The 41296-nt window shown below is 33.4% G+C and carries 42 protein-coding genes and 1 pseudogene; 36 read left to right on the top strand and 7 right to left on the bottom strand.

Annotated features, from left to right (window positions below):
- The 9 genes from ACIY19_RS07415 to ACIY19_RS07375 all read left to right on the top strand — a co-directional run.
- On the top strand, positions 1 to 900 hold a 900-nt coding region (locus tag ACIY19_RS07415; protein ID WP_409003081.1), incomplete at its 5' end, for an AAA family ATPase.
- Positions 901 to 948: 48 nt separating this feature from the next.
- Positions 949 to 1236: a hypothetical protein gene (locus ACIY19_RS07410; protein WP_409003080.1), complete on the top strand. Its 288-nt coding sequence runs from the start codon at positions 949 to 951 to the stop codon at positions 1234 to 1236.
- A gap of 183 nt (positions 1237 to 1419) precedes the next feature.
- On the top strand, positions 1420 to 2103 hold the full coding sequence (locus ACIY19_RS07405; protein WP_409003079.1) for a LexA family transcriptional regulator: 684 nt from the start codon (positions 1420 to 1422) through the stop codon (positions 2101 to 2103).
- A gap of 2 nt (positions 2104 to 2105) precedes the next feature.
- Entirely contained in the window at positions 2106 to 3521 is a 1416-nt protein-coding gene (locus ACIY19_RS07400) for a Y-family DNA polymerase (protein WP_409003078.1), read from the top strand.
- A complete protein-coding gene (locus ACIY19_RS07395) occupies positions 3518 to 3883 on the top strand; it encodes a hypothetical protein (protein WP_000981959.1) in 366 nt (121 codons plus the stop codon). The genes ACIY19_RS07400 and ACIY19_RS07395 overlap by 4 nt, the downstream gene beginning before the upstream one ends.
- Positions 3873 to 4163 carry a DUF5960 family protein gene (locus tag ACIY19_RS07390; protein ID WP_001080187.1) on the top strand — a complete coding sequence of 97 codons (291 nt, stop codon included), beginning with the start codon at positions 3873 to 3875 and terminating at the stop codon, positions 4161 to 4163. The genes ACIY19_RS07395 and ACIY19_RS07390 overlap by 11 nt, the downstream gene beginning before the upstream one ends.
- A gap of 296 nt (positions 4164 to 4459) precedes the next feature.
- On the top strand, positions 4460 to 4822 hold the full coding sequence (locus ACIY19_RS07385; RefSeq protein WP_033607245.1) for an SAG1252 family conjugative relaxosome accessory protein: 363 nt from the start codon (positions 4460 to 4462) through the stop codon (positions 4820 to 4822).
- A 2-nt stretch (positions 4823 to 4824) separates the two neighbouring features.
- A complete protein-coding gene (gene mobC / locus ACIY19_RS07380; RefSeq protein ID WP_033607247.1) occupies positions 4825 to 5190 on the top strand; it encodes a plasmid mobilization relaxosome protein MobC in 366 nt (121 codons plus the stop codon).
- The gene (locus tag ACIY19_RS07375; protein WP_033607249.1) at positions 5177 to 7051 is read left to right on the top strand and encodes an SAG1250 family conjugative relaxase; all 1875 of its coding nucleotides are present in this window, start codon (positions 5177 to 5179) and stop codon (positions 7049 to 7051) included. Before mobC (ACIY19_RS07380) ends, ACIY19_RS07375 begins: the two co-directional genes overlap by 14 nt.
- A 104-nt stretch (positions 7052 to 7155) precedes the next feature.
- Here ACIY19_RS07375 and ACIY19_RS07370 read toward each other — a convergent pair whose 3' ends face one another.
- Positions 7156 to 8019, bottom strand: coding sequence for a helix-turn-helix domain-containing protein (locus ACIY19_RS07370; RefSeq protein WP_409003077.1), 864 nt, complete (start codon positions 8017 to 8019; stop codon positions 7156 to 7158).
- A gap of 187 nt (positions 8020 to 8206) precedes the next feature.
- Between ACIY19_RS07370 and ACIY19_RS07365 the strand changes: the two genes are divergently transcribed.
- The 8 genes from ACIY19_RS07365 (at position 8207) to ACIY19_RS07330 (ending at position 17675) form a co-directional block, all read left to right on the top strand.
- The gene (locus tag ACIY19_RS07365) at positions 8207 to 8386 is read left to right on the top strand and encodes a PhrA family quorum-sensing system peptide (protein ID WP_033607253.1); all 180 of its coding nucleotides are present in this window, start codon (positions 8207 to 8209) and stop codon (positions 8384 to 8386) included.
- Positions 8387 to 8487: 101 nt separating this feature from the next.
- Positions 8488 to 8712 carry a two-peptide bacteriocin subunit PneA1 gene (gene pneA1 / locus ACIY19_RS07360; protein WP_033607255.1) on the top strand — a complete coding sequence of 75 codons (225 nt, stop codon included), beginning with the start codon at positions 8488 to 8490 and terminating at the stop codon, positions 8710 to 8712.
- Between the two features lie 6 nt (positions 8713 to 8718).
- Positions 8719 to 8907 (top strand): two-peptide bacteriocin subunit PneA2, encoded by a 189-nt coding sequence (pneA2, locus tag ACIY19_RS07355; RefSeq protein WP_000786759.1) that lies wholly within the window; start codon positions 8719 to 8721, stop codon positions 8905 to 8907.
- A gap of 117 nt (positions 8908 to 9024) precedes the next feature.
- Positions 9025 to 12015, top strand: a complete 2991-nt coding sequence (locus ACIY19_RS07350) for a type 2 lanthipeptide synthetase LanM family protein (RefSeq protein WP_409003076.1) — start codon at positions 9025 to 9027, stop codon at positions 12013 to 12015.
- Positions 12016 to 12192: 177 nt separating this feature from the next.
- Entirely contained in the window at positions 12193 to 12897 is a 705-nt protein-coding gene (locus ACIY19_RS07345) for a flavodoxin family protein (RefSeq protein ID WP_033607257.1), read from the top strand.
- Complete coding sequence (locus ACIY19_RS07340; protein WP_033607259.1) at positions 12878 to 13807, top strand: M50 family metallopeptidase; 930 nt, start codon at positions 12878 to 12880, stop codon at positions 13805 to 13807. Before ACIY19_RS07345 ends, ACIY19_RS07340 begins: the two co-directional genes overlap by 20 nt.
- On the top strand, positions 13804 to 15912 hold the full coding sequence (locus ACIY19_RS07335) for a peptidase domain-containing ABC transporter (protein WP_409003075.1): 2109 nt from the start codon (positions 13804 to 13806) through the stop codon (positions 15910 to 15912). Before ACIY19_RS07340 ends, ACIY19_RS07335 begins: the two co-directional genes overlap by 4 nt.
- Positions 15913 to 15935: 23 nt before the next feature.
- Complete coding sequence (locus tag ACIY19_RS07330) at positions 15936 to 17675, top strand: S8 family peptidase (RefSeq protein WP_409003074.1); 1740 nt, start codon at positions 15936 to 15938, stop codon at positions 17673 to 17675.
- Positions 17676 to 17788: 113 nt separating this feature from the next.
- On the opposite strand, the pseudogene ACIY19_RS07325 reads toward ACIY19_RS07330, so the two are convergent.
- Positions 17789 to 19055, bottom strand: a pseudogene (locus tag ACIY19_RS07325) (transposase).
- 482 nt (positions 19056 to 19537) lie between these two features.
- On the opposite strand from ACIY19_RS07325, the gene ACIY19_RS07320 reads away from it, so the two are divergent.
- The 3 genes from ACIY19_RS07320 to ACIY19_RS07310 are packed head-to-tail and all read left to right on the top strand — an operon-like array spanning position 19538 to position 22127.
- Positions 19538 to 19897, top strand: a complete 360-nt coding sequence (locus tag ACIY19_RS07320; protein ID WP_409003073.1) for an SAG1252 family conjugative relaxosome accessory protein — start codon at positions 19538 to 19540, stop codon at positions 19895 to 19897.
- 9 nt (positions 19898 to 19906) lie between these two features.
- On the top strand, positions 19907 to 20272 hold the full coding sequence (gene mobC, locus ACIY19_RS07315) for a plasmid mobilization relaxosome protein MobC (protein ID WP_409003072.1): 366 nt from the start codon (positions 19907 to 19909) through the stop codon (positions 20270 to 20272).
- Complete coding sequence (locus ACIY19_RS07310) at positions 20259 to 22127, top strand: SAG1250 family conjugative relaxase (RefSeq protein ID WP_409003071.1); 1869 nt, start codon at positions 20259 to 20261, stop codon at positions 22125 to 22127. The genes mobC (ACIY19_RS07315) and ACIY19_RS07310 overlap by 14 nt, the downstream gene beginning before the upstream one ends.
- Before the next feature lie 45 nt (positions 22128 to 22172).
- On the opposite strand, the gene ACIY19_RS07305 is transcribed toward ACIY19_RS07310, so the two are convergent.
- Both ACIY19_RS07305 and ACIY19_RS07300 read right to left on the bottom strand, forming a co-directional pair.
- Entirely contained in the window at positions 22173 to 23249 is a 1077-nt protein-coding gene (locus tag ACIY19_RS07305; RefSeq protein WP_409003070.1) for a sensor histidine kinase, read from the bottom strand.
- Positions 23234 to 23905: a response regulator transcription factor gene (locus ACIY19_RS07300; protein WP_049544692.1), complete on the bottom strand. Its 672-nt coding sequence runs from the start codon at positions 23903 to 23905 to the stop codon at positions 23234 to 23236. Before ACIY19_RS07300 ends, ACIY19_RS07305 begins: the two co-directional genes overlap by 16 nt.
- A gap of 489 nt (positions 23906 to 24394) precedes the next feature.
- Here ACIY19_RS07300 and ACIY19_RS07295 point away from each other — a divergent pair, with 489 nt between their 5' ends.
- The 9 genes from ACIY19_RS07295 to ACIY19_RS07255 all read left to right on the top strand — a co-directional run bounded on the left by ACIY19_RS07295 (position 24395) and on the right by ACIY19_RS07255 (position 32818).
- The gene (locus ACIY19_RS07295) at positions 24395 to 24547 is read left to right on the top strand and encodes a lasso RiPP family leader peptide-containing protein (RefSeq protein WP_142358205.1); all 153 of its coding nucleotides are present in this window, start codon (positions 24395 to 24397) and stop codon (positions 24545 to 24547) included.
- 78 nt (positions 24548 to 24625) lie between these two features.
- Complete coding sequence (locus ACIY19_RS07290) at positions 24626 to 26389, top strand: asparagine synthase C-terminal domain-containing protein (RefSeq protein ID WP_261041933.1); 1764 nt, start codon at positions 24626 to 24628, stop codon at positions 26387 to 26389.
- Positions 26379 to 26645 (top strand): PqqD family protein, encoded by a 267-nt coding sequence (locus tag ACIY19_RS07285; protein ID WP_138027081.1) that lies wholly within the window; start codon positions 26379 to 26381, stop codon positions 26643 to 26645. The genes ACIY19_RS07290 and ACIY19_RS07285 overlap by 11 nt, the downstream gene beginning before the upstream one ends.
- Positions 26642 to 27064: a lasso peptide biosynthesis B2 protein gene (locus ACIY19_RS07280; RefSeq protein ID WP_049544695.1), complete on the top strand. Its 423-nt coding sequence runs from the start codon at positions 26642 to 26644 to the stop codon at positions 27062 to 27064. The genes ACIY19_RS07285 and ACIY19_RS07280 overlap by 4 nt, the downstream gene beginning before the upstream one ends.
- Positions 27061 to 27759, top strand: coding sequence for an ABC transporter ATP-binding protein (locus tag ACIY19_RS07275; RefSeq protein ID WP_049544696.1), 699 nt, complete (start codon positions 27061 to 27063; stop codon positions 27757 to 27759). Before ACIY19_RS07280 ends, ACIY19_RS07275 begins: the two co-directional genes overlap by 4 nt.
- A gap of 16 nt (positions 27760 to 27775) precedes the next feature.
- Positions 27776 to 28576, top strand: coding sequence for a hypothetical protein (locus ACIY19_RS07270; protein ID WP_409003069.1), 801 nt, complete (start codon positions 27776 to 27778; stop codon positions 28574 to 28576).
- Positions 28569 to 29258 (top strand): hypothetical protein, encoded by a 690-nt coding sequence (locus ACIY19_RS07265; RefSeq protein WP_076984616.1) that lies wholly within the window; start codon positions 28569 to 28571, stop codon positions 29256 to 29258. The genes ACIY19_RS07270 and ACIY19_RS07265 overlap by 8 nt, the downstream gene beginning before the upstream one ends.
- Positions 29251 to 30993, top strand: a complete 1743-nt coding sequence (locus ACIY19_RS07260; protein ID WP_076984615.1) for an ABC transporter ATP-binding protein — start codon at positions 29251 to 29253, stop codon at positions 30991 to 30993. Before ACIY19_RS07265 ends, ACIY19_RS07260 begins: the two co-directional genes overlap by 8 nt.
- Before the next feature lie 1603 nt (positions 30994 to 32596).
- Positions 32597 to 32818 (top strand): helix-turn-helix domain-containing protein, encoded by a 222-nt coding sequence (locus ACIY19_RS07255; protein ID WP_076984614.1) that lies wholly within the window; start codon positions 32597 to 32599, stop codon positions 32816 to 32818.
- 84 nt (positions 32819 to 32902) lie between these two features.
- Here the strand turns inward: ACIY19_RS07255 and ACIY19_RS07250 are convergent, their stop codons facing one another.
- On the bottom strand, positions 32903 to 33082 hold the full coding sequence (locus tag ACIY19_RS07250; RefSeq protein ID WP_076984613.1) for a hypothetical protein: 180 nt from the start codon (positions 33080 to 33082) through the stop codon (positions 32903 to 32905).
- 42 nt (positions 33083 to 33124) lie between these two features.
- Here ACIY19_RS07250 and ACIY19_RS07245 point away from each other — a divergent pair, with 42 nt between their 5' ends.
- The 4 genes from ACIY19_RS07245 (at position 33125) to ACIY19_RS07230 (ending at position 36365) form a co-directional block, all read left to right on the top strand.
- On the top strand, positions 33125 to 33394 hold the full coding sequence (locus tag ACIY19_RS07245) for a DUF3173 family protein (RefSeq protein ID WP_000450956.1): 270 nt from the start codon (positions 33125 to 33127) through the stop codon (positions 33392 to 33394).
- On the top strand, positions 33366 to 34553 hold the full coding sequence (locus ACIY19_RS07240; protein WP_076984612.1) for a site-specific integrase: 1188 nt from the start codon (positions 33366 to 33368) through the stop codon (positions 34551 to 34553). Before ACIY19_RS07245 ends, ACIY19_RS07240 begins: the two co-directional genes overlap by 29 nt.
- Before the next feature lie 478 nt (positions 34554 to 35031).
- A complete protein-coding gene (locus ACIY19_RS07235; protein ID WP_049505680.1) occupies positions 35032 to 35934 on the top strand; it encodes a DUF2268 domain-containing protein in 903 nt (300 codons plus the stop codon).
- 62 nt (positions 35935 to 35996) lie between these two features.
- Positions 35997 to 36365 (top strand): EXLDI protein, encoded by a 369-nt coding sequence (locus tag ACIY19_RS07230; RefSeq protein WP_000559015.1) that lies wholly within the window; start codon positions 35997 to 35999, stop codon positions 36363 to 36365.
- A gap of 101 nt (positions 36366 to 36466) precedes the next feature.
- On the opposite strand, the gene ACIY19_RS07225 is transcribed toward ACIY19_RS07230, so the two are convergent.
- Positions 36467 to 36952 (bottom strand): GNAT family N-acetyltransferase, encoded by a 486-nt coding sequence (locus ACIY19_RS07225; RefSeq protein WP_049505679.1) that lies wholly within the window; start codon positions 36950 to 36952, stop codon positions 36467 to 36469.
- A gap of 31 nt (positions 36953 to 36983) precedes the next feature.
- Positions 36984 to 38330, bottom strand: a complete 1347-nt coding sequence (gene gdhA / locus ACIY19_RS07220) for an NADP-specific glutamate dehydrogenase (RefSeq protein WP_000199520.1) — start codon at positions 38328 to 38330, stop codon at positions 36984 to 36986.
- A gap of 205 nt (positions 38331 to 38535) precedes the next feature.
- On the opposite strand from gdhA, the gene ACIY19_RS07215 reads away from it, so the two are divergent.
- From ACIY19_RS07215 to sodA, 3 genes are all read left to right on the top strand, one after another.
- Positions 38536 to 39471, top strand: coding sequence for a dihydroorotate oxidase (locus tag ACIY19_RS07215; protein ID WP_409003068.1), 936 nt, complete (start codon positions 38536 to 38538; stop codon positions 39469 to 39471).
- 32 nt (positions 39472 to 39503) lie between these two features.
- Positions 39504 to 40541 (top strand): DNA polymerase III subunit delta, encoded by a 1038-nt coding sequence (holA, locus tag ACIY19_RS07210; protein ID WP_409003067.1) that lies wholly within the window; start codon positions 39504 to 39506, stop codon positions 40539 to 40541.
- Between the two features lie 69 nt (positions 40542 to 40610).
- Positions 40611 to 41216, top strand: a complete 606-nt coding sequence (gene sodA / locus ACIY19_RS07205; RefSeq protein WP_409003066.1) for a superoxide dismutase SodA — start codon at positions 40611 to 40613, stop codon at positions 41214 to 41216.
- Positions 41217 to 41296: the final 80 nt, after the last annotated feature.

The following is a 41296-nucleotide window of genomic DNA, read 5'->3' as shown; positions in this document are numbered from 1 at the left end:
TTGTCGTTAAAAACATTGTACCGTAAAAGGACTGTTATATGGCCTTTTTACTTTTACACAATTATACGGACTTTATCCGATTTTGCGGAGTTTTTGAATGAAGTGTTGAAAGATTTAGGGATTCAATTCTCTTTACAATTACATGGTAAAAATTATTATCTTCAGCATAATTTTCACGATGTTGTTTTGTCAATAAATGATATTAGTGAGGGTGAAAAAAATCTATTAGCTTTGTTATTTTTTTATTTTGAGTTGTATTCTGATAAAGAACAATTACAAATAAAAGAAACAATTGAGTTAATTGTTGTTGATGACCCGATATCTAGTTTAGATGAATCGAATAGATTTTATGTACTAGAAATTATAAAAAGGATTTTTGAAGAAGACCAACCACAAGTTTTTATCTTTACTCATTCTTGGAATGATTTCAGTAGCTTAGGCTACCGTTTGAATGATGAAAATGTTTATTCGTTATTTGAAGTGTACAAAAAAGAAACGAGCGAGGTTAGGAAAATTCATGAAAATTTACCTCCTTATAAACTACTATTCAAAGAAATTATAGAGGTAAGTAGAAAAAATTATTCAGAAGAGCTTACTGAAGCCGAAAGATATCATACTGCTAATAGCATGAGAAGAGTTTTTGAAGAATTTTTATATTTTAAAAAGCCAAATCTATTACCTCAACGTAGTAATCATTCAGCAATTGAAGAATTTTATATGAAAGCAACTGGTGAACCACTTAGTAATAACTATCGCAGGAAATTAGGTGAGTTACTAAGTTTTATAAATGTGCTTTCGCACACGCCTTATCGTTCAGATGCTGTGATTGCGAATGCAAAATTTTTGATGAATCTCATTCAGAAACTTGATAAAGTACATTATGATTCGATGATTTCTTAAAAAATATAATTAATAAAATGAAAGAAAAAGAAGGATAGGAAGTAAGTTATGAAATTACAAGAAGTAAGAAATATGTTAGGGAATGATTTTGAAGCCATTATTTCTGAGTTTGAAAGAGAAGGAATTGTATTTGAGTATCAATTCAGCTCTCTATATTCGATGTTTTGCAAGAAGTACACATATCAACTAGTTAAATTATTGGAGAAAGAAACTCAATTAGAAGTATCCTATGGCTATGCAGTTCCATATTTCTATTATTTCGATACTAATAGATTTGACCGTTCTGAGGCTACCAGAATTGCTAAAAAGTATCAAATAGATAAAGGAAATATGTAATAAAATAGTTTTTGGAACGGTTAATAAGATTTTCACATATATAAGAATGTTGATTTGTCAGCATTCTTTTTTATTTCAAATGTATTCTCGGAATTAGAACTTGGGGGTTATTAAACTCTTGATTTTTTCCATCAGCTATGGTATCCTTTTTGTTAGTTAATAAACTTACAAAAAGGAGAACAAATGTTTTCACCCACTAAATTAAAAGAAAAAAGAGAAAGTCAAGGGTTATCGCAATCACAACTTGCATCCAGTTTGGGAATCAGTAGAGCCTCATACTTTAATTGGGAATCAGGTAAAACAAAACCGAATCAAAATAATCTAAGTAAGTTGAGCCAGATTTTAACTGTCGACCCTCGCTATTTTGAATCAGAGTATGAAATAGTTGAAACTTATCTCAAGCTAACGGAAAAGAATCAAAAAGCGACACTTCATTATGCTACAGAATTGTTGAACAAACAGAATGAGAAGGTTGTAGACATTCCTGAGCGTTTTGCTTATAAGGTCTACGAAAAATTATCAGCTGGTACAGGAACAGCTTATTTTGATGATGGTAATTACGATACAGTTTACTTTAATCACCAATTTGATTATGACTTTGCATCATGGGTGTTTGGTAATTCGATGGAACCAACATATGAAAATGGTTCTGTAGCCCTTATTAAGCAAACAGGATTTGATTATGATGGAGCTATCTATGCCATAGATTGGGATGGTCAAACCTATATCAAGAAAGTGTATCGTGAAGAAAATGGGCTACGTTTAGTTTCACTCAATCGGAACTATTCAGATAAGTTTGCGCCTTATGATGAGAATCCTCGTATCATAGGGAAAATTGTTGGAAACTTTATGCCTTTAGAGGACTGAGTATGACTTGGTTTGATTATAGTCTCGAACCTAAAAGCGATATTGCCTTTATTGATATGAAATCTTTTTATGCAAGTGTGGAGTGTGTAGATAGAGGCCTGCATCCACTTAAGACTTCACTTTGTGTTATGAGTCGAGCAGATAATTCTGCTGGGTTAATCCTTGCTTCCTCTCCTATGTTTAAGAAGGTATTTGGGAAATCAAATGTTGGACGTTCCTATGATTTACCATTTGATGTAAAGACTAGAAAGTTCTCTTACTATAATGCTAGAAAACAAGGTTTGCCGACAACGATAGACTATGTCCGTTATATAGAGGACTGGGCAAAATCAACAGTGATTGTTCCTCCGAGAATGGATACTTATATTGCAGTCAATATGGAGATTCAAAAAATCTTTCAAGATTTTGCAGCACCAGAAGATATTTATCCCTACTCAATTGATGAAGGATTTATAGATTTAACCAGTTCATTAAATTATTTTGTGCCTGATAAAAGTATTAGTCGAAAAGATAAGTTAGACATCATCTCAGCTGCTATTCAAAAAAAGATTTGGAGAAAAACAGGAATCTATTCAACGGTAGGTATGTCTAATGCCAATCCCTTATTAGCTAAGTTAGCACTTGATAATGAGGCTAAAAAAACTCCGACAATGAGAGCCAATTGGTCCTATGAAGATATTGAAAAGAAAGTATGGTCTATCCCTAAAATGACAGATTTCTGGGGAATTGGGAATCGGATGGAGAAGAGATTACATAGTTTAGGCATCTTTTCGATTAAAGAATTGGCTAAGGCTAATCCTGACTTGATTAAAAAAGAGCTTGGGATTATGGGACTAGAGTTATGGTTTCATGCTAATGGGATTGATGAAAGTAATGTTCATAAACCTTATAAGCCAAAGTCAAAAGGGATAGGGAACTCTCAAGTTTTACCTAGAGATTATGTCAAACAAAGAGATATTGAGATCATACTTCGTGAGATGGCAGAACAAGTTGCTGTTAGATTGAGAAGAGCTGGTAAGAAAGCAACTGTGGTTTCTATACACTTAGGGTATTCTAAAGTGGAACAGAAACGATCTATTCATACTCAAATGAAGATTGAACCAACTAATCAAACAGCACTACTGACAAACTATGTTTTAAAGTTATTTCACACTAAATATACTTCAGGAGCTATCAGAAGTGTTGCAGTGAGCTATTCAGGTTTAGTAGATGAATCATTTGGATTGATTTCATTATTTGATGATGTTGAGAAAATAGAAAAAGAAGAAAGGCTCCAGTCCGCAATCGATGCTATTCGAACAGAATTTGGTTTTACTTCACTATTGAAAGGGAATGCCCTGGATCAAGCTTCTAGAACAATCGCAAGAAGTAAACTCATTGGTGGTCATTCAGCTGGAGGATTAGATGGACTAAAATGATGAATCGTTCTTATTTACCTTTTTTGTCTGCAAGAGAGTATCAAGACCGTGGGATGGCTAAGTGGATGGGATTCTTTTTGTCAGAACATTCCAGTTCTCTTTGGGAAGAAAAAAATAGAGAAGACATCTCCATTTTCCTATCAATGGAAGAGAAAGTTCTATTTGTTCGTCAACTTTATACGAATGTATTCCCAGCAACTTTTGTTTGTAAGCTCTCAAATAGAAGAAAAGTAGTATCGGGTATTGTTAAAGAGATTGGGAGAGAGTCTATATCCATTAAATCAGACTCTGGTTTTCTTCGATTAAGATGGGGAGATATACTCGATATACAGATAGAAGGGGTAGATTTATATGAATCGTAAAGAATTATATGATGATAAATTACAGCTAGATTATTTTTCTGATTCTTATTTAAGGTTTGAGTCAGATTTTTACAAGTATTCTGCTTTAGATATACCATTGACATTTATCACTGATGATATTTTACGCACCATGGCTATGTCTCAGAAACATTATTTTAAATTAAACAAAAGCAAATCTTTAGACAATCGTGATCATTACTTTGTTTTTTCTATCAAGATGAACAAAGATAGTAGTGGGATTAGGCAGTATGAATATCAGAGACATTGTTTTAATTTGTAAGAGTCCGATAGGGCTCTTTTTTCTGTGATAATTTTATCAAAAAGTATTTGTTATACTTTTTTTAATTTAGATTTATCTAGGGGGTTTGGGGGCGTGCCACCACATTTTCATATCGTTTGTTTTTTAAACCGTGAGGTTTGAAATGGCAGGCGATATGATTTTTGGGATATTGTGGACACAATATCTGAGCTCGCAAAAGCCGAAAAAGAACCTTTTGAGGCTTTTAGGAAGCACCCGTATCCCATACGATATCGGGGATGCCCCGATAGAGGCAAGTAGAGAAGGAGTATGACAAGATGACAGACCAATACCGCATTATCCGTAAGGAAATCAATCTGACACCAGAGGAGCTGGAACAGATTCAGAAGCTGATGAAACAGGAACATGTAGAGCAATTTTCTCCCTTTGTTCGTCAAAAGCTACTTGATGCAATCGAGGGAAGAAAGTCAATGACGGATTGGTTTACCCTCTGGCAATCCCAAAAGATTGAACAAATCAGCCGAGATATTTTACAGGTGACTACCTTGGCTGAACAAAGCCACCAAATCACGGCAGATCACTTACGGATTATCTTGACCTGCGTAAAGGAGCTAATAGCAGAGGTTAACCAGGCTATCCCACTCAGTCAAGACTTTCGGGACAAGTACATGGGAGGTTAGGGATGGAAAATCGTTACCGAACTAATCTTAAAAAAGTTTTTCTGACAGACCAGGAACTTGCGACCTTGCACGACCGTATCGGACAGAGTAGCTGTAAAAATTTCTCTGCTTATGCCAGAAAAGTTTTGCTTAACCCTAACATGACCTTCCTAACCATTGACACCAGCAACTATGAAGATCTGGTCTTTGAACTGAAACGTATCGGAAACAACCTTAATCAAATTGCACGGACGGTCAATCAGACTCACATCTTAAAACCATGTGACCGTGAGTTGTTGGTACAGGGCATTGGTCAATTGATTAAAGAAGTTGAAAGTGACTTTAATATTAAATGCCAGCAACTGAAGGAGTTTTATGGTAGTCACTAAGCACTTTGCGGTTCACAGCACCAAGTACCGCAAGAGCCTTATCAAGTATATTCTCAATCCTGAAAAGACGGAGCGGTTGAAGTTGGTTTCTGATTTTGGCATGAGGAACTATTTGGTTTTTCCTAGTTATGAGGAGATGGTGGATATGTATGAGGCCAACTTAACTAACAATGACAGGCTCTACGATTCCAGAAACGACCGCCAACAGGTCAAACAAACTAAAATTCATGCCCATCACTTGATTCAGTCTTTCTCACCTGATGATAAGCTGACACCAGAGGAAATCAACCGCATTGGCTACGAGACTATCAAGGAACTGACAGGTGGAAACTTTCGTTTTATCGTGACAACCCACACAGATAGAAACCATGTGCATAATCATATCCTGATAAACTCTGTGGACCTCAATTCTGACAAGAAGCTCAAATGGGATTACGCTCAAGAGAGAAACCTTCGCATGATTTCTGACCGCTTGGCAAAGGAAGCAGGGGCAACGATTATCCAGCCTAACCGTTATTCGCACGAGAAGTTTGAGGCTTACCGCAAGACCAATCATAAGTTTGAACTCAAGCAACGGCTTTATTTTCTCATGAAACACAGCAAAAACTTTGAGGACTTTTTGGCCAAGGCTCCTGCTCTAAACGTGGAGATGGATTTTTCTCACAAGCACGCCAGATTCCTCATGACTGACCGAGAGATGAAACAGATCATTCGCGGTAAGCAACTGGATAAGAGACAGCCCTACACCGAGGACTATTTCCGAGAGCATTTTACGACACGAGCCATTGAGCAGCGATTGGATTTTCTTTTGCCTAGAGCCCGTGACCTCTCTCATCTTTTTGAAATGGCAGAGCAGTTAAACCTGACAATCTCCCTGAAGAAAAAACATGTGACCTTTACCTTGACTGAGAACGGTCGAACCATTTCTATAGAGAATAAAAAGATTAGTACGAAGAACTTGTACGATGTCCAGTTCTTTGAAGATTATTTTGACCAAAGAGAATCTATAACAGATCCTGACTTGACTAATCTTGTCGCTGATTTTAAGACCTATCAAGAAGATCAGGACAAGAATAAACTCCCTAGTGAGGAACTCCTAGCAGCCTACAAGGATTTCAAGGAGAAGCGGGATAAGATTCAAGAGTTTGAAGTTGTTCTAGCTGACCATCAGATTGATAAGGTGGTTAAGGATGGTCTTTTAATCAAGATGAATTACGGCATCAAAAAAGACGGCTTGGTCTTTATACCAAATCGTAACCTAGATATTCACGAGAGTGATAAGGGCAAGTCCTATCATGTTTTTATACGAGAGACCGCCCAGTTTTTCATTTATAACAAAGAAAGTTCAGATCTCAATCGTTACATGAGAGGGCGTGAACTAATCCGTCAACTTACTCACGACAGCACGCATATCCCTAAACGTAGGCGGACAATGATTGCCAGTCTTAAAGAGAAGATAGCAGAAATCAATCTTCTCATTGAGTTAGAAAACAGCAACCAATCTTACCAGGAAATCAAAGATGAGTTAATCAGAGACATCGCCCAACTGGATTTGACTATTACAGATTTGCAGGATAAACTAGCTCATCTTAATAAGGTAGCAGAAGTACTAATTAATCTCAATAATTCTGACCCAGAAAATAGAAGATTGGCAAAATATGATTATGCTAAGATGAACATGACGACAGCCATTAAAATGGAGCAGGTGGAGAAAGAGATTGAAGAAAATCAAAAATCCATGATGAAATCGATAGATGATTACGAATACAAGATTAGGAGACTGGAGAATTTTATCAATATACTTGATAACACAAGGCGTCAAAATATCACCAATTTAGAACACGAAAATAAATCAATCTAGTTGTTTGAGATACCATGGAAAAATTATAAGGCTGATAGTATTAATCTCACTATCAGCCTTACAGGTTATTTAACGTTTCAGAAAAACTATAATGTCAAGATTAACTAAACAATATCTAATTCCTTCAAATAGTTTTCTATCTTCATCAACATTAAAGGATTGTTATAAATCTTACATAACTCTCTTGCTTCTATATAATAATTTTTGACTTGTTCTTTGTCTAGAAATTTGGCTCCAGCATTTCCTACAAGAATAAGTAAGGGAGCCAGTTGGTAGCTTGTCTGTCTTTGTTTACAGAGTTCAATCGTCTCAAGTGCTTCTTGGATGGCTTCATTATATTTTTCCTTTGATACTAGGTAGTGAGCGTAGTTGTAACGAACTCTGATGTAGCCAAATAAAAACTCTTGATACTCAAAATTTTTTGTCTTATATAACTCCATCAATTGAGAGTAGTTTGCCTCATATTCTTGTTCACGACCCACTAAGGAATAGAAATTAGATAGAGTATTCAATGCTTTTAAATAAATCAGAGTATTTGAGGAGACTTTTAATAATATATTTTCCAATGAAGAAATTGCCTCACACTTACTGTCATATTGATAGAAGTCAATTATAGCTTTAATCCATTCAAGGTAAGTTCGGTCTTCTAGTGTTAGAAAAGTGCTTCGTTCAGCCTCTATTTTATAAAGATATTCTAAATCGTCATAATTCCTATCATCTAATAAGCGAGCAGCTAATTGCTTAAAGTTAGAGAGGTTAGACTTAACTTCGATTTGTTCATTGAAAAAGTAATCCAAAGGGACTTCAAGTCGTTGAGAGAGTTTGAATAACAAGTCTGCGGAGGGAATAAAATGACCTCTTTCAATTTTACTAATCTGACTTTGTTCACAAATTCCTTCTGCAAGAGTTTGTTGGGAGAGACCTAACTCTTTTCTCTTTACTCTGAATTTCTCAGCGAGTATATTCATAAAAAATATTATTCCTTTCTACTTAACTTAATTATATTTCTTTTAGTTAAAAATAGCAATTATTAAGATCTATTTATTCTTTTTAGGAATATAAAAGAAAAAAATTCCAAATATAAATATAAATTCTTGACTTTATGAGATATATCAGTTAAAATAAAGTCAAGGAAAAAGAAAGGGCTTTCATCACATGAGAAAAAAACGTGGAATTAATCAGTTGATGGCATTCTTATTGTTAGGTTCTATCGCATTTAGCAACGTCTTTTTTTACAGACAACCGAATCCGAAAGATACTTCAGCCTTCTCTTATGAAGTGAGGATAGGAGTACAAAATAAATCCAGTGGTCTTGATGTAGGTAAGGCAGATTAAAACCCGGTATTTTGCACGAGAATGATAGAGTTATAATTTATCTAAAAAACAAAAAATATAGAGCAACTTATTTAACTTTTTATAAGGAGGAGTTATTACTTATGACTAACTTTAATTCAAACGAAAAATTTTGTGGAAAAAGTTTAAAATCATTGTCTGCTGATGAAATGAGTTTAATATATGGTGCATCTGATGGTGCAGAGCCACGTTGGACGCCTACTCCTTTAATTTTGAAATCAGCTGCAGCTAGCTCGAAAGTATGTATTAGTGCACTTGTTTCTGGTGTTGGGGGGCTAGTTAGCTACAATAATGATTGTTTGGGGTAAATTAAAATGAAAAATGATTTTGTAATCGGAAAGAGTTTGAAAGAATTATCCCTTGAAGAAATGCAATTGGTTTATGGTGGCACAGATGGTGCTGACCCTAGATCAACAATTATATGTTCTGCTACATTAAGTTTTATTGCATCATATTTGGGTTCAGCTCAGACTCGTTGTGGCAAAGATAACAAGAAAAAATAAAATATTCAATTTTAAAAATAAAAGTTGCTCTTTATTTTCCTCTCTCGTAACTAATAATTTTGAGAGAGGTTTTTTATTAAAAAACAATAATAAGTCGTATAGGTTGGAGGTAAGTAAATGAAATATAAAATTAAAAATGTGCATAAAACATTGTTTATTAAGGAAAGATATCAAATATTATCTGAACGAAATGATAATTCCTTAAATAACTTTTCATTAAATAATTGGCGTTCTACAATGTCAATTATTTCTGAAAAAACTTTTGAAGAAATGTTGAAATTAAATAATTACAATAAAAAAATATTTTCTAACACTGTGAACTATGATTATACTGAGGAACAGATAAGACTATATTCAGAATATGCTGAAAATTCGGAATGGTATAAATTTGCGGAGGGTTCATTTGAAATATTTAGAAAACATCCCCAAAGAATTAATTTTAAGAAAGATTTTTCTAGAATTTTGGAACCCTTTATTATTAATTTGCTTAAATTAATCAATAATTATCTAGATAATAAAGAATACGAGTGGGTTGACAAGAATGGAAATATTCTTTCCTCTCTAGTATTTTATTTAGAAGATTTAATCTATCCTTGGATTGTTAAACCTTTGGTTTTAGAGATAAATTCATTGCGTGAAAAAGGTTTGCTTGAAGGGGAATCGGAGCAGCAACGGTACAAATATTTTATAACATTGCTTGACAAGGAAGATCATCTATTAAATTTTTATAACAAATATCCCGTTTTATTGAGGCAAATATCGGAGTCTTGTCTTCGGTTCTATACTTATTTTATAGAAATTTTATCAAATTTAGAAAATGATTTTAGTGTACTAGAAGAAGAATTAGGGCTAAGGGGGAAATTAAATGATATAAAATTTGGAAAGGGTGATACACACAGCGAAGGAAAAACGGTTTTGATACTCTTCTTTGATGACACGAAAATTGTTTACAAGCCTAAAAATTTAATAATCAATAACTCACTAAATACTATTGCTGAGTATATCCGAAAGGTTGATGAAAAAATTAGGATAAGAATACCTCGAACTATTGCTTATTCGGATCACAGCTATGAAGAATTTATTGATTATCTACCTCTAGAGCAAAAGAAAAAATTACCTGAATATTATTATAATTTCGGTGTACTTTTAGCATTTATATATTTATTTAATGGGAGTGATATACATTTTGAAAATTTGATTTCCTATGGAGATATGCCTGTAGTAATAGACTTTGAAACAATGTTACAGCAACCTCTATTTGATGATAAAACTGCTCAGAGTTTGCTGGATATTCTGTTTCACAGGGTGACTCGAACTTTGCTTCTTCCAACAGAGGGAGTGAAAAGGGAGGATGGTCTTGATGTTGAGATGAGTGCTCTTACAGGAAGTTTTAAGAAGGATGCTTTTAATGGTCAAGTTTTAATTAATTTAAATACTGATAAGGTAAAGTTTGATATTGGGAAAATTGATTTTGAAGGTGGGAAAAACCTCCCTATTCGGGATGGTGATATAGATTTTGATAAGTATATAAAAGATTTCAAAAGAGGTTTTAGGGATTTTTATCTGATATTTGAAGAGTTAAATAAAACAGAAGAATTTAAAATGCTATTAAAAGCAAACTTGTATGGTTTAAAGACAAGGGTACTTTTTAGAGATACAAATAGCTATGCTTCAGTACTATCTTTTTTATATCATCCTGATTTTTATGAAGAAATGTTAGATAGAGAAAAAGCATTGGAAAATCTCTGGAGCAATAAGTTTTCTAATCAAGGTATTGTAGCAAGTGAATGTGAACAAATGAGGTTATTAGATATTCCGATTTTTTATACAGATACACATTTCAACGAAATCTACGATGATTTTGGAAATCATTTTATTTCCCTACATCAATTTTCTGGATATGACTATTTTATGAAATATTTACCTAACAATAATTTGGAAGATTTAGAAAAGCAACTTGATATCATTGAAATTTATTTTCCAAGCTTTGATCAGCGAAAAAAAGGATACAAATTAAACTTATCTAATAGAGAAAAACTCCAAAATGAAAGTTTACTTACAATTCTGCATAATGAAGTAGAGAATATTGCAGACTCTTTGGTTATTAATAATATTTATGACGAATATCCAATTTGGAGTATACCTGTTAATTTTAAAGATTCAAAATGGTGTCTTGAACAAACGGGTAATGATATGTATAGGGGGAGAGCTGGAATACTACTGTTTATGTACTATGTAAAATTATTGAAAGATAAATCATCATATACTCAACTGTACAATAAAATGTTATCTGCAATTCCGCCATCTGTTTCTTTATCTAAGACCACATTTGGTTTAACTGGTGATCTAGGATATTTCATTGTTCTATCCATTATAGAGGATTACGATACAAATACTCTCGCATGCTTAAATTATATAAAGAGTGTTTTAACTGAGCTTGAAAAGACTAATTTTGCAAGTGTTTCAAACAAGTCTGACTATATTAATGGTCTTCTACCTTTAATTAATACACTGATAAGATATTATAGGAGAGGAATAGAGAGGGAACGTGTTCTAAGGCTAGTATTAAGTTTAGGTGATACGCTATATAATGATGTAAGCGAGAGAGATAATAGTAATTTTGGATATAGTTTTGGTCATGGACTATCAGGTGTAATTTTTACATTGAAAAATATTTATAAAGAGACAAGACTTAAAAAATATAAAGAATTAATTTTACAACTAGTTCCTAGGGAGAAAGTCCAAATTCATTCTTTGAAGTGGTGTAGTGGAGAATTTGGGACATTAGTTAATTATCCCCAAAGTGTTCCAGAGGAAATTGTAGCTAGTTTAGATAATGATACATTTTGCCATGGAAGTATGGCCATAATAAATTTTTACATCGACTTCATGAAAGAAATGGACACTAGTATGGAATTGGAGTCTTTATTGTGTAGTGTTATAATGAATAAATCAAAAGAAGGAGAGTATCGTATCGTCCAAACAAGCAATTTTCCAGATTTTTCTTTGTATACAGGTGTCACTGGTATTGCTTATACTTTTTTAAGGTATATCGCACTGAATCAGAATGATAAAAAGATAGTTATCCCCTCATTACTTGAAATCTAGCTTAATTTATAGTTTTGTTTCTAAAATTGAGGTGTTCACTTATTAAGTAATATAAAAATACCAAGATTGACTAGTTTAATACAAAACATATGTAATAATGTGAGCCAACAAAAGTCTGTTTTTGAACCATACTATCTTGAAAAATCTACTAAATTCAAATTGAGAGGATGAATTAAAATGAATAAAATATTTATATATGCAGGAGTGCGAAATCGTAACTCTAAGACTTTAGAGTATACTAAGAGACTTTCAAGTATCATTTCTAGTAGAAATAATGTTGATATATCTTTCAGGACACCTTTCAATTCAGAGCTAGAAATATCTAATTCTGATTCAGAAGAGTTGTTTCAGAAAGGAATTGATAGGCAAAGTGATGCTGATGATGGAGGCATTATAAAAAAAGAGTTATTAGACTCTGATATTATAATTATCTCTTCTCCTGTATATTTACAAAACGTATCTGTGGACACTAAAAACTTTATTGAAAGGATTGGGGGGTGGAGTCATCTTTTTCGATTAGCTGGAAAGTTTGTTGTAACATTAGATGTTTCTGAGAGTAACGGCTCTGATAATGTGTCAGAATATCTTAGAGATATATTTTCATATATGGGAGGACAGATCTTACACCAAGTTTCAATTACCAATTCACTCAAAGATATTGCAGAGGCTCAGTTGATGGAGGCAACTTATAAAATTGAAGATGTACTTGAAGGGAAAATTAAGTACAAAACAACGGATTATCAAGAAAGAGCTTACCAGACATTAAAATTAATTTTAGAAAATTATGATTCCGAACATTTTGAGAAGATATATTGGGAGAAAAAATGCCTTTTTGAAGCTAATAGTTTAGAGGAATGGTATTATGTTAAAAATATTAAATAACTCTGTCATATATTTATGTTTGGCGCCGTTATTATTCCTATTATTGATATTTTTTCCAAATGATTCATTAATCTATTTTTTTCGATTGATTTTAATTACGTTAATATCAATTACATTACATGAACTAGGTCATTTTTTAGTGGGAAGATGTTTATCTTATAAACTAGAGATGCTTGCTACTCCCTTTTTCTTCTATTTTAGAAAAAAAATGTATTTCAAATTTCCAGTGTTATTAGCATTCGGTTATTGTCAAATGAGTAATAGAAACATTACTAATGAAAAAAATAGTGATAGGAATTTGGTATTCTACTTCTTTGGGGGAGGTGGAGCTAACCTAATTGTCGCAATATTAGCACTTTTGGGATTTGTGCCGTACACATCAGAATTTTTTATTTTGAATATAATTCTTTTTATAGTCACGGTATGTTTACCAATTGATGGAACAGATGGCAATGCTATTAGAGAGATAGTTTTGTATTCAAAAGATTCAAAAACATATCAGAGATTCTTTGCGAACAGTCTCTATAATAATCCTTATATAACAATCGACGATTTTGCAAAATTAACCTCTAAAGAAAAATCTTTTTTTTCAAAATTTGAAAAATGTTTGATAAACCTTTACTTTGAAGTGAAAGGTGAAGGGTCAGCATTTACAATTGCTAATCATGAAGTTTTTGATTCAAATATTCAGGAAAATATTATCCATGAGTACTATAAATTACTACATAAATCTTCTGATTGGATTATTCCACAGAACTTATCTTTAGAAGAAGTTGTTTTTACCTTGTCAAACTATATTTACTCGAAAAATAATAAATATTTAGAAAAGATTAAGTATCTAAAGAAATTAGTAGATTTTAGACAAGAAGAAATTATCGACTTTATTTTGAACAAGGAGGAAGTATTGTGAAAATTCCAATGATATATCAAATGGAAAATTCAGAATGTGGATTAGCATGCTGTGCCATGATATTGAACTATTTTAAATATGAGATTTCTTTAAATGAACTACGTGAAATCTACCCATCATCCAGATCTGGATATTCTCTCCTATCTATAAGTAAAGTTTTAGGAGATTTTAATATAAGTTCTCATGCTTTTAAAGCTTCGGTAAGAGATTTAAAACCGCTCAGTTTCCCACTCATTTGCTTCTGGGAGAGTTCTCATTTTATTATTCTTGAAAAAATTAGTAAAAACAAGTTTTATATTTTAGATCCTGCAAAAGGCAGGCAGAGAATGTCAATAAGTGAATTTGAAAGGCATTATTCAAATATCATTTTAACATTTAAAAAGTTAGATAGCTTTATGTCTCGTAAAGATAATAAGAAGTCGCCTGTTTTAAAGTATTTTTTTAAGTATAGGAATAAGCTAGGGATTTTATTTTTTGTAACAGCATTATTGTATGTAATACAATCATTAGTACCTATAGCTAATAGATACATAATTGACACGAATTTCAAGGACGATTCGTATTCGTCTAGAATGTTATTTACTATATTATTTATATTTACTGTTTCATTCTCACTAATGTATTTATTAAGACAGATATATGTTGCATCCTTAAAATATATAATGGATAAAGAGATTAGCTATGATTTTATGAAACATTTGATATATTTACCTTACAGTTTTTATGAAAAACGTACTTTAGGGGATATACTTTTTAGAGCTAACTCTATTGTTTATATAAGAGAAATACTATCAAATAATTTTATAGCAGCTATACTTGATTTGTTAATGATTGTGGTTTATGCTGTGGTTTTATTTAGCTTTTCTAAGTACATGGTGATCTTTTTAATATCACTAAGTCTAGCTCTATCTATTGTAATGTATCCAATCATAAAAATCTCAAAAAATTTAATTGATAAAAATATAAAAGAAAAGGTTAATGTTCAAAATATTACTTCCGAAGTAATTTCTAAAAATAGTGATATTAAGCTAACTGGAGAAGAGGAATTTTGGATTAACAAATGGGATAATTTTAATACAAAACAGCTCATCATAGGTCGAAAACTTGATATACATTTATCAATTGTTAGTAGTATAACGAATGTTTTACAAATTATTCTCCCTGTTTTGACCCTTATTGTAGGTGTAAATATAAAAGCATTCGAACAATTGACGTTAGGACAAATTGTAGCAATAAGTACAGTCTCACCATACTTTATTTCTCCTATAATTTCTTTAAGTGATAACTATATACAATTAATGTTATTAAAGGGATATTTTTTAAGAATAGAGGATGTGTTTAATACTAAATCCGAATTAATTCCAGAAAGAGTCAGTCAAGATATAAAATTTGATAAAAAAATAGAATTAAAAGATATTTGGTATAAATATGGATTATTTGATGATTATGTTTTGAAAGGAATAAATGTTACTATTAAAAAAGGAGAAACTGTTGCTATTGTTGGAGAATCAGGTTCAGGTAAGAGTACATTAGCTAAAATTTTATTAGGTTTATTAGAACCTAATATTGGTTCAATAGAAGTTGATGGAGTAGAAAAAGAAGAAATTGGTCAAACATTGTATAGAAAGATTTTTGGAGCAGTGTTACAAAATTCAACCCTAAGTTATGGTACCTTAAGAGAGAATTTGACATTTGGACACTTTGTTTCAGATGAAGAATTAATGACAAATCTAAATTCAATTGGTCTTAGCAATGTAGTTAAGTCTTTACCTCTTGGATTAGAGACAATCATCGCTGAAGAAGGTAATAACTTTTCTGGAGGGCAGCAGCAAATGATACTTTTAGCTCGTTGTCTTTTGTCGAAACCTTCGGTAGTTGTTTTGGACGAAGCAACAAGTAGTTTAGATAATTTATCTCAACAAATTACAACTTATTACTTAAGTGAAATCGGTACCACTAAGATTTTAATTGCCCATCGACTAGATACTATCAAGTCTGCAGATAAGATCTTAGTAATGCATAATGGTGAAATTGTAGAGATTGGGACCCATAGAGAACTTCTTGAACTAGGAGGCGTTTATAAGCAATTGTATTCAAATAATTAGTTTTTGATTAAAAGGGTAAATTTATGAAGATTATGAAAAAAAAATATTGGACTTTAGCGATATTATTCTTTTGTTTGTTCAATAATTCTGTTACTGCTCAAGAAATACCTAAAAATCTTGATGGCAATATAACTCACACTCAGACTAGCGAAAGTTTTTCTGAATCTGATGAAAAACAGGTTGACTATTCTAATAAAAATCAAGAAGAAGTAGACCAAAATAAATTTCGTATTCAAATCGATAAGACAGAATTATTTGTAACAACAGATAAACATTTAGAAAAAAACTGTTGTAAATTGGAACTTGAACCACAAATAAATAACGATATTGTTAACTCTGAAAGTAATAATTTACTAGGCGAAGATAATTTAGATAATAAAATTAAGGAAAATGTTTCTCATCTAGATAATAGAGGAGGAAATATAGAGCATGACAAAGATAACTTAGAATCGTCGATTGTAAGAAAATATGAATGGGATATAGATAAAGTTACTGGTGGAGGCGAAAGTTATAAATTATATTCTAAAAGTAATTCTAAAGTTTCAATTGCTATTTTAGATTCAGGAGTCGATTTACAAAATACTGGATTACTGAAAAATCTTTCAAATCACTCAAAAAACTATGTCCCCAATAAAGGATATTTAGGAAAAGAGGAGGGAGAGGAAGGAATAATATCAGATATTCAAGATAGATTAGGTCATGGTACGGCTGTTGTAGCTCAAATTGTAGGGGATGACAATATTAATGGAGTAAATCCTCACGTTAATATTAACGTCTATAGAATATTTGGTAAGTCGTCAGCTAGTCCAGATTGGATTGTAAAAGCAATTTTTGATGCTGTAGATGATGGCAATGATATTATCAATCTTAGTACTGGACAATATTTAATGATTGATGGAGAATATGAGGACGGAACGAATGATTTTGAAACATTTTTGAAGTATAAAAAAGCTATTGATTACGCGAATCAAAAAGGAGTAATTATAGTAGCTGCATTAGGGAATGACTCGCTAAATGTATCAAATCAGTCAGATTTATTGAAACTTGTTAGTTCACGCAAAAAAGTAAGAAAACCTGGATTAGTAGTGGATGTTCCAAGTTATTTCTCATCTACAATTTCGGTCGGAGGCATAGATCGCTTAGGTAATTTATCAGATTTTAGCAATAGAGGGGATTCTGATGCAATATATGCACCTGCAGGCTCAACATTGTCTCTTTCAGAATTAGGACTTAATAACTTTATTAATGCAGAAAAATATAAAGAAGATTGGATTTTTTCGGCAACACTAGGAGGATATACGTATCTTTATGGAAACTCATTTGCTGCTCCTAAAGTTTCTGGTACGATTGCAATGATTATTGATAAATACAAATTAAAAGCTCAACCATATAATTATATGTTTGTAAAAAAAATTCTGGAAGAAACATTACCAGTAAAAAATGGTATAAAAGTGTTAAATATACCAAACGTATTGAAATATGATTTGAATATGCTACAATCAGAATATAAAAATGAACAAAGTTGGGATAGTTTCATAGATAATGTTAATTTAATTGAGTTGGAAAAGAGAATTCAAACTACTATTGAAATTAAACAAATAAACACACGTAATATTATTACTATTGCCCGAGAAGAGTACTCTCAAAATTATTTACCTAACACTTCAGAAAATACATATAATTCATTACAAGTCAGTTTAGTTGGAGTATTACTACTTTTTATAAGTATGGTAAATATTTTATGGGCTCAAAAAAGTAAATGAAAATAAAATTTGGAGCTTTCTGAAAAAGTAAGTCCTACAGTTCAACTAAAATGAGTCAAAAGAGGAATCTATCTCATAAGTCTCTTTGTCAACTGTAGTGGGTTGAAGAAAAGCTAAGACCTAGAAAGGACAAATTTCGTCCTTTCTTTTTTGATGTTCAGAGCGATAAAAATTCGTTTTTTGAAGTTTTCAAAGTTTCGAAAACCAAAGTCATTTCGCTTGATAAGTTCGATAAGATTATTGGTCGTTTCCAATTTGGCGTTAGAATAGGGTAGTAGAAGGTCATTGACAATCTTCTCTTTATCTTTCAGAAATTTTTTAAAGACAGTCTGAAATAGAGGATGAACCTGCTTTAGATTGTCCTCAATGAGTTCAAAGAATTTCTCTGGTTCCTTATTTTGAAAGTGAAAAAGCAAGAGCTGATACAGCTGATAGTGGTGTTTTAAGTCTTCTGAACAGCTCAAAAGCTTGTCTAGGATTTTTTATTGGTTAAGTGCATACGAAAAGTAGAACGATAAGAACATTTATCGCTGAGTTTCCGACTATCTTGTTGAATGATCTTCCGGTAGCGCTTGATAGCCTTGTATTCATGGGATTTTCGATCCAATTGATTCATGATTTGGGTATGCACACGACTCATAGCACGGCTTAGATGTTAGAGTAAAACAGTCCAGTGGACTGTTTTAGCCTGAGCCTAGAAATTAGAAAGCGAAGCTGTTTAGCCAAGACATAATAAGGATTAAACATATCCATAGTAATGATTTTCACCTTACATCGAAATGCTCTATCGTAGCGAAGAAAGTGATTTCGGATGACAGCTTGTGTCCTGCCTTCAAGAACAGTGATGATGTTGAGATTATCAAAATCTTGTGCAATGAAACTCATCTTTCCCTTGGTAAAGGCGTACTCGTCACAGGACATAATCTTTGGTAGACGAGAAAAATCATGCTTAAAACGGAAGTCATTGAGCTTGCGAATAACAGTTGAGGTTGAGATGGAAAGTTGATGAGCAATGTCGGTCATAGAAGTCTTTCCAATCAACTTTTGAGCAATCTTTTGATTGATGATACGAGGGAGTTGGTGATTTTTCTTGACGAGGGAAGTTTCAGCGACAGCCGTTTTTGAGCACTGATAGCACTTAAAACGCCGTTTTTTAAGGAGAATTCTAGTAGGCATACCAGTTGTCTAAAGGTAAGGAATTTTCGCCGTTTTTTGAAAGTCATATTTCTTCATTAGACTTCCACAACAAGGGCAAGATGGGGCATCGTAGTCTAGTTTAGTGATGATTTCTTTGTGGGTATCCCTATTAATGACATCAATAATTTGTATATTAGGGTCTTTAATGTCTAGTAATTTTGTGATAAAATGTAATTGTTCCATATGAATCTTTCTAATGAGTTGTTTGGTCGCTTTTCATTATAGATCTTATGGGACTTTTTTTCTATACAAAAATAGGCTCCATAATATCTATAGAGGATTTACCCGCTACAAATATTATAGAGCCGATAATTCTGCTATTGAGATAAGTTCAATTTTAAGAGTCGAAAGGCTCTTTTTTCATCCTCTCATTCTCCTGTGATAAAATTTCCAACTTTCCTTTGTTATACTTTTCTCAACTTGTAAAAATCCAACTAAGATTTTTCTCTGGGGGTTTGGGGGCGGAGTCACCAAGTTATCTTATCGTTAGCTGTCAAAACTGGAAGGTTTTGGTCGGTTGGCGATATGATTTTTGGGATATTGTGGACACAATATCTGAGCTCGCAAAGACCGAACAAGAAGCGAGTGAGGTCTTTAGGAAGCGTACTGACAATGTGAGGTAGACTGACACTGTCAGACAAGTAGAATATTGAAGGGATATCAGAATGGGACAAGAAATTAAGTCAATCCGAAAGCAATTTAGAATTACGAGACAAGAAGAAAAACAGATAAAAGAAATGATGAGGGAACAAAAAGTGGATAGTTTCTCAGAATTTCTTCGTCAAAATTTATTGAAAAAGAATTATCAGGATAGAATTTTTGAAAATTGGTTCTCCCTTTGGCAGTCTCAAAAGTTTGAACAGATTAGTCGAGATGTGTATGAAGTTCTGGTTGTCGCAAGAGAAAATCATCAAGTGACTCAAGAGCACGTCTCAATCTTATTGACTTGCGTTCAAGAATTGATTGCAGAAGTGAATCAAGTGCAGCCACTCAGTCGTGAGTTCCGTGAAAAATATATGGGTTAGGAGGATGTAATGATTTATCGCTATCGTACCAATCTCAAAAAAGTATTTCTAACTGATCCAGAATTACACCAATTGAATGAACGGATTGCTAAGAGCAATTGTCAAAATTTCTCAGTCTATGCCAGAAAAGTTTTGCTTAATCCCAATATGTCATTTGTCACGATTAACACTGATACTTATGACCAGTTAGTTTTTGAATTGAGACGGATTGGAAATAACATCAATCAAATTGCGCGTGCGATTAATCAAAGCCATCTGATTTCTCAGGACCAATTACAAGAATTGAGTAAAGGAGTCGGAGAGTTAATTAAGGAAGTGGACAAAGAATTTCAAGTGGAGGTGAAAAGACTGAAGGAGTTTCATGGTAGTTACTAAACACTTTGCGACGCACGGAAAAAAATATCGTAGGCGTTTAATTAAGTATATTCTCAACCCTGATAAAACGGACAATTTGAAATTGGTATCTGATTTTGGCATGAGCAATTACTTGGACTTCCCTAGTCATGCAGAAATGGTAGAGATGTATAATGTCAACTTCAGCAATAATGACAAGTTGTACGAATCCAGAAACGACCGACAAGAAAAACACCAACAAACTATTCATGCTCATCACCTCATTCAATCATTTTCTCCTGAAGATAATCTGACACCTGAAGAAATTAACCGCATTGGTTATGAGACCATGATGGAATTGACAGGAGGTCGTTTTAAGTTTATCGTAGCAACTCACACAGACAAAGATCATGTTCATAATCACATCCTAATCAACTCTATTGACCGCAATTCAGATAAAAAGTTGATATGGAACTATGTCTTGGAACGAAATCTCCGTATGATTTCAGACCGTATTTCTAAAGTGGCTGGGGCGAAAATTATTGAGAAGAGTTTTTCTTACCGTGACTATCAAAAATATAGGCAGTCTAGTCATAAATTTGAATTAAAGCAACGTCTTTATTTTTTGATGCAGCAGTCAAAGTCCTTTGAGGATTTTTTGGAAAAAGCAGAACAATTACATGTTCATATTGATTTTATTCAGAAGCATAGTCGATTCATGATGACGGATCGAGCAATGACAAAACCAATTCGAGGACGCCAACTCAGCAAACGAGATCTATATGATGAAGAATTTTTTAGAATGCATTTTGCTAAGCAAGAGATTGAAAGTCGTTTAGAATTTTTGTTGAACCGTGTCAATTCTTTAGAAGATTTAATAACAAAAGCAAAAGAATTGAATCTCACCATTGACTTAAAGCACAAAAATGTAACTTTTATCCTGGAAGAAGATAATCAAAAGATAAGTTTAGGTCATAAAAAAATAAATGATAAGAAATTATATGATGTCAATTTTTTTCATGATTATTTTAAAAATAAGGAAGTCGGTGATTTAGAAGGATTAGAAAATTTAAAGGAGCAGTACCATGTTTTTCAAGTAGAACGAGATAAGGATAAAGTATCCACTGAAGAGATTGAGGAAGCCTTTGAGACATTTAAGGAAAAACGAGATGCCGTTCACGAATTTGAAGTGGAACTTGCAGAACATCAAATTGAGAAGCTAGTTGATGAGGGCGTCTATATCAAGGTGGCTTTCGGTGTCAAACAGAGCGGTCTTATTTTCATTCCTAATTATCAGCTAGATATTATTGAAGAAGACAATCAGAAAAAATATAAAGTCTATATCCGAGAGACAACCTCATATTTTGTCTATAACAAAGAACATTCGGATAAGAATCAGTATATTAAAGGGCGAACCTTGATTAGACAGTTAACCAACGATAGTCGAGTAATACCATACAGAAGACCGACTGTTGATCGACTTCAAGAAAAGATTTCTGAGATTAATCTTTTGATTGAGTTAACAGAGACAGACAAAAAATACCAGGACATCAAAGACGAACTGGTTGCAGAAATAGCAGAGCTAGACATCAAACTGACTCAAACAAATGAAAAAATCGCCACCTTAAACAAGATGGCGGAAGTGCTTATCAATTTGAAGAGTGAAGATCCAAATAGTCGAAAACTAGCAAGGTATGACTTTTCAAAACTAAATTTAACAGAATCAATTACACTAGAGCAAGTGACTGAAGAAATAAGAGTATTACAAGAGGAGCTAGGTCATTATCTTTATGAGTATGAAAGACTGATTAGAATATTGGAAGAATTTGTAAAAATGTTAAATATTACTACTAATAATCCTAATCCAAAATTTCAAGAGAATATTTTGATGGACTAATCTCTATAATTGACATAGTGGTATAAAATATTTGATAACTAAAGACTAGACTGGTATACAAATAGTGACAAGAGCACCGTTCTCAAAATTACTCAAATTTACTTCTCCGCCATGAATTTTCGCTACCCGATTAACAAATGCTAATCCAATTCCGAAATGACTTCCTTGCTCTGAATTTGTTGCCTGTTTGTCTTGATAGTATAGTAACCCATATTTCTCGAGTATATTCTCAGAAAATGAAGAATCGCTATTCCATATGGAAATATAAAATTTATTATCTATTAACTTATAGTCTACTCTTATTAATGGAGAATTACTTTTGGAATGGTCAATTGCATTATTAATAATATTTAGGATTGCTCGTAGGAATAGGTTTAAATTAAGTGTTAAATTAATAGTGATTGGTAGATTATTTGAAAATTGGATTTTAGCCTTTTTATCAGTAATTAACTTAATTTCTTGTTCAAATAATTCAAGTAAGTAATCCGAAGAGAAACTCTCCCAATTAGAACTATCATTATAGAATGTTTTAGAGTAATTAATTAGCTGATTAAAGTATCTATTAAGCTGTTGGCTAGCAATTTCGATATCTCCTAAACATTGACCAATATTTCCAGTAATATCCATAGATTGTAAAAATTGAGCATTTCCTTGAATAATTGTTAAAGGTGTCTTCAAATCATGTGCTGCAGCTGAGACTTGAAACATCAATTCTTTTTTTTGCTGTTTTTCAGATTGAATCATTTTTTTAATCGTTGACTGCATTTCCTGAATTTTTTGTCTTGTTTCAATCAGTTCAATCAAAGTTAATTTAGCTGGGGCTTGTTCATTTATATCAACCAATAGACTTTGATTATAAACAATATTTGTTTCTTGCTTTATCTTTTCTAGAAGGTTGCTAATATTTTTAGCAATAATAGAAAATAAAATTAGACTAATATAAATCCAAGAAATCGTGCTGAAATAGATAGAAAATGCACCTGCATTTTTTTCAGTAATATTAGTAAAAGCAGTAAATAACAATGGTAGCAAATAAAATAGAAAAAGACTAATAAGAAATTGTCTTAAAATCTTAAAATATGTTTGTTTAATCAGTTGGTTAAAAGTCAGAGCGTTATCCACTGATAACCACCTCCCCAGATTGTTTTAATTGGATTAATTTCATAAGGTTTTAATTTTTGCCTGATTTGGTATACATACTCTGTAATAGACCTTCCCAGTGTTTCAGAATCATGAGGGTAAAGATAATCAAAGAGTTCGTCATTTGAAAATATTCTATTTGGATTGCTGGAAAGCAACAAAATTAATTGGAATTCTCTTTTTGTAGTTGGAATATGTATATCTGAAATTCTAAGTTCTTCTTTAGTTTTATCAATTGCCAGAGGTCCAAATTGTAGAATCTCACTAGAATGATTATTGCGCACTTCTCGACGGATATGCATCTGTACTCTAGCTACTAGTTCAGGTATGCTAAATGGTTTTGTAATATAGTCATCTGCACCGGACTGTATACCATATACAATATCCTCTTCTAAATTTTTGGCTGTTAAAAATATGATTGGAACAGAAATAAATTCTCGGATATACTTACAGATTTCAATTCCATCGTGGGGCATCATAATATCTAAAATAATTAAATCATAGCCGATAAAATGACAGATATCAATTTCTGGAATAGCAGTCCGCGTATCGACGACAAAGTTTTTATTCTCTAGAACATTTTGAATAAGTCTTAAAATGGCAATATCATCATCTATGACTAGGACTTTATATTTCATAATTGTCTCTCCTTTTAAAATATATTCTAATTATACCATGTTTACCCTCAAGTAATGATATAGAATAATAATAATCTAAATAATACAGACTTCTTATGGAAATTATATTAGATTAAAATAAGATATGAACAAATCTATTAAGAAAGTCAAATTCATTTCTAGAAATGTTTTAGCAGTTGCGGCGTACTATTCTAACTTCAATCTACTATAGTATATGACAATACGATAATCTGGAATCAAAAAAATTACCTAGAAATCAGAAATTCTGATATTTTTCTGATATTTGTTTTGTAGAATATGAAATGTAGATGATAAGTTATCATCTACCCTAATAGTTACTATTAGGGATTAGGAATTATTCTATAGCATGTTTTTCTGAGAGTAGTTCAAAACTCCAAATCAGTAATATATGTGGTAAGTTAAATCAATTTGCTCAGGATTTAGCAGGTAAACATAGTTGTTACTCGATTGAAATTGCTGTAGGGTAATATGAATAATAGGAAGGAGAATGTTATGTACCAAAAACCAACTATTACAAAAATCGGTAGCTATCGAACTTTGACAAATGGTGCAGGCACTGCACGTGAACGTGATTTACTTGGCTTTCGTGCGTTGATTGTTATTCACTGGCCATGGTTGTAATCGAAAAATATAGATAATGAGCGGAGGGTGAGCAACTCCGCTTATTGTTTATATCATTGGTATAAAACATAAATCGTTATGAAAGTTAATATTATTGTAGAAAAAAATCAAGTTATTACTGCTGATATGTTGGTAGACGAACTGATTAATTTAAATAAAGTTAATGTATATACTGCTGATAATTTATTAATGGTAGTTAAACATCACAATGATTCTGAGGAAATTAGTAATTTTTTAGCAAGAGAAGATTTGAACTTTGAAATGATTGAGAATAATCTCAGTAAATTAAAAAAACATACATCTTTTATAGCAGTTACAAAAGAGAATCACCTTATAGCCAGTGGGGACTTTAATAATTGTAATCCAATATATTATCTAGAAAGAAATGATGAATTATTTGTTTCATTCCATCCTGAATTAATTTCTAATCTTACAAAGCAAAAATTAAATAAAACTTATTTTGCCTTACGTATCGTAAACTTTGAGACTATATATCCATTTAGTGAGTTAACTCCATGGGAGAATATAAAACTTCTAAATAGTCGAAAAATGCTTGTAGTTTTAGAAGGTCAGATTAGTCAGGTATTTCCTTTTAGAAGTAACGGTGGTAATAAAAGGATCTCTGAAGTAGCAGTAGAATTACGTCAAAATGTAAAGGATGTATTACAGAAAAATTTGGGAAAACAAATCAGAATAAGTGCAGATTTATCAGGTGGCTTAGATTCTACTTCTCTTTGCTATTTTTGTAAGGATTTAGGAGTAGAGTTGAATACAATTTTTCTATCTCCAGAGGATGGCGCTGATAGTGATGCTATATGGTCAGAACGAGCAAGTAAGGAGGTTTCGGCAGAGCATACGGTTTTACCGTATAGTAGCACAATTACTCTAAACTCTTTAAATCCTTTAGATATATATAAAGCACTCCCATTTGGTCCGTCAGAATCGTTTCGCTATATAAGTCTAGCTAGGAAAATTATAGAAATTGGGCTAAAAAACGATATTGGTATGCATATAAATGGTCATGGTGGTGATGAGCTATTTGGTCCCCTATCTACTATGGCTTGGTCCTTGTATCATTCTAATTACCCGAATCGCATAAAAAATTTATATGGATTTGCAAGATTAAATAAGTTCAATCTTTTTAAATTTTTTAAGTCATTGGTTGATAATGAAAGTTTATCTGATAATTTGAGATGTTTAGAATGTCGAGAAATCGAACAGATTGATTTTGATATAAAGTATAGTTCTCAATGGGTTCCAAAACCATCAGTTGCAAATTTTGTAACCCAAACAGCAAGAGATCTAATTACAAGTTGTGCAAGTTCATATGCTGAACAAAATATTGAACCATATTCTGATGATAAATCTATTCATAGAATTCTTGAAGAAGTTGAAGCTCATAGTCTTTTACAGAGAGATTTGAATGCAATGGTGCCGAATGATAAGTCATTTAGATTTCTTAGCCCGTATACAGCATATGACATCGTGGAGTCAGCATTACAATATAATATAGATGAAAGATTTAATGCAAAAGTAACTAAACCTATGTTAGCTGAGATACGTTCAGAATCTATGTCACTTGAATACTTTAAGCGAAGAGATAAAGGGGAGTACACCAAATCAACCTTTACTGAATACAATAATCGTAAGAATATGTTACAAAAAATCTTTTCTGAAGAATGTTTGATTTATAAGTTAGGGTTGGTAGACAAGAGAAAGTTATTACAATCGCTAAATAAATTTAGTGCTGATGGAGAACAGTTAGAAAACATTATGAGGATTCAAATCATTGAATACTGGCTGAGAGGTTATTGTGAAAGTGGTGGTATATATGAAATATAAGTTATCGTCAAATCTTAATATTAGTAAGACAGATGATGGTGGTAGTATAGTTTTAAATTCTAATGATGGACAGTATTACCATCTTGATCAATTAACTACGAATTTTTTAGGTCTGTTAATTGAAGGTGTTTCATTTGAAGAATTTTGTAAAAATATTTCTATCAGTTACTCCGTTAAATTATCGCAAGTTATGGAAGATTATAAAGAGATATTAGAGAAACTTCAGAAATTACAGATTTTGGAGGTGGCTAAATGAGCTCGCCAGTTAGAATGGAAAAGAGAACGAAATTATCATTTAAAAATAAAATTACAGCATTTTTTTGTGCCAATGTATCGTTTTTTTTAATTAGATTACCTCCTAAGAAACTATCTAAAATTATTGAGAAATTAAGTAAAAGGACTCAAAGTGCTACTCCAGCGGAAGTAGAACAATGGCGTACATATATAAATTCAATTAATGTTAGATGTGCAGGGAATGGTTGTCTACAAAGATCCGTAGCAGTTATGCTGTGGGGAATAATAGCTAGGCGAACTCCTGATTGGATTTCGGGATTTCAGGTATCACCATTTATAGCCCATGCATGGGTTGAAATTGATGGGAAACCCATTGGTGAAGAAATCGATTTATCTAAATTTCAAAAAATTATATTTGTAAAAGGTGGAAAAGATAAATGATACAAATTGAGAAAATTAGCAAAGGTTTTAGCAGTAAGAGTGTTCTTTCAGAAGTTTCGTTTACAGCAAAAAAGGGAGAAATAACGGCATTAATTGGGCCAAATGGGTCTGGTAAATCAACTTTAATAAAAATATTGCTTGGCTTGATTTCGTCAGATGAAGGCAGAGCGACTTTTGATGGAAAAAATTATGAAGAATTGGGGGAATACCCCTTCAGATATGTAGGAGCATTTCTAGATAGTTTTCAACCCAATCCAACAAGGACGGCCTATAATCACTTGAGGTGGATTGCTTTAACGAGTGGTATAGACAAGCAGAGATGTTTAGAATGTTTAAAAATAGTTGGTCTTCAGGATGTTGGCAATAAAAAGATAAAAGACTACTCACTTGGAATGAAGCAAAGGCTGGGGCTGGCTACGGCTATTTTAGCGAATCCTAAAATACTTATTTTGGATGAACCAATTAATGGACTTGATCCAGATGGAATTAGATGGGTTAGAGAGTTTCTAAGAGAATTTGTAAGAGACGATAAAATAGTTTTAATCACAAGCCACTATATGAATGAGTTAGAACTTACGGTTGATAAAATTGTAGGATTATCTAATGGTAAGGTAGTCATTGATGGTAGCAGTAAAGATGTTCTTGAAGAATATGGCTCTTTTGAGGAAGCATATTTTAAGTCTGTTACAAGTTAGATGGGGGTAATGATTTATGAAAAATACTCGTAGTGAACTATACAAAATATTATCATTGCCACTTTTTTGGAGGGGTGTAGCAATTGTGATTGGAATCACTATATTCTATACCTTTCAAAATATTCAAGTCATTAATGCGATAGCAAATGGTAATACAGAGATTCTTATGCTTGAAGATACGACTAGTCAATTAACGGAGTTTCAAACAGTAAGAGATGCTGTATTGTCTTCCCCTTATCAATCTAGTATTCTATTTTTTCCAATCTTATTTGCACTGATTCTATCTACGGAGTACAAATTTGGTCAGGAATCATTAACTAAATTATTAACACCAAAATGGCAGACGATTTTAACAGGTCAGATTTGTTCTGGAATTATTGTAGCCAGTACGTTGACAGTTGCTCTATCCCTAATAAATAGTGCAATGCTCTATGTGATGTTAGATGAAACATTGCAAAATTATCTTAGCCTAGGTCTTGTTTTAGAAGTGACGTTAAGAATCATTATCTTTGCCATAACATTGACATTGCTTTCAATGTTTCTAGTAAAAATAACAAGAAAGCCTATTCCATCAGTCATTGTTATTGTAAGTATTCTTATTATAACTTTATCAGGCATATTGAAAGTCGTTTCTCCGACACTTGAAAATTTATTACCCCTAATAGGTGCAAAGTCATTTGTATTTGGAAGAGTAGAAAATAACAATCCTTCGGAAATGTATGGTTTATTATTATTATTATCTCAAGCATCAATAGTAACTATTTTGATGTATATTAAAGGTTGGTATAAAAATCAGAAGGACAAGAAATATGGATGAAATAGTATATGCTCTTATTTATAAAAAATATAGTTTGAATGCAGTGAAAATACAAATTTTAAGTCATTTATTGCTTATTCTATTTACATGTATTCTTAGTTTGATAACATTTGAAATCAATGGAAGTTATATTGTGTTATCAATTAATCAAATTTTGGCAATTACATCTTATTTATTTATGATTGGTGGACTGATAAATGGATCTATAGAAGTCGAGAATCCAGAATCTAAAATAGTCTATTTATTAACCGGAAACAAAAAAAGCAGTACACAAAAAATCATTATTGTTGAATTGATAGATTGTGTATTACAAGCCATTCTATCATTCTTAGTTATCGCAATCTTCTTCATTTTTAAAGGAAGTATTAAAGAAGTTAGCATAATACAGTTTTTTTCTTATCTATTCAGTAGCGTTTTGTGTTTCTTCATTGCATATTATTTAACTTTATTTTTTAAGAGTTCGATGACAGCGATAGCTACTTTGCTACTATTTCCAATATTAGTTATACCCTATATTGAGCGTGTATTTCCTGGAGTATTACCATTCATTTATTATGAAACTATTTCTGAAAGTTTTAAAATATCAGCAGTATCTGATAGTCATATCATATTGTTATTGTGGAATTTGATTTTACTCCTATTAATTTATTTGAAAGTCAAAAAGAGGTTGAAAAATGAATAGTCAAAAACATTCAGAAGTCACGTTCGGGGAATTTTTAACATTACTAAAACCTTATAAAATAGCTATAAGTATTGCTTTGATTATTGCACTGATTTCGTCAACATTATCAATTTTTCAACCAATACTTCTTTCAAAAATTATTGACAATATTAACGATAACATTTTAGGACAAACTGTAATATTTTTCTCCATAATAGTATTGTTATCTGCAATCCTTAACTCAATTAAGCAGTATATATTGGAGAGTATTAGTGAAAATTTAGTGAGTAGTTTACGAATTCAAATTGTAAATCGATCAATAAAATATAAGATTGAAGTATTTGATACTAAAAAGATTGGGGATTTGGCATCAATCTTGAGTGCGGATACAGCCCAGCTAAGGGGGATTTTGAGCCAAGGAATAGTAGAATTGATATCACAAACATTTACAATGATATTTGCATTAATTATGATGTTTTATCTTGATATTCAATTATTTGGTGTATCTTTGTTAGCCGTACTCTCTCTTTTAATTTGTGGCTTATTGCTTGGAAAAAAAACTAGACCGATTGCAAAGGATTTACAAGAAATAGTTGGAGAGTTATCCTCTGAGTTAGAACGAACTTTGCGGGGGATTAGGACTATTCGAGCATTTTTATCAGAAGTTGTTTTTATTGAAAGAATGAGTAGTGTTGTAACTAATGCGACAAAAATTGGTAAAAAAGTAGCTATTTTTAAATCGATTATAAGTGGCTTTTCCAATATAGCACTACAAATAATGCTAATAATAATTATTGGAATTGGTTCAATTAGAGTTGCTACAGGGATTATATCTATTGGAAATCTAAGTGCCTTTATAATGTATGTAATGCTAGTACTGACTCCAGCTGCAATGCTAGGAGGAGTATTGTCATCAATAAATGAGGGGTTAGGAGCTTATTCTAGGATTAAACTTGCATTGGAACTTCCGATAGAAGATGATGTAAATTCTTTAAATGTTCTTGATAAAAAAACGAATCTAGTTTTGCAAATTAAAAATTTAACCTTTAAATATAATGGCAATTCTGATAAAAATATTCTAAACAAGATTAATATTTCAGTTAATGGTCCGGGAGTGACAGCATTAGTTGGACCATCTGGTTCAGGAAAAACAACAATATTTGAACTTATTGAAAGATTTTATGATTCAGATAATGGGTCAATAGAATTGTATGGAAATAATATTTATGATTTGCCAATTAAAGTTCTTCGTTCAAAGATAACCTTTGTGGAACAAAATGCTTCAATCTTTTCTGGAACAGTACTAGAGAATCTACAAATTGCTAATAAGAATGTTTCAAGATTTGACTGCTTGTATGCACTTAATTTAGTTAATCTTTTTCAGGATATTCCTGAGGAAGAAATACTAGATAGGGTAATAGGGGAGTCTGGACTCACTTTGAGTGGTGGTGAACAACAAAGGTTATCGTTAGCTAGGGCTTTAATTTCTCCGAATGACATAATATTATTGGATGAGAGTACATCGAATTTAGATAGTATAAACGAGTCAAAAATACAACAAGTAATTAAAGATTTATCTAGTAAGAAGACTGTTTTAATAATTGCTCATAGATTATCTACGATTCAAAACGCTGATTCAATTTATTTAATAAGAGAAGGAGAAGTACATGACTTCGGTACTCATCAAGAACTATTATCAAGGAATAAACTCTATAAAGAATTGGTTGAAACTCAGTTTATTAATAAAGGAGCGTGAAAGTCAGCAAATTAATAGAATTAAGGTTTAGACGATTTTTTCAGTAAACCAATTAGGATTTAAGAAAAACTCAAAAATCAATGGGCCTTGATCAACGATAAAAATCAATAGGGTGAATCAATATTTTCGACATATTTTATATATGAAAAAGATAGCAGTACCTAAAATGATATATAAATCAACAATCGGCATTTAAGATAGTAAAAACTATTAAATAGAAAACGAACGGATTAAGAATGTACCTTATTAGAAAATTAATCTTGTTCGTTTTTATATTTTACACTATTAATCATTAACAATAGTTAATAATATATTTATTTAATTTATAAGTGTGTTTTTAAATATTTTTATGTCAATTTGGCATAAAATACAAGTCTCGTTCAGATCTTAACTATAATTTTCTTAGAAGTGAACGAGTGTATAGGCGCGTCAGAGATTTGATTTACGCAAGAGTATATTGCACAGTACTTGTTCTGGAGTCAATTTCATACTCTAAGATTGAGGGTGGTCAACGAACGCTAGATACCTATTGACTATTTAATAATGCTCTCTTCCCTCTATAAAGTATATATTAGGGCTGGTATATTATCCTTATTACCTGAAAAATAAAAAATGGTCCCTCCTGATTTGTTCATTGATAATTGAATAATCTTAGGTGGGACTTTATTTGTTGAGCAATAGAATGTAATGTGCTAGGAAATGAGCGAGAATCATTTATTCAAAAATAGTATGCTAACCTATCTGCCATGACACAAATAATGATACTTCTGACCGTTCAGGCCGCCATCGTAAAAAGATAGTGGGTGAAACTCCCATGAGTGATAATACCAATCATTCCCACTGAGAGCAACTTAGAGTAACATGTTATCAGGAGGGAAAGTTCTGGAATAATCAGTAGTAAAATATAGTATGCAATTTTCAATCCTTAAATTTTTATACTCCCGAAATATGCTAACTAATAGTCACATAATCAAAAGGTTGGAATTTATAAGTGTGGACGAAAGTTTTCATACTATGTCCCCTTGTTTTTTCTTTCATCACTTCAGTGAACTCTGTCAGAAAGTCAGGCTAAATCTTATTTAGTTATAAGTAATAGCTAGCTTCTATAGAATGATAATGAAAATTCTAGATTGGATTTGCATAATACTGTTATCAGTAGATCTTCTATCCATTGATTTGTTTCGCCTGTGTTACAAAATTTCTATTAGTTTTACAAGTAAAAATAGAACGGTTTCTATCCTAATTACGAGCAGTCTAAGCAGCTTTTTCCTTTGTTTAAATAAAACTAAAATTTTGTATTGTTCAGCTTCAGAGAAGTGATTGAGTGACTGATTTGTGAACAATTTCCTATAATTTTGAAATATTTTTGAGACTATAATATATCAGATAAACATGTCTTTTGTGTTTTACTTTATTTTACAATAAGACTAAATTTTGAATGTCAGTAATTTTAAATAGTTGATAAAATCTTTGCTCTCAGTCGGTTAATAGATATGCTTATGAGAAGTGTTTAATAAATTAATTTTAGTTCAAAATGTCCAATTTGGACACTTTGAAAGATTTCTTAGTTTTATATATTATACTTTTCTCAGGAGAAAGCTAGATGTACAGACGTTTGAGAGATTTGAGGGAAGATCACGACTTGACCCAAAAACAAATAGCTGAAATACTTTCGTTTACAAACTCAGCTTATGCTAAAATTGAACGGGGTGAGCATACGTTAACAGCAGATGTATTGGTCACTCTCTCAAACTTTTACGATGTCAGTTCAGACTACCTATTGGGATTGACAGATTTTCCTGATAAAATTCGCTTTAGAAAATAATCTCCTCAATTGCATAGAGTGTGAAAATGAGGAGATTTTTTTATTTGTTCTTTGACAATTGAATAGTCCAAAATGGTACTTTCCTCATTTGTGGAGCAGATTTGAATGGCTCGCCATGATAAGAGCGATTTTAAAACCATCAATAAAATAGAGCGATACTTTATATGCCAAGATACAAATGATATACAATGATACTTCTGACCGTTCAGGCTGCCACCGTAAAAGAGCAGCAAGTGAAATTCTTATGATGACTTCATCAGTCATGCCATGGAGGTGAAAAAATCTAAGAAAGGAAGTAGTAAAATCATGGAAACAGTAAACTATAAAGATTTAGTTGCGATTGGTTTTCCAGAGCACACATCTAGAAATATTATTAGACAAGCAAAAAAGATTGCTGTAAAAAAGTTTGAAGAAGCTAGAAAAAATGATAAGAATGCGGTACAATTAGGATGTTCACCTTTCGATAATAAAAGGTTAGGCATTGCTCCTAAAAATATTGTAGAAAATTTAATTGGTATTTCTTTTTCAGATATAGAAGGTGAGAAAAATGGTTATATCAAAGACAAAGAAATATAAAGGTGTATACAAAGATTCAAAAGGAAAAATTTATTTTCAAATTGAATTAGGAGTTGATCCAATAACTGGGAAAAGAATTCAAAAGAAAGGAAGGAAAAATCAACAGGGACTACCGTTTAATTCTTTTAAGGAAGCATATGAAGAGATACTTCGTTTAAAACATGAATTTGTGAACTCTACTATTAATAATAGTTTTCTAACTTTTAGAGAGTTTATGGAAGAGATTTATTTAAAATATTATCAACAAAAAGTTCAATTTGTAACTTATCAGACTGCTTTACCACATCATCAGTTATTTATTAAGCAATTTGGTAGTAAAAAATTATCAGATATTAGTACTATTGACTGTGAAAGATTTCGCTTAGCTATTATAGACAAGTATTCTAGTAACTATGCTAAAAATATGTGGTCTAGATTTAAAGCATGTCTGGGCTATGCAGAAAGATTGGGTTATATTGATAGAGTTCCTTTTAAAGGATTAGATAATCCTAGAGGAAAGCACCCTGATACAAAATTTTGGACATTTGATGAATTTACGAAGGTAATAAACTCTTTTGATATTAGTGAGTATGAGGGACTCCATAATTACATGACGATCTGGTTATATTTTATGACTGGCTTAAGAGTTAGTGAGGGTATTGCTCTTAAATGGGAAGATATTGATTTTGAACGTAAATGGATTCATGTTCATTCGACAATTGAGAAAGACAAAAACGGTGTATGGTATGCTAAACAACAAACAAAGACAGTAGCAGGAAATCGTAAAATTGATTTAGATGATTTTACGATTACAATACTTAAAAAATGGCGAGAAGTTCAAATCAAGAATGATGATAAAGATTATGTAATATCACGTTTTGGTGCCCCCTTGTGTAAGTCTACAATTTCTAGGATAATAAAAAGGCATGCTAAGATTACTGGTGTACCAGAAATTACGGGGAAAGGATTAAGACATAGTCATGCATCTTATCTTATAAATGTGTTACATAAGGATACTTTATATGTTTCATATCGATTAGGACACGCTGATAAGTCGACCACGTTGAATACATATAGTCATTGGTATTATTCAGGTGATTCAACAATTTCAGAAGAGATTACAAACAGTTTAGATAATCTTGGATTATCAATTTACCTACCAAATTCCTGCCAGAGTTGAAAATTGAGGAATTAACCCACTAATGCTGGGAGAAAATAGGATTTGCAAATTGTTACTCTTAAATAATAGAGCAACTACATTAGTAGCTTAAAAAAACATATAAAACCGCTATTCTTAGGAGTAGCGGTTTTTCTTTTTATCTTTCATGGGGAACAAATGGGGCAAACTAATTATATAGTATATCTAGGAGACAAACAAGTTTTGAATAATAGGTTTTCCATAAAAAATGATACAAGTTTTTACCCTTCAGGATTTATTTTTTTCTGCTATCATCATTCCTATGAACAGTAGAAAAGTAAGTTTTTAATTTATTGATACTCCGGATATTATAATCTCAGTATTAAAGAACTTTATTGAAGGTAATTTTCGAACGGTTTGAGGTAATTTCAATGAAATTTTAATAGATATTTCAATTTTCTTCTTGACCCTGACCTTAGGGAAGGGATTATACTAATAGTAGATAAGAAAGGAGTTTATTATGCAAATCAATACGATTCGTTCAGATAAAGTTTATCAGGAGATGCTCGAGCTTCCTTTAGAAAAGAGAGAAGGTCTCTTTCGAGCTAAGATTTTAGCACCTTTTGCTTCCAAATACCAAACTCAACACATTCCTCTGAAAGCGAAGTATCCTGGAGGATTTGATGCTCTATTTTTACTTGGATTTATGAATCAGTTGCCCGCAACTCTCTCGGAAGAGGATAGACCAGCTATCAACGCTCTGAGCTCTGATCAACTCTGGCAGGACTGCCAGGAAACCATCAAGAGGAGTATCGGTCTTTTTAAGCAAGCTGGCTATGATTTAGAGGTTGAGGATTACCATTTTACTATTTTATTGGGCAACCCTGAAAAGGCCATGTTACAGCTCCATAAGGGTTACAGCGGAGATGGTGGAATCCCAGGTTATCTCATGTTAAGCATACTGCCTAATGACTATACTTTGCCACGTATTCAAGCGGCATTGGCTCACGAGTGCAATCACAATGTCCGCTTCCAATTTATCAAATGGAATCAGCAGACGACACTAGCAGACTGGGTAGTTAGTGAAGGATTGGCAGAGTCTTTTGCTGCTGAGCTCTATGGCAAGGAGCTCATTGGACCCTGGGTTACTTCAACCAGTCCAGAGCAATTAGAGGAGATTAAGCCCATCATCTCAAGTCAGCTTCAGCTAACAGGGATGGCGGAAATGGCTCCTTATCTCTACGGTGATGAAATTGCAGAGATTCAAGGTCAGATACCGGTTGGTATGCCTTATGCTGCGGGCTATGCTTATGGCTATCATCTTATACAAGCTTATCTGAAAAGAACAAGCAAGAGCATTATTGAGGCCACAGTAACACCAACAGAAGAGATTTTAGAGGCGACTGAAGACTTTTGGAAATGACACTTTTGTTTGAAAATTTGCCAGAACATGATATAATGTAGGTGATTTCAGGAGGTGATAGTATGCACTATAAAAGAATTGAATTGAAGGTGACAGATCAAGGAATTCATGAGCGCAAGATTTTTCAAGGTGTTAAAATTTTTAGCCGTAGCAAGTTATCTAAAGATCAGAAAAGCATTCTAACACAGAAGCTTTACCTGACTCCGAAGCAAAACATCGTTTACTATCAACGGACAGATGTCAACTATGACCAGAACTGGCAGCATAATAAGGACTATTACGAATTAGCTTATGGTCAGTTGGACAGAGAGACTGTTTTTAAGGTTTGTCAAGATTTTGACGAACTAAGTCCTTTTCTGGAAAATGAGCTGCTTGAGAAGCTAAAAGAAAAGCAGTTAACAGGCAAATTTTTTGAAAAATTAGATATATAAAAATCCGGCCGCTTTTATAAGCAGTCGGATTTCTTCTAGTGTGATAGTGCTTAAACAATACCTTTACTATCATAGCATTGGCTACATTAGTATACTGCCATCTATTCATCTGATAAGAGAGATTTTATCATCCAGATATTCATAGCTGGGTGGCCGGCGGCGTTAGCAAGTGGTTGTTGCAGTGATGTGAAACCATAGTGTTGATAGATGGCGACAGCCGTAGCCAGTTCAGTAGAGGTTTCTAGATAAAGCTGTTCATAACCAGCTAGACGGGCTTCCTGGAATATCCGCTTTATCAACCTGCTAGAATAACCTTTGCCACGGCTATTTTTAGTGACATACAGTTTTTGTAATTCAGCAATCTTATCAGACACAGGTGCAAAGCCACCACAGCCAACCAGCTGACCTTCATCTTCCAGAATAAAGTAAGCTGACCTCTCTTGCTGTTGATAGTAGTCGGCCAAATGATCTAGATGAGAATCAAAGTAGACAGTTCCAGGTTTGTCAAGCCCGAATTCTTCAAGACTAGCTCGAATGAGTTGTGCTACAGCTGGATTATCTCTTACTTCCATTGGCCGTAAGTTCATCATTTGTCCTCCGATAGGATGTATCGACTAATTAAACAATACCTTGTGCAATCATAGCGTTTGCTACGTTTTCGAAGGCAGCGATATTTGCTCCTGCAAGGTAGTCAGTACCAAGACCGTATGTTTCAGCAGTTGTTTTAGCTGTATTGAAGATGTTTGTCATGATGTCTTTGAGGCGTCCATCAACTTCTTCACGGGTCCATGAAAGGCGAAGGCTGTTTTGGCTCATTTCAAGCGCTGATACAGCTACACCACCAGCGTTGGCAGCTTTGGCAGGTCCGTAAAGGATTCCGTTTTCTTTGTAGACTTTAATCGCATCAAGGTCACTAGGCATGTTAGCACCTTCAGATACACAGATAACGCCTTGAGCAACCAAACGTTTAGCTGCTTCACCGTTGATTTCGTTTTGAGTCGCACATGGAAGAGCGATGTCGTAGTTACCAGCGTAAGTCCATACAGAACCTTCATGGTAAGTAGCAGTTGCTTTCTCAGCTGCATACTCAGTCAAACGAGCACGGCGTTTTTCTTTAACATCAACCAAAAGATCGAAGTCAATACCATTTTCGTCGATGACATAACCGTTTGAGTCAGATACAGAGATAACAGTAGCGCCGAGTTCAGTCGCTTTTTGAAGAGCATATTGAGCTACGTTACCAGAACCTGAAATAACCACTTTCTTACCAGCAAAACTGTTACCATTAGCTTTGAGCATTTCTTCAGTGTAGTAAACCAAACCATAACCAGTTGCTTCTGGACGAATCAAGCTACCACCAAATCCAAGAGGTTTACCAGTCAAGACACCCGCATCAAATTGGTTAAGACGTTTGTATTGTCCGTAAAGGTAACCAATTTCACGTCCACCAACACCGATATCACCAGCAGGTACGTCAAGAGATGGTCCGATATATTTTTGCAATTCAGTCATGAAGCTTTGGCAGAAGCGCATCACTTCAGCGTCAGTCTTACCTTTAGGATCGAAGTCTGATCCCCCTTTACCTCCACCGATTGGAAGTCCAGTTAAGACGTTTTTAAAGATTTGTTCGAAGCCAAGGAATTTCAAGATCCCTTGGTTTACAGTTGGGTGGAAACGAAGTCCGCCTTTATATGGTCCAACAGCTGAGTTGAATTGAACACGGTAACCACGGTTGACTTGGACTTTACCTTCACGGTCAACCCAAGGAACACGGAAAGAAATCACGCGCTCAGGCTCAGTGATGCGTGCCAAGATGTTTTCTTCGATATACTCAGGGTGTTTTTCAAATACAGGTTCCAAAGTGCTGAAGAATTCTTCAACCGCCTGGAGAAATTCAGCCTCATGCCCGTTACGAGCTTTCACAGTTGCAAACACGCTTTGGATATAGTCTTTAGCAGATGTCATATCGTTCTCCTTTTTGTTGTTATATTTTATTACATGAGCCATTATAGCAGAATTTTTTTTGAGTGTAAAGAAAAAAACAGAAATTTTCTAAAAATTCTTTCAATTTACAAAACCGAACGTTTTATATAGAAATTAGTTTCTCAAAGAGAAAATCTTAAAGTATGGTATAATATTAGAAATAAAAGGAATCTGGAGGATCAGAATCATGGTATCAACGAAAACACAAATAGCTGGCTTTGAGTTTGACAATTGCTTGATGAATGCAGCAGGTGTGGCTTGTATGACGATAGAAGAGCTTGAAGGGGTCAAAAACTCAGCAGCGGGTACTTTTGTCACGAAGACAGCGACCTTGGACTTTCGTCAGGGCAATCCTGAGCCACGTTATCAGGATGTTCCACTTGGTTCTATCAACTCCATGGGCTTACCAAATAATGGTTTAGACTATTATTTGGACTATCTTTTGGACTTGCAGGAAAAAGAGCCGAACCGTACTTTCTTCCTTTCCCTAGTCGGCATGTCTCCAGAGGAAACGCATACCATCTTGAAAAAAGTCCAAGATAGTGAATTCAAAGGACTGACAGAGCTTAATCTTTCTTGTCCAAATGTTCCAGGAAAACCTCAGATTGCTTATGATTTTGAGACAACAGACCGTATCTTGGCAGAAGTATTTGCCTACTTTACCAAACCTCTTGGAATTAAATTACCACCATATTTTGATATTGTTCACTTTGACCAAGCGGCTGCTATTTTCAATAAGTATCCACTCAAGTTTGTTAACTGTGTTAACTCTATCGGGAACGGCCTATATATAGAAGACGAGTCGGTCGTTATTCGTCCTAAAAATGGTTTTGGTGGCATTGGTGGAGAGTATATCAAACCGACTGCTCTAGCCAATGTGCACGCCTTTTACCAACGTTTAAATCCCCAAATCCAAATCATCGGAACGGGTGGCGTTCTTACGGGTCGTGATGCCTTTGAACATATCCTCTGCGGTGCGAGTATGGTGCAAGTAGGGACCACTCTTCACAAAGAAGGTATCAGTGCTTTTGAACGCATTACCAATGAACTGAAAGCTATTATGGCGGAAAAAGGGTACGAGAACCTAGAAGATTTCCGTGGGAAATTGCGCTATATTGATTAAGTTTAATAAAAAATCAGAAGAAAGGAGAGAAGATGCTAGCCATAGAAGAGAGTCAAAAGGTATCTCTATCAAATTTATCTAGCTTGAATCTATTTACTGGGACAGACCAGGGTCAGTTTGAAGTTATGAAGAGTCAAGTGTTGAAACAGATTGGTTATGATCCAGCTGATCTCAATTTTGCTTACTTTGATATGAAAGAAGTAGCTTATAAAGACTTAGAGTTGGAGCTGGTCAGTCTCCCTTTCTTTGCGGATGAGAAAATCGTGATATTAGACCATTTTGTCGATATCACAACAGCCAAGAAACGCTTTTTAGCAGATGATGAGCTCAAGTCGTTTGAGGCATACCTTGATAACCCTTCGCCAACAACAAAGTTGTTGATTTTTGCAGAAGGAAAGTTAGATAGTAAAAGACGGCTGGTCAAATTGCTCAAACGAGATGCGACTGTATTTGATGCTATTGAACCCAAGGAACAAGAACTCCGCCAGTATTTCCAAAAATGGAGTCAGACACAAGGTCTGCAGTTTGTGGGGCAATCCTTTGAAAATCTACTTCTCAAATCTGGTTTTCAATTTAGCGAAATCCAGAAAAATCTCCTCTTTTTACAGTCTTATAAGTCAGACGGCGTGATTGAGGAGAAGGATATTGTCGAGGCTATTCCAAAGACTCTGCAGGACAATATTTTTGATTTGACTCAGTTTATTTTAGCTAAGAAAATTGATCAGGCCCGTGACCTGGTTAGAGACTTGACCTTGCAAGGGGAGGATGAAATCAAGCTCATAGCTGTCATGTTAGGACAGTTTCGAACCTTTATCCAAGTGAAGATTTTATCAGAGGCTGGTCAGACGGAGTCGCAGATTGCAACCAGTCTGGGAACTTACTTGGGGCGCAACCCTAATCCTTATCAAATCAAGTTTGCACTGAGAGATTCGAGAGGGATTTCCTTGGCCTTTCTCAAGCGAGCGATTTCTTATTTAATTGAAGCGGACTACCAGATTAAGACAGGTGTCTATGAAAAAGGGTACCTGTTTGAAAAGGCACTTTTGCAGATCGCGGCAGAGGCAAATTGAGCAAAAAACTTGAAAAAAGAGGATGATTGCGTTATCATTTTCATATAGAAAGAAAAAGAGGTATTACAGATGGCTATTATCTTACCAGACCTTCCATACGCATACGACGCTTTGGAACCATACATCGATGCAGAAACAATGCACTTGCACCATGACAAACACCACCAAACATACGTAAACAACGCAAATGCAGCTCTTGAAAAACACCCTGAAATTGGGGAAGACCTTGAAGCCTTGCTTGCAGATGTTGAATCTATCCCTGCTGATATCCGTCAAGCACTTATCAACAATGGTGGTGGACACTTGAACCACGCTCTTTTCTGGGAATTGATGACTCCTGAGAAAACAGCTCCTTCAGCAGAACTTGTAGCAGCAATCGATGCAACATTTGGTTCATTTGAAGAGTTCCAAGCAGCCTTTACAGCAGCAGCTACAACTCGCTTTGGTTCTGGATGGGCTTGGTTGGTTGTCAACAAAGAAGGAAAGCTTGAAGTGACTTCAACAGCAAACCAAGACACCCCAATCTCAGAAGGTAAAAAACCAATCTTGGGCTTGGACGTTTGGGAACATGCTTACTACGTGAAATACCGCAACGTGCGTCCTGACTACATCAAAGCTTTCTTCTCAGTTATCAACTGGAACAAAGTAGATGAGCTTTACGCAGAAGCAAAATAAAAAGGCTCTATAATATTTGTAGTGGGTAAATCCCTTATAGATATTATGGAGCCTATTTTGTTGTAGAAAAAAAGTCCCAT

It is taken from the genome of Streptococcus sp. ST14 (assembly GCF_046098195.1).
In the GTDB taxonomy this organism is placed as follows: Bacteria; Bacillota; Bacilli; order Lactobacillales; family Streptococcaceae; genus Streptococcus.
Note: the sequence above shows the minus strand (reverse complement) of the source record. Positions and strands in the feature narration are given on the sequence as shown.

Excerpts from the sequence above, each read along its gene's own strand:
- ACIY19_RS07410 (WP_409003080.1), top strand. The coding sequence starts at position 949 with ATGAAATTACAAGAAGTAAGAAATATGTTAGGGAATGATTTTGAAGCC.
- ACIY19_RS07405 (WP_409003079.1), top strand. The coding sequence starts at position 1,420 with ATGTTTTCACCCACTAAATTAAAAGAAAAAAGAGAAAGTCAAGGGTTA.
- ACIY19_RS07400 (WP_409003078.1), top strand. The coding sequence starts at position 2,106 with ATGACTTGGTTTGATTATAGTCTCGAACCTAAAAGCGATATTGCCTTT.
- ACIY19_RS07395 (WP_000981959.1), top strand. The coding sequence starts at position 3,518 with ATGATGAATCGTTCTTATTTACCTTTTTTGTCTGCAAGAGAGTATCAA.
- ACIY19_RS07390 (WP_001080187.1), top strand. The coding sequence starts at position 3,873 with ATGAATCGTAAAGAATTATATGATGATAAATTACAGCTAGATTATTTT.
- ACIY19_RS07385 (WP_033607245.1), top strand. The coding sequence starts at position 4,460 with ATGACAGACCAATACCGCATTATCCGTAAGGAAATCAATCTGACACCA.
- mobC (WP_033607247.1), top strand. The coding sequence starts at position 4,825 with ATGGAAAATCGTTACCGAACTAATCTTAAAAAAGTTTTTCTGACAGAC.
- ACIY19_RS07375 (WP_033607249.1), top strand. The coding sequence starts at position 5,177 with ATGGTAGTCACTAAGCACTTTGCGGTTCACAGCACCAAGTACCGCAAG.
- ACIY19_RS07370 (WP_409003077.1), bottom strand. The coding sequence starts at position 8,019 with ATGAATATACTCGCTGAGAAATTCAGAGTAAAGAGAAAAGAGTTAGGT.
- ACIY19_RS07365 (WP_033607253.1), top strand. The coding sequence starts at position 8,207 with ATGAGAAAAAAACGTGGAATTAATCAGTTGATGGCATTCTTATTGTTA.
- pneA1 (WP_033607255.1), top strand. The coding sequence starts at position 8,488 with ATGACTAACTTTAATTCAAACGAAAAATTTTGTGGAAAAAGTTTAAAA.
- pneA2 (WP_000786759.1), top strand. The coding sequence starts at position 8,719 with ATGAAAAATGATTTTGTAATCGGAAAGAGTTTGAAAGAATTATCCCTT.
- ACIY19_RS07350 (WP_409003076.1), top strand. The coding sequence starts at position 9,025 with ATGAAATATAAAATTAAAAATGTGCATAAAACATTGTTTATTAAGGAA.
- ACIY19_RS07345 (WP_033607257.1), top strand. The coding sequence starts at position 12,193 with ATGAATAAAATATTTATATATGCAGGAGTGCGAAATCGTAACTCTAAG.
- ACIY19_RS07340 (WP_033607259.1), top strand. The coding sequence starts at position 12,878 with ATGTTAAAAATATTAAATAACTCTGTCATATATTTATGTTTGGCGCCG.
- ACIY19_RS07330 (WP_409003074.1), top strand. The coding sequence starts at position 15,936 with ATGAAGATTATGAAAAAAAAATATTGGACTTTAGCGATATTATTCTTT.
- ACIY19_RS07320 (WP_409003073.1), top strand. The coding sequence starts at position 19,538 with ATGGGACAAGAAATTAAGTCAATCCGAAAGCAATTTAGAATTACGAGA.
- mobC (WP_409003072.1), top strand. The coding sequence starts at position 19,907 with ATGATTTATCGCTATCGTACCAATCTCAAAAAAGTATTTCTAACTGAT.
- ACIY19_RS07310 (WP_409003071.1), top strand. The coding sequence starts at position 20,259 with ATGGTAGTTACTAAACACTTTGCGACGCACGGAAAAAAATATCGTAGG.
- ACIY19_RS07300 (WP_049544692.1), bottom strand. The coding sequence starts at position 23,905 with ATGAAATATAAAGTCCTAGTCATAGATGATGATATTGCCATTTTAAGA.
- ACIY19_RS07295 (WP_142358205.1), top strand. The coding sequence starts at position 24,395 with ATGAATAATAGGAAGGAGAATGTTATGTACCAAAAACCAACTATTACA.
- ACIY19_RS07290 (WP_261041933.1), top strand. The coding sequence starts at position 24,626 with ATGAAAGTTAATATTATTGTAGAAAAAAATCAAGTTATTACTGCTGAT.
- ACIY19_RS07285 (WP_138027081.1), top strand. The coding sequence starts at position 26,379 with ATGAAATATAAGTTATCGTCAAATCTTAATATTAGTAAGACAGATGAT.
- ACIY19_RS07280 (WP_049544695.1), top strand. The coding sequence starts at position 26,642 with ATGAGCTCGCCAGTTAGAATGGAAAAGAGAACGAAATTATCATTTAAA.
- ACIY19_RS07275 (WP_049544696.1), top strand. The coding sequence starts at position 27,061 with ATGATACAAATTGAGAAAATTAGCAAAGGTTTTAGCAGTAAGAGTGTT.
- ACIY19_RS07270 (WP_409003069.1), top strand. The coding sequence starts at position 27,776 with ATGAAAAATACTCGTAGTGAACTATACAAAATATTATCATTGCCACTT.
- ACIY19_RS07265 (WP_076984616.1), top strand. The coding sequence starts at position 28,569 with ATGGATGAAATAGTATATGCTCTTATTTATAAAAAATATAGTTTGAAT.
- ACIY19_RS07260 (WP_076984615.1), top strand. The coding sequence starts at position 29,251 with ATGAATAGTCAAAAACATTCAGAAGTCACGTTCGGGGAATTTTTAACA.
- ACIY19_RS07255 (WP_076984614.1), top strand. The coding sequence starts at position 32,597 with ATGTACAGACGTTTGAGAGATTTGAGGGAAGATCACGACTTGACCCAA.
- ACIY19_RS07250 (WP_076984613.1), bottom strand. The coding sequence starts at position 33,082 with ATGACTGATGAAGTCATCATAAGAATTTCACTTGCTGCTCTTTTACGG.
- ACIY19_RS07245 (WP_000450956.1), top strand. The coding sequence starts at position 33,125 with ATGGAAACAGTAAACTATAAAGATTTAGTTGCGATTGGTTTTCCAGAG.
- ACIY19_RS07240 (WP_076984612.1), top strand. The coding sequence starts at position 33,366 with ATGGTTATATCAAAGACAAAGAAATATAAAGGTGTATACAAAGATTCA.
- ACIY19_RS07235 (WP_049505680.1), top strand. The coding sequence starts at position 35,032 with ATGCAAATCAATACGATTCGTTCAGATAAAGTTTATCAGGAGATGCTC.
- ACIY19_RS07230 (WP_000559015.1), top strand. The coding sequence starts at position 35,997 with ATGCACTATAAAAGAATTGAATTGAAGGTGACAGATCAAGGAATTCAT.
- ACIY19_RS07225 (WP_049505679.1), bottom strand. The coding sequence starts at position 36,952 with ATGAACTTACGGCCAATGGAAGTAAGAGATAATCCAGCTGTAGCACAA.
- gdhA (WP_000199520.1), bottom strand. The coding sequence starts at position 38,330 with ATGACATCTGCTAAAGACTATATCCAAAGCGTGTTTGCAACTGTGAAA.
- ACIY19_RS07215 (WP_409003068.1), top strand. The coding sequence starts at position 38,536 with ATGGTATCAACGAAAACACAAATAGCTGGCTTTGAGTTTGACAATTGC.
- holA (WP_409003067.1), top strand. The coding sequence starts at position 39,504 with ATGCTAGCCATAGAAGAGAGTCAAAAGGTATCTCTATCAAATTTATCT.
- sodA (WP_409003066.1), top strand. The coding sequence starts at position 40,611 with ATGGCTATTATCTTACCAGACCTTCCATACGCATACGACGCTTTGGAA.